Source organism: Rhizobium sp. S152 (assembly GCF_030380735.1).
Classification (GTDB): Bacteria; Pseudomonadota; Alphaproteobacteria; order Rhizobiales; family Rhizobiaceae; genus Rhizobium.
Genome location: NZ_JAUDRZ010000030.1, coordinates 489,890 through 547,560, shown reverse-complemented (window position 1 = coordinate 547,560; position 57,671 = coordinate 489,890). Strand labels below are relative to the sequence as shown.

The following is a 57,671-nucleotide window of genomic DNA, read 5'->3' as shown; positions in this document are numbered from 1 at the left end:
CTTTCGCTTCCCTTTTTCATATCCGGGATGAAGCCCCTTGAGCGCCGAAATCGTCAATCTCCGCCAGTTCAAGAAGAAGCAGGCCCGCTCCGAAAAGGAGAAGCAGGCCGAGCAGAATCGCATCTCCTTCGGCCGCACCAAGGTGGAGAAGCAACTGACGAAGGCATTGAACGACAAGGCCGAACAGAGCCATGCGCAGGGCCGCATCGACAAATCCGACGACGACAAATGACCTTGCCCGGCACCGGAAAAGACCCCGCGATCAATCGCTTCCAGCCATTTCCCAAATCATCTTCCGAGCACACGGCGATCATGCCCGACACTTGCCGCCGATGATCCGCAAGCACTCCGCGACGCTCCACGGCCATCGCACCAGCTTCTCGCTGGAAGACGAATTCTGGACCGAGCTCAACGCCATCGCAGCCACACGCGACATCTCGCTCGCCGGCATGATCTCCGAGATCGACGACGCCAGAAGCCCGGAAAGCAACCTCTCGTCGGCCCTTCGCGTCCACGTCCTGCAATGGCTGAAGACAGCAAAGACCCAGGATTCGTTGTAACGCCCCAGCCATCTTGCCATCCTTTCGGAACATTGCGATTCTTGTGAACTTCCGGAGGAGGATCGGATCATGGCCGAGCGCGTGGAAATCGTTGCCTATGACGACACCTGGCCCGATGCATTCCGCGCCATCGTGGCGCAACTGACGACGCTACTCGGCAACGGAGTCGTTTCCATCGATCACATCGGCAGCACCTCCGTCCCCGGCCTTTCGGCCAAGCCGATGATCGACATCGATGTCACCGTGAGGGACGCCGCCGCCGTCGCTCAGGGCTGCGCCATCATGACCGCGGCCGGCTATGAGCCGCGCGGCAACCGCTACGACAGCCAGGTCTTTGCCTTCATGGACCGCAAGGCGACGCCGAAGCAGCGCATCTATCTCTGCCCCGAGGGCAGCGACACCCACCGCCGCCGCATTCTCTTTCGCGATTATCTGCGCGCCAATCCCGACAAGGCTCGGGCCTACGAAGCGCCGAAGCGCCGCCTCGCCGCCGAGTTCACGGATGACGGCGACGCCTATACGGCAGCCAAGGCCGGCTTCGTCGATGATGTCGTCGATCTTGCCTGCGCGACGACCGCCGCGGTCAGCGCCGGCTGACCGGCCTCTATTGCGGAAGCTGCACGCCGGGCAGCCCCGGGACATTGTTGAAGTTCAGGGAGTTCTCCGGCGGCTTGGCGAGCTCCTGCGCTCGCCTGGCTTCGGCTGCGGCCGCGATCCGCGCCCGCTCCTCCGCGTCGGCCTTTGCCTTCGCGTCCGCCTGGGCCTTGGCCTTTACCTCGGCTTCCGCCTTGGCCTTGGCGTCGGCTTCCGCCTTCTCTTGCGCGGCCTGTGCCGCCAGCGCTCTCAGACGCTCCTCTTCAGCCCGCCGCTCTGTCTCGATCGCGGCCGCCTTCTCGCGCTCGGCGTCGTTGAACTTGTAGAGCGATGCCTCGCGCCGCAGACGCTGCTTTTCCAGGACGTTGGACTGCAGGCGCTCGACACGCCGCCGCTCGCGCTCATAAGCCCGCAGCGTCAGATAGCCGGTGATATCGGTCACATCCATCTTGCGACCCGGCGATGCCAGCATGCCGGAGAAGTCGAGCCGGATCGCCGGCTCGGCGCCCGGCAATACGTCGCCGGAAGGATTGAGCCCGATATCGAGCGACGCGCTGATCCGCTCCTGCGGCAGGTCGATCTGCGCATTGCCGTTCAGCCGCGCCTGGTCGGTCGTGACATTGACGTTCTGGATGCGGAGCACCCCATCGGTGATGTTGAACGGCACAGACGTCGGCGGCAGCTTTGCCTCGCCGTTGTTGAGCAGCGTTTCCACGATCGGATGAACCTTGCCGGCGTTCAATTGGTCCTGCATCGGGTCGGTCGCCGAAAGCAGCGGCGCCAGCATGCCGAGATTGAGGCCGCGCACGCTGGTATCGCCGAGCTTCATCTCGCCGGAGCCGTTCAGCGCGGCCACGATATCCTTCATCGACTTGCCTGATGATTCCAGCGCCATCGCCAACCCGAACTTGCCGTTCGCAAGCGGCGAGCCGTCGCGCTGCCACACTACTCCTGCCAGATCGGCATCACTGAGCGAAAGCTTGGTCTGGAAGAAGCCCGTGCCGTCGGCGTTCGTGAACAGCACGTTGCCGTCGACCTTGCCGCCGTCCCAGCCGCCCTTGATGGCGTTGAGCTGCAACTCGTCGCCCTTGTAGACGACATCGGAGGTGAAATCGGTGATCGCGCCCGACCAGCCCGGCCAGAACTCCTTGGCCGAGAGCTTCAGGTTGACGTCCATGTCCTTGAAGACGGGAATGCCGAGCGCCGCTCCCGAGAGGTCGCCGGTCGCAGCATCCGTCATCGGCCCGTAAACGGCCTCGCCGAGCCATGCGCCATCCGCCTTGGTCAGCGCCATGTTGCCGCTCACCGCGGTCTTCTCCGCCTTGCGGTCGACCGTGAGCGCCCCGGAAAATTCGTTGTCGGCAGCGTGACCGGCGATGTTGGCGAAGGCAATCTTGTCCGCATCCACCGTCGCAGTGGTCGTCAGCTTGAACGGCAGGCCGGTGCCGGTCTGCGGCAAGCCGATGCCGTTCATCACCAGATAGGGATCGAGGTCGGCGCTATCCAGAGAAACCGCCAGTTGGCCGTTCATGAATGTCTCAGGCCGCACGTCGACCTTGCCCGTCGCGGTAAAAGAGGTGCGGTCGGTGGCGAATGTCAGCGCGGCATCGGCCGGATCGGTCCCCTCGGCCTGTACCTTCAGCGTCAGGCGGCCATTGGCGCCGGCATCGACAGGCAGCGGATCGAGCCCTGCCTGGCCGAACAGAATGGAAGTCACGCCGTTCTCCAGCGTCGCCTCGAGGCTGGTGGTCCCCTTCCCCGTCAGCGCCAGAAGATCGGACATGCGGTAATCGAGATTGACGCGGCTGCCGTTGGTAACGCCGGCAAGCGTGACGACAAGCCCGTCGCCCTGGTCGCCGCCAAGCGTCAGCGCGCCGCGCAGCGCGGTGTTGGTGTACCAGGCGGCGTTGCGGACCAGCCGGTCCATGACCGGATGCTGCGGCAGCTTGTCCTTCAGCATGGTGAAGAACGGACCCGGATCGGCCGACTTGAAAGTGATTTCGCCCGACCCCTTGTAGTCGAGCAGCGAGCCTTCGACCCGTCCGGTCGCCGTCAGCTCCGCTCCCGCAAGATTCTTGACCGCGAGCTTGTCGATGCCGAGAGCGCCGTCAGCGATGGTGAAGCTGGTTTCGACGTCACCCGCTTCGACGCCGAAGGCCGAGAACTTGTCCGCCTTCAGCACCGCCTTGATCTTGTGATCCAGCACGTTTTCGCCAGCGTCCTGCCCGGTGAACAGGCCGGTCAGCGCCCGCAGCGCATCGAGATCGATGGAATCGCCGGCAAGGTCGACGTCGAGCGTCGGTGCCTGGTTCGCCGGCGCCTGCCGATCGAGCCTGCCCTTCAACGTCGCCGGACCAACGGCGATCTCGAGATTGTCGAACACCTGCCGGTCATGCGTCAGGTTCACATTGGCCGAAAAGCCAGCCTGCCTGAGCTGGCGGATCGCCGGATCGACCGAGCCCGCGAGCCAGGAGGCGAGCCCCGTCGGCTGGTTGGAAGCGACGGTAATCTGGCCCTGGAAAGATGCCTGGCCCAAGAGGTTCAGCTTGCCCTGCCCCTCGACCTGCGTGCGTCCGGGCAGCGTACCGATGGCATTGTCGATCATCCATCCGGTTCCGGCCGGCTCCAGATCGAGCTGCACGTCGCGAATGGTGGTATCGCCGGCAACGATCGCCGGCAAACGCACCGTCGCCTTGCCGGGAACCTGCGGCACCGGCACCTGCGAGACGATCTGGATCAGCGTGTTCAGCCGCTGACGCGCCGAAAGCGCCGGGTCACGGGTTGTCTTACCGCCCGCACCCTGATTGCCGATGCGGTTGACATCGATCTGCTGGCCGTCGGCCGTCAGAAGGAATTGCGGTTTGCTGCCGGTATCGAGCGTCGCTTCGCCGGTAACGACGTAGGGATCATCGACGGGACCAACTTCGAGCCGGTATTCAGGAATCCGCACGCTCTCGTTGGTGAGCTCGAACTTGCCCTTGAGGCGCGGCGGCAGCTTGTTCTTGTCGCCGCTCTTGCCGTCACGGTTTTCGATCGCCGCCGAAACCGTGCCCTGGTAGTTCGGCTTGCTGTCGACGAGCTTCAACTCCCCGTCGAGATCAACGGTGACCGGTCGCTTGTCCGGCTGCAGCCGCGTGCGCATCCGGAGCGTACCGGCCTCGTCGGGCTGGTTGCTTGAAATCGTGAAGTTGCCGTGTTCGCCATCGAGCGACGCATCGCCCTCGATCCGCCACGGACCAGCAAGTGACTTGGCGGACATCTCGGCATTAAGCCCGCTGACGTGGCGCGAGCGGCCGGACTGGTCGTCGATGAACTGCACGTCGCCGCCGGTGACATGCACGTTTTCGAGCACAACCGTCTTTGCCGGGATTTCCGGCTGGCTGCCGCGCGTCCAGTCAAGCGTGCCGTCCTTGAGGAGCCTCAGCTTCACCTTCGGATTGACGACGCGCATGTCGAAGATTAGCGCCTCGCCGGAGAGGAAGGGAGCAAGCTCTGCGTCCATCGAGAACTGCTCGACCTGCACGATCGGTAAGCCGTCGGTTTCCTGGCCGACGCGCACGTCATGCATGGTGACGGAGGGGAACGGCAGGAGGCGGGCGTCGACGGAGCCGTGGACGGTGACCTTCTTGCCGATGATGCGGCTGGCCTGGTCCTCGAAATTCTTGCGGAAGTCGGTCCAGTCGATGAAAAGCGGCGCCAATAGCGCCACGAACAGCGCCACCACAACCACTCCGCCCAAGACCACCAGGAACCGGCCTACCAACTCAACTGTTCTCCATCAGAATCCCATTGCGGACACTAGAGCATGCTACGGAAAGGTGAAGCGGTTTTCGGGCAACATCTTGCTCTAATTGCTTGTTTTGGCGATGCCTAAGTCTTCGCCGCGTTTCGTTGGACCGCAACGCTGCGAAAGCGAAGGATCGATCTCACCCAAAGAGCATCAGAGTGTTGATTTTCAGGCGGAATGGAAAATCTTTCCGGGATTGAAGATATTGTCGGGATCGAGCGCCTGCTTCACCTGTCGCATCAGATCCACCGCGCCGCCGAGTTCCTCTTCAAGGAAAGCCATCTTCCCCTGCCCGATGCCATGTTCGCCGGTGCAGGTTCCGTCCATCTCCAGCGCCCGCTTGTTCAAGCGCGAGACAAAGGCTTCGGCAACGCCCACGCCTTCTTCACTCTTGTCGTCGAACAGCAGCAGCACGTGAAAGTTCCCGTCGCCCGCATGCCCGACGATCGCTGCCAGAAGACCGTGTTTCTCGATATCTTCCTGCGTGTCGCTGATGCAATCGGCAAGGCGCGAGATCGGCACGCAGACGTCCGTGGAAAGCGCCGCAAGCTCGGGCGCCAGTGCACGCGAGGCCCAATAAGCATCGTGCCGGGCCTTCCAGAGCTTGTTGCGCTCCTCGGCGTTGACGGTCCAGACGAACTCGCCGCCGCCGCATTCCGTCGCGATCTCGCCGAACTGCGCCGACTGCAGCGCAACGGTTTCATCGGTGCCGTGGAATTCGAGGAAGAGCGTCGGCTTTTCCTCGTAGCTCAGCTTCGAATAGGCGTTGCAGGCGCGGATCTGCATGGCGTCGAGCAATTCGATGCGCGCGACGGGAATGCCCATCTGGATGGTCATGATCACGGCATCGCAGGCGGCGCGAACCGTCGGAAAGGCGCATACGCCGCCGCCGATCTTCTGCGGGATACCCTGCAGACGCAGCGTCACCGACGTCAGAATGCCAAGCGTACCCTCGGCGCCGACGAAGAGCCGCGTCAGGTCGTAGCCGGCGGAAGACTTGCGGGCACGCCGCGCCGTGCGGATTTCCTCACCATTGGCGGTCACCGCCGTCACCGCGAGCACATTGTCCTTCATCGTGCCGTAGCGCACCGCATTCGTGCCGGAAGCCCGCGTAGAGGTCATGCCGCCGATCGAGGCGTTGGCGCCCGGATCGATCGGGAAGAACAGTCCGGTATCGCGCAGATAGGTGTTCAGCTCCTCACGCGTCACGCCCGGCTCAACCGTGCAGTCGAGATCCTCGGCATTGACGGCGAGCACGCGGTTCATGCGGCTGAAATCGATCGAAATGCCGCCGTTCGGCGCGTTGACCTGTCCCTCCAGCGACGAGCCCGTGCCGAAGCCGATGACCGGCACCTTATGCTCGGCGCAGGTCTTCACCGCGGCCTTCACGTCTTCAGCGCTCTCGGCGAACAGCACGCCGTCCGGCAGCTGTGCGGGAATATAGGTTGTCGTATGCGCATGCTGCTCGCGGAAGGACTGGCCGGTCTGGAAGCGCTCGCCAAAATTCTGTTTCAGAATACCGACAACGGCTGAAATACCAGCCTCGTTGCGTGTTCCGGCCTTTGCATCCTTGAGCGCCATCTCTTTGATCTCCTTACCGTCGTTGCCCTGAGGCAAGGTTGGTATGGGACATGAGACGGCGCCTGTCCAGTGCAAGAATGGCCGCAGCGGTGCTGCCGCCTGCCGCCTCAGACCAAAGGCGGATTGAGCCTCGCGAATCCCTCCTGCCGCCTGTAGGGGAAGTAGGGATAAGGCGCGGTTACGGCACTGACCTTGTCGAGCCTTTGGACTTGATCCGCGCCGAGCGACCATCCAACCGCGCCGAGATTCTGGCGCAGCTGTTCCTCGTTGCGGGCGCCAATGATGACGCTCGCCACCGTTGGCCGCCCGATTAGCCAGTTCAGCGCGATCTGCGGCACGGTCCTGCCGGTTTCCGCAGCAATCTCGTCGAGCACATCGACGATGTCGTAGAGCTTTTCATCATCCACCGGCGGCCCGTATTCCGCCGTCTGGTGCAAGCGGCTTCCTTCAGGCAGCGGCTGGCCGCGGCGGATCCTGCCGGTCAGCCGCCCCCAGGCGAGCGGGCTCCACACCAGCGCTCCGACACCCTGATCGGCAGCAAGCGGCATCAGCTCCCACTCGTAATCGCGACCGGCCAGCGAGTAGTAGACCTGATGCGCCACGTAGCGCGGGTAGCCGTTGCGATCGGAAATGCCGAGCGACTTCATCAGCTCCCAGCCCGCGAAGTTGGAAACGCCGATATAGCGGATCTTGCCGGCCCGGATCAGCCCGTCCAGTGCCGATAAGACCTCTTCGATCGGCGTATGTGCGTCGAAGGCGTGCAGTTGCAGCAGATCGATATAATCGGTCCCGAGGCGCTTCAGCGCCGCATCGGTGGCCGCGATCAGCCGAGATCGCGACGTGCCCCAGTCCGCCGGGCCGTCGCCCGTCGGCAGCGCCGTCTTCGTGGAGATCAGCACCGCGTCGCGGCGCCCCTTGATCGCATGCCCCAGCACCTCCTCCGAAGCGCCGGCCGAATAGACGTCGGCGGTATCGAAAAGATTGACCCCGGCCTCAAGCGCGATGTCCACCATTCGCCGCGCCTCCGTTGCATCGGTCGTGCCCCAAGCGCCGAACAGCGGTCCCGAGCCGCCGAAGGTCCCCGCGCCGAAACTCAACACCGGCACGCGAAGGCCGGAGGCTCCAAGCTGTCTGTAATCCATGATCGTCTCCTGTTGTTTGACCAGAGATAGACACGTCACACACGATGAAATAGATTGCCTAGAGGAACATAATTCATGAATTGAAGTCACGATGAGCAGGCAAGACATTAATCGCTCGGGAGAGATGGACGTCTTCGTCCGCGCCGTCGAACTCGGCGGCTTCACCGCCGCCGCCCGTGCCTGCCACATGACGCCCTCGGCGGTGAGCAAGCTGGTCACCCGCCTCGAAGCACGGCTTGGCGCCCGCCTCGTCAACCGCTCCACCCGAAAACTGCAACTCACGCCCGAAGGCTGCGCCTTCTATGAGCGCAGCGTCAAGATCCTGGCCGATATCGCCGAGGCCGAACGCTACGTGTCGGCAGGCGAACAGGCATCAGGCCCGATCCGCATCAACACCAGCGCCTCCTTCGGCAACCATATCCTCGCTCCGCTTGTCGAGGACTTCCTGGAACGATACCCCGCCGTCACGCTCGACATCTCGCATACGGACAAGGTGGTCGATCTGCTCGACGACCGCGCCGACGTCGCCATCCGCACCGGGCCGCTGAGAAACTCCAGCCTTGTGGCTCGCAAGCTCGGCACGACGGGTACGACCATCGTCGCGTCACCCGCCTACCTCGCCCGCCATGGCGAGCCGACATCCGTGGCCGAACTGCTCGCGCACCGCCGCATCGGCTTCTCCTACGCGCGCAGCACGGAAGGCTGGCCCCTGCGGCAGGATGGCGAGACGATCACCGTGCCGGTCACACCCGGCATACAGGTCGGCGATGGCGAGGCCATGCGCCACATGGCGCTGGCGGGTGCCGGTCTCGCCCGCCTTGCGACATTCACCGTCCGCGTAGATATTGAAGCGGGCCGCCTCGTCCCTCTTCTCGAAGCCGAAAACCCCGGCGATGCCGAGGAGTTCTACGCCGTCTATATCGGCCAGGGCGGACCGCTTCCGGCCCGCATCCGGGCTCTGCTCGACTTCCTGGCGGAGCGCGTCCGGCTCTAATGCCCGCGACCACCAAGATTTGATAATTGACCGGCATTGGACTGCGGCCCTATATCCCCGCCATAGCCATCCGGCGACCCGCCGGTTTCATTGCCAGCCCTTGCCTCTCCCCTCATGCCGCGCCACGCGGTTCCGGCATCGGCAAGACTTGCATCGGATCACGCCGTTGAAGGACACCAGCCGCCACCCCCTTAAGACCAGCCTTCCCCGCTGGGCGCTCCTCCTCGGACTGTCAACACTCCTCGTCGTCGGCCTCGAACTGCTGGGTCTGCCAGCGTCGCTCCTGATCGGCCCGATGGTCGCGGCGATCGTGCTCGCCGTCTCCATCGGCCAGGGAACGCTGCGCGTTCCGCGCTGGCCCCTGCTTTTCGGCCAGGCGCTTGTCGGCTTCATGATGGCGCGCGCCATCACCGTCGATATCCTGCAGACCATGGCGAGCGATGCGCCGCTCTTTCTGTCGATGATTCTTTCCGTCATCGTCGCCGCCGGCCTGCTCGGCTGGCTGCTCACCCGCTGGCAGGTGCTCCCTGGCACAACGGCCGTCTGGGGCTCGTCTCCGGGTGCGGCTTCGGCCATGGTCATCATGTCGGAAGCCTATGGCGCCGATGCCCGTCTCGTCGCCTTCATGCAATATCTGCGCGTCGTCTTCGTCGCCGTCGCCGCATCCGTCGTCTCGCGCCTGTGGGTCGCGGCCGATGGTGGCGAGCCGCCGCCCATCATTCTCTTCGCCCCGGTCGACTGCCTGGCCTTCGCCGAAACAGTGACGCTCACCTGTCTCTGCGCTTATTCGGCCATCCGCTTCCGCATTCCCGGCGGCACCATTATCGTGCCGCTCGTCGTCGGCTCGCTGCTGCAGGGCTTCGGCCTGCTGAAGATCGAGCTGCCGATGTGGCTGCTCGCCATCAGCTACGCGCTGATCGGCTGGAGCATCGGCCTGCGCTTCACCCGAGGGATCATCGCCCACGCCGCCCGCGCGCTGCCGCGCGTCGCCGGATCGATCCTGCTCTTGATGTCGCTATGCGGCTGCATGGCCTATGCGCTGCATGTCTTCGCCGGCGTCGATCCGCTGACCGCCTATCTGGCGACCAGCCCCGGCGGTGCCGATTCCGTTGCCATCATCGCCGCATCGAGCGATGTCGACGTGCCCTTCGTCATGGCCATGCAGACCGGCCGCTTCCTGATCATCCTGTTTACCGGGCCGATGCTCGCCCGCTTCATCGCCCGGCGGTCGGGCCTCGCCGAGAACCCCGCCTGAGCCCATCGGTCCTGAGCGTCGCCCATTGGCCTGGCGTCACGCCATAGGCCTTCTTGAAATGCCGAGTCAGGTGGCTCTGATCGGCGAAGCCGGTCGCCGCCGCGACGTCTGACAGCCCCTCGCCAGCGCCGATCATCGCCCGCGCCTGCTGCAGCCGCCGCATCAGCAGGTAGCGGTGCGGGCTGGTCGCGAAGGCCGCGCGGAAATGCCTTGCCAGCGAGAACCGGTCGAGCCCGGTGACCTTTTCCAGCGCTTCCGAGCGCACGGGCTCCGTCGCATGCGCCTCGAGATAATCCCGCGCCAGTCGCGCCCGCTGCCAGGCGATCGCGCCGAGCCCCCGCCGCGGCGTTTGTGCGTGTCGGCCGAGACCGCCCGCCACCTGCGAGACGAAATCGTCGACGAAAAGCTCGTCCAACTCGCGATCAAGCTCGCCAAGCGCCTCCAGCAGCGTCGCCGCCAGATGCGCATCCCCGATCACGGGCTCATCGACGAACGGCAGTCCGATCCCCGCCCCTTCAAGGCAATCGAACAGCAGCGCCGGCTCCAGATAGAGCATCCGGTACTGTAGCCCGTCGTCGGTTCCCGCCCCGCCGTCATGCTCCTCGTCGGGATGGAGCACGATCACCTGCCCCGGCATGCTGAAGCGCCGCTCGCCACGATAGGAGAAGGTCTGTACGCCCTTCAGCGTCACCCCGAGCGCGTAGGTGTCGTGCCGGTGCGGCTCGAAGGCATTCCCGGCGAATTGCGCCTCGATACGCTCGATGCCCGGAAAGGCCGGCGCGGTCGTGATCCCGTCCGTGCCCGATGCCGTGCACAAACGTTCAAGACCCGCAAGGGCGCCATGGCTTACATCCTGGTCCAACGCGACTTCAAATCCTCATGAAAAGAGACTGGCCCGCATGAAAAGAGACTGGAATGTTTGATACCAAAATTGCGATCGTCCTGCGAAACAATCTTCAATCCTGGCAGACGTTGAATGTTACCGCCTTCCTGATGAGCGGCATCACCGGCAGCAATCCTGAAATCCTCGGCGAACCCTACAGGGACCGGTCGGGCAACCTCTACAATCCGCTCTCCATCCAGCCGATCATCGTGCTGTCCGCCGCCGAGGAGACCATGTCGGCGATCCAGCGCCGCGCGCTTGAACGCGGCGTTCCAGCATCGTTGTTCATCAAGGAGATGTTCTCGACCGGCCACGATGCCGCCAACCGCGCGGTCTTTTCCGAATACGCCCCGGAGGACGCCAAGGTGGTCGGCATCGCCATGCGCGCCGACAAGAAGATCGTCGACAAGATCACCAAGGGCGCCACGATGCACCGCTGAACGAGAAACGGCCGGGATTGACCCGGCCGTTTCACGTTTCGTTGAAAGCGATATCAGCCCTGGGTGACCGGGGCGATCTGGATTTCGACGCGGCGGTTCTGCGCGCGGCCGGCTTCCGTGGCGTTGGAGGCGACCGGCTGCGACGGGCCGAAGCCGACAGCCGAGACGCGGCGGGAATCGATCCCCTGCGTGCCGAGATAGGAGGCGACGGAGATCGCACGGCGCTGTGACAGGTCCTGGTTATGCTGCAGGCTGCCGGTCGAGTCCGTGTGACCATTGACGTCGATCAGCGTGCGGTTGAACTTGCGCAGAACGATCGCGACGGAGTTCAGCGTCGGGTAGAAGCCGGACTTCACGGCATCCTGGTCGACGTCGAAGGTGATGTTCGACGGCATGTTGAGGATGATGTTGTCGCCGTTGCGGGTGACCGAAATGCCGGTACCCTGAAGCTGGGCGCGCAGTTCGGATTCCTGCTGGTCCATGTAGTTGCCGATCGCGCCGCCCGCGAGCGCGCCGACGCCGGCGCCGATCAGCGCGGCATTGCGGCGTCCATGCGCCGAACCACCGACGGCGAGGCCTGCCAGCGCGCCGACACCGGCACCGAGCAGCGCACCGCCCGAGGTGTTCGACATCTTCTGCTCGCCTGTATAGGGGTCGGTCGTGGTGCAGGCACTGAGGTAGGTCGCGGCAACGGCCAGAAGTATGAATTTCTTGATCATGGACAGGCGAGTCTCCGGTTCGATAGCTGATGCGACCAGTATTAAGGAATGCGGCAACAAAATGAACGCCCTGCTTCCTCGACCGCAAAAACACAAAATTGCACGGGTCGTGCGGAACGTGGGACACAGGCGGCGGGTTCGAGCACGGCCAGACAGGTAGGCGGCGTCACCCTGCGATCATCCGCCCTCTTCAAGCAACCGCATACAAGCAAAGCACGACCCCGCGCCAACAAGATCCGGTCGTCGTCCTTGCACCTTCGCAATCCGAGTATCACTCGACCGGGGACACGATCCGCGTCTTGGGTGCGATCTCGTATACTTGCGAATGTCTGTTTTCGCTTGCGCCGTAGAACAGAAAGGCACTGATCGCAATTGCCATGACAGCAAGCAATGCGAACCAGCCGAACCGAAACACGGCACCGCTCCGGAAATGTATGTCCGACAAATCTAAGCCCTCAACAAACCCGACTACGAAACGATCACAATCACGAATCGTCACCTCAGGATTATTTAACGCACAAGTTCTACGCAGAAGGAATGCTTGGCGTTGACACCGCGGCGCAAGTGTAGCGGTGCGGCATTACACCGTCACAGCTTCGCCAGCCAAAAACGTCATTTGTAGGGCTTGAATGGTATCTTCCACTCTTTCCCAACTCATCCGGAACTTCGCGCGAGACGCGAACTTTGATCATAAATCATGGACTTGCCGCTTTCCTGCTTCATATGTCGGCCCTGAGGGCACTGACTGAGGGAACCACCGACAAAGGGAAACCATCCGTCTTGCGAATAGTAGGTATCGATCTGACGCGATCTTTCGCGATTTGCGCCGCCATGCTCAGCCACGTCTGGGTCGTCGCGGAAATGGACCAGTTCTTTTCCGGCCCGCTTGTCGACGTTCTCGCCGTCGTCATGGCGCTCGCCACCCCGACCTTCATCCTCCTGTTCGGCACGATGCTCGAGATCGTCTACCTGCCGCGCTTCACCGCCGGCGAGCAGGGCAAGGTCTCGGCCCGGCTGATCTCCCGAGCGATACAATGCTGGCTGCTCTACTGCCTTTCGATCGCGGTGCTGTATTTCACGGCAGAAAACTACTCGCTGAAGTTCTCCGTCGCCACGATGATGCTGCTCGGCGTGACGCCCTTCACCGACATCCTGAAATTCTATGCCGTGGCGCTCGCCATCGCCCCGCTCCTGCTATGGCTGCGGCACCGCTTCGGCCTGCTGCCGCTGGTGATCGCGGCGCTTCTCGTGCACGCCTGCTATCCCCTCATCCGCGCGATCGTCAGCCCCGTCGATGCGGGCCTTGGAACGGAGGCGGACCGACTTGCCATGTTCCTCTTCGGCATCGGCCACGCGAAGCTCGGCGGACCGTCCATCCTCCACGGCGCCAGCCTCGTCATAGCGGGAATGGGCTTCGGCGCGATCATGAAGCGAATGCTCGGCCAGTCCGGGACTGCCTCGCGGCGGCTCCTCTGGCTGCTGGCATCGGTAGCGCTTGTGACGACACTGGCCGCCCCCTTCACGGTCACCGACGGCATCAGGCAGCTCGGCGACATGTCCATGCGCATGGACAGCCATCCGCTCTATTTCGCCGAGGGCATGGCTGGCGCTGTCGCGGTCACGACCTTCGCCGTGCTGGCGACGCAATCCTTGCCGGAAGAAAAGAGGAAATCGATCGAGGCCTTCGCTTTTCTTGGGCGAACCAGCCTCTTCACCTTCAGCTTCGGCAACATGATCCTCTATTGCGTCAGCGCCAAGCCGACCACGGCCGCGTCGGCGTTGACGCTGACGATCGGCCTGCTCCTGCTCATCGTGGCGCTGAGCTACTGGTTCGATCGTTCCGCCCGTCGCGACGGTCACGTCAAGGCGCTCGTCAAGTCGATACAGGGCGCGGTGTCATCGACGGTCGAGACGGCGATGCGCATCGGCACGCGGCGCACGCAGTCCTGAGAGACCCCAAAAAGAAACGCCGGCTCGTCGGGGAGCCGGCGTCGATGATAGCCTGCCATACGCGTCAGACGTTCTGGAAAAGCTGCCTGACCGTGTCGTAGCTGGCATTGGCGATGTTGAGCGACTGGATGCCGAGCTGCTCCTGCGTCTGCAGCGCCTTCAGCCGGCTCGACTGCTCCTCCATGTCCGCATCGATCATACGGCTTATGCCGCGCGCATAGGAATCATCAAGTGCCTGCGCGAAGTCGCTCTGCAACGTGATGCGCTTTTCCAGCGCGCCGAATGCCGATCCCACGGTCGTCATCTGGCCGAGCATCTTGTCGACCACCACGACCATCTCGTTGACTTCGTCGTTCGTCGTTGCGCTTGAGACGCCGATCTCCACTTGTCCGGCGGAATTGCCCGCCGTCGCCAGCATGACGTAATCCTGCGACACCCCCGCCTCGCTCGCGAAATAGGACGAGGTCAGGACGCCATACTCGCCGTTGCCGCCGCTGCGATCATCGACGAGATAGCGCGCATCCTTCGAGGACGTCGAACCAATGGGCGCGAGATCGACCTCATAGCTGAGCGTGCCGATTTCGACACGCCCGTCCGAGTAGCGCGTGAAGGAGGCCGGGATTTCTCGCGGGTTGGCGGGATCATCGCCATCGGTGACGGTGACCCAATTGTCGCCGTTGAAGCTGGCCGACTGCGTGACCGAGCGCAGCTGATCCTTTAGCTGCGTGATATCGGTGTTGATCTTGTCCTTGTCGACGCCGGATTCCGTCGCCGCGACGAGCTTGGCCTTGATCTGGCTGACGATGTCGATGGCGCTGTCCACCGCCTCATAGGCCGTGCCCATGGTGGCTGCCGCCAGTCCGAGCGCATCACGGATGGCGGATTGCGCCTTCTGGTCCGTCTTCAGCGTCGAGCTGATGGCCCAGTAGGCGCCATTATCGGATGCCTTCTGCACCCTGAGGCCGGACGATACCTGCCTCTGGGTTTGGTACATGTCACGACCGATGTCGCGCAATACATACAGCGCGGCATCCACCGAGGTGCGCCGATAAATACTCACGGATACAGAACTCCGAACACAACAATACGCAACTGATACAAATCAACCAGTACCGCGAACATTCATGTTTGCGAGCGCCGACCGTGGCGCGGGCGGTCCTTCCAAAACGCTGGAAGACCTATTGGTTACTAGCCGCAATCATTACTTCTCATGCTTAAAAAACAGCTAAAATTCAGAGGCCATTTATCTTGTTTCGCAACTTCACGGAAACGATACGAGCAGCCGCTTTTTCACGGCATACGCGCAATGCTCCCGCTATTCCGCCGCTTCCAGACGCCGTGGCTGCGGCTGCGAGGCGTTGGCCATCTCCTCGTGCAGGCGCGCTTCCTCATGCGCATGCGGATGAGCGAAGCGGGCGATCAGGAGATAGGCGACCGGGGTGATGAACAGCGTCACCAGCGTCGCGAAGCCGAGACCGCCGACGATCACCCATCCGAGCGCCACGCGTGCCTCCGCGCCCGCACCGTGGGCGAACACCAGCGGCACACCGCCAAGGATCGTCGCGATCATCGTCATCATGACCGGTCGCAGACGCAGTTCGCATGCCTTCTCGATCGCCGTGCGCACGCTCTCCCCGCGATCGCGAAGCTGATTGGCGAACTCGACGATGAGGATGCCGTTCTTGGCCATCACCCCGACCAGCAGCACCAGCCCGATCTGGCTGTAGATATTAAGGCTGGAGCCGGTGACGATCAGCGCGAAGACCGCGCAGGCAAGCCCCAGCGGCACGGTCGACATGATGATCAACGAGGAAAGAACGCTCTCGAACTGCGCCGCCAGCACCAGGAAGATGATGACGATGGCGAATCCGAACGTCAGCGCCATGCCGTTGGAGTTCTCCTCGAGCGTCGCGGCTTCGGCAAGCGGCACCAGCCGCGCGCCCGGCGGCAGCAGCGACTTCGACAGCTCGGTTGCCTCCTTGATGGCATTGCCGAGCGACATGCCGTCCTTCAGCCCGGCGCTGATCGCCACCGAGGCCAGCTGCTGCTCGCGATCGAGCTGCGGCGCCACGGCGCCCTCGCTCAGCGTCGCGATGACGGACATCGGAACGATCTTGCCATCGCCGGTTTTCAGGAAAACGTTCTCAAGATCCGTCGGGTCGTCGAGCGGCCGCGTATTGGAGGTCAGCACCACGGGATAGGCTTCGCCCTTGACGAAGACATCGACCACCGAACGCCCTTCGAGCAGCGACTGCATCGCCGCCGAAAGCCCGGAGATATCGATGCCGAGATCCGATGCCCGCTCGCGGTCGATCGACACGGAGACCTGCGCCTGCGTCGGCTCGTCGGCAAGCCGCGGGGTTTCGTAGTGGCCCGTTGCCTCCAGCGCGGATACGAGCTTCGTCGCCGCTGTCGTCAACGCCTCGTAGTCGCTGCCGACAACCGCCATCTGCAAGCCGTTGCCGGCGCCGCGAATGCGCAGGCTGTTCGACTGGAAGGCGCCGCCGCGCAGCGCCGGCACGCGTGCCAGCACCGCGTTCAGGTCCTCGATGATCTCAGCCTGCGTCCGCTCCCGCTCGCCCCAGGGTGCCAGCGTCAGCACCAGGAAGGCGCCGTTGTCCTGGCCGCCCCGCCCGGACATCGCGAAGATGTTGCGTATCTCGCCGCTGTCGAGCATCGGCTGAAGATACTCCTCCACCAATTGCAGCTTGTCGGCCGTGTATTCCAGGCTCGATCCCTGCGGCGTCACCATCCACATCATCGCCTGCGACCGGTCTTCGTTCGGCGTCAGTTCGCTCTTTACCGTGGCGAACGCCACGACGGCGGCGCCTCCGAACATCAGGCAGACGACGATGACGACCAGCGGCGCGTTGAGGCATCGCTGAAGCGCCCATTTGTAGACCGATGCGAAGGCGTCGCCGAAGCGGCCGAGTATTCCATGATCCTCGATCATCTCCCGCGTCAGCATGCGGGAAGCCAGCATCGGGCAGAGCGTCAACGCGACGATCGACGACAGGGCGACGGAAATCGCCAGGACGAAACCGAATTCGCGAAAGAGACCGCCCACCTGCCCCGGCAGGAAGGACAGAGGGACGAATACCGCGGCAAGCGTGGCCGTCGTCGCGATGACCGCGAAGAATACCTCCTGGGTGCCGAGCACGGCGGCGGCCCGCGGTCCCATGCCATGCGAGCGCCGCCGCACGATGTTCTCGAGCACCACGATCGCATCATCGACCACGAGGCCCGTGGCAAGCACGACGGCCAGCAGGGTGAGGATGTTGATCGAGAACCCCGCGAGGTAGATGGCCGCCAGTGTTCCGATGAGCGCCACGGGCATGCTCACCGCCGGTATCAGCGTCGCCCGCCAGTCGCGCAGGAAAAGATAGATGACGGCGGTCACGATCACCGCCGCGAGGATCAGGGCGAGCACGACCTCGTGGATCGCCCCTTCGATGAAGACGGCGTCGTCGCTGGTGATCACGATCTGGGTGCCCTCGGGCAAGGTATTGGAAAGCTGCGCGACGATGGCCTTGACGCCCGTCGAAATGTTCAGCGTATTCGACTGCGCCTGGCGGATGATGCCGAGGCCGATGCCCTGCTTGCCGTTCGACCGGAGCGCGCTCTGCCCGTCGCGCGGCCCCAGCGTCACGGTTGCCACGTCGCCGAGCCTGATGCGGTCCTTGAGGATCAGCCTGCCGAAGTCGGCAGGCGTCTGCAGGTTCGCGGTGGCGCGGACGACGAGGTCCTGCGTGCCGCTCTTCAGCGAACCGGCAGGCACGTCGAACGCGGCGCTATCGAGCGCCTCGATCAGGTCGCCGACAGTCAATCCCCGGCTCGCGAGTTCGGCCTGATCGATATCGACGCGAAACGCCTTTTCCTGTTCGCCGTACGTCTCGACATCGGCGACGCCCTCGACGGACGCCAGCCGGTCGACGACCTCGTTGTTCACCAGCAATGTCAGGTCGTCCATGTCGAGCTTGCTCGACGTCACCGCCAGCCGCAGGATCGGTTGCGAATCCGCATCGGCCTTGACGATCTGCGGCGTATCGGCATCGTCGGGAAGCCTTTGCGTCACCCGGCCGACGGCATCGCGCACGTCGTTCGCCGCAACCGGAAGATCGACCGAATCCGAAAATTCCAGCGTCACCCGGCTCTCGCCGAACTGCGAACTCGACGAAATCGACTTCAACCCGCTGACGCGTGCCACGGCACCTTCGATGACTTTCGTCACCTCCTGGTCGATCGTTTGCGGCGCGGCACCCTCGAACGTCGTGCGCACGGTCACGACAGGGCGGTCGACCTCCGGCAATTCGCGCACCTCGATGCCGAAATAGGCGGCAAGACCCGCGACGATCATCATCGTGTTGAGAACCAGCGCGAGGATGGGCCGGCGCACGAAGAGCGCCGTGAATGCCTCCTTGCCCCCCACGGGGCTCTTGTGGGCGTCGACAACCTTCATCGTGTCGCCACCTCGTCGGTCGGCGCGGGATCGTCTGCGCCACGCACCGCGCCGCCTTCGCGCACGCGCTGCAGCCCCTGGGTCACGATGAGATCGCCATCGGCGAGGTTGCCCTTGACCAGCACGAAGTCGGGATTGCGCTGGACGATGCTGACCCTGACCTTGTGCGATTTCCTGTCTTCCACCCGCCAGACGTAGGACCCCTGCGAATCCCATTGCACGGATTGCGGATCGACGGCGGGATACTGGTTGCCTTCGAACCGCATCCCGACGCTGAACGACATGCCGGCCCTGAGCTCGTCGGACGCGTTGTTGATGCGCGCCCGCATCCGCAATGTCCGGCTCGCGGGATCGATGCGGTTGTCGATCGATTCCACCGCGCCGGAGAACACCTGTCCCGGCCGCGCGACCGAGGTGGCCTCGACGGCCTGGCCGACCTTGACCGAATTGGCGAACCGTTCCGGCACCCAGTAGTCGACGAGAATCTCCGAACGGTCGTCGAGCGTCACGACGGGCGTCGAGGTCGAGACATTATCGCCGATGTTGATCGGGACGATACCGACGATGCCGTCGATGGGCGCCACGATGTTGCGGCGCTCGAGGCTGAGATCGGCGGCCTGCAACTGCAGCCGCGCGCCCTGCTCGGCGATCTCGGAATCGAAGACGTCCATGCGCGAGACGCTGGACTTGATGTTGCGATAGAGGCTCGATTTCTCGATGGCCGCCTTCAGCGCCACTTCCGCCTGGCCCTTGACGATGACCTGCTCCTCGCTGTCGAGCCTGGCAAGCACCTGCCCCTTCGTCACCATGTCACCGGACTTGATGAGGATTTCGCGCACGATGCCGATCGCCTGCGGCGTCACGACCACGGAATGGATGGCATCGCCGGTGCCGATGGCGCCGAGCCGATCATTGGCCACGCCGCGAACCACCGGCTGGGTCACGACGAGAACGGTTTCATTCCTCGCAGCGCCGCCATTGCGCCTGCCCTGCCCTTGACCCTGACCCTGACCCGCGGATCTGGCCGCATTCTCAGCCGGCTGCACCGCCTTGCCGACAAGGCTCTCGGGAACGCCTGCATTGCGCAGCGTATCCGCCGCACCCGGCGCAAAGAAAACCCATCCGGCGAAACCGGCGGCGATGAGGATCAGGCAAAGCGCGAACTGCTTCCAAAATGGCATGCACGTCTCCGGGAAAAACACGAGGGTGGTCCAGGGTCAATCGAAAGAGGCGTCTGCGAGCAATAGCCACGCAACTGCGACAATATCCCCTCTTTACAGATTTGCGGCAAGCGAATTGCCTAAAGATTACGGGATTGTAATATCATTTCGGCATCACGAAAATGTAATCGTCGGCGTGGAAATATTATCCGAAAGGCGACCGGAAGCATTTGCGCCGGCCGACTGGAAAAAACGCCTGCCTGCCGCAGATATGCCCGCGTTCAACTTTCGAACCTCTTGCCGCCTAGACATCTTGCCTGCCACCGCATTCCCTACCCCGTGCAGCGCCGCTTCGGCTCCATTCATCGTCAGAAAAAGGATGACCAGAATGCCTGAGATCACGACCAAGGACGGAACGACGATATTCTACAAGGATTGGGGCACCGGCCAGCCGATCCTCTTTTCCCATGGGTGGCCGCTATCGGGCGACGCCTGGGAGGCGCAGATGCTGTTCTTCGGCCAGAACGGCTACCGCGTCATCGCCCATGACCGCCGCAGCCACGGCAGATCCGCCCAGACCTGGGACGGCAACAACATGGACCAGTATGCCGACGACCTCGCCGAACTGGTCGAGCATCTCGACCTCAAGAACCTGATCATGATCGGCCATTCCACCGGCGGCGGCGAAGTCGCCCATTATCTCGGCCGCCACGGCACCACCAGGATCGCCAAGGTGGTGCTCGTCGGCGCCGTGCCGCCGCTGATGCTGAAGACCGAAGCCAATCCGGAAGGCACGCCGCTCGACGTCTTCGACGGCATCCGCAAGGGAACCGCGCTCGACCGCTCGCAATATTTCCGCGACCTCTCGATGCCTTTCTACGGCTTCAACCGCAACAACGCCAAGGTCAACGAAGGCCTGCGCGAGACCTTCTGGCTGATGGGCATGGCCGGCGGCATCAAGGGCGAATACGACTGCATCCGCGAATTCTCCGAGGTCGACTACACCGACGACCTGCGCAGAATAGACAAGCCGACGCTCTTCATCCACGGCGACGACGACCAGATCGTCCCCATCGCCGCCGCTGCCTACAAGTCCTCCAGGATCGTCAAGGGCGCGATCCTCAAGGTCTACGAAGGCAGCGCCCACGGCCTCGCCCAGCTTGAGCCGGAACGCTTCAACGCGGATGTGCTGGCGTTCATCAAGGGGTGATCGGGTCGCCGCACCGCCGGGTGTTGGACGCTTGAGGTCAACGGCACCGTTGAAATCGCAGAGACGTGCCTAGATCCTCGGCACAAGGCCGAGGATGACGCCGAGCACGAGGAAAGCAATTCCACTTCAATAGTTTACCAGCGCCATCCCCACTCGCGAACGTCATCCTCGGGCTCGTCCCGAGGATCTGCCAAGCCCTCACCTTGCTCGACGTGAATGGACACTTGGCGTCGCACATCGCCACTCGCTCCCCACAACCACCAACCTACAACATCCGGTGGAGCCGGACCAAAACCAGAACATCTTTTCTGGTCTTTCCGATCCGAATCACTACATTACGCGCCATGAGCAACAGTTTCGACGATATGCCCTTCTTCGACGAGGAGCCGGGCGAAGCGCCGCGCAAGCCGCAAGCCCCCGCAGCCCCAGCCCGCGGAGGCCCCGGAGGTCAGCCAGGTGGCGGTCTCGCCGCCCGCGCCATGGCCGCCCGAGGCGCGCCGCAGCGGCCGGATTATCTCGACGGCCTGAACCCCGAACAGACCGAAGCCGTCGAGACCCTGGAAGGTCCCGTTCTCGTGCTCGCCGGCGCCGGCACCGGCAAGACGCGGGTGCTGACGACCCGCATCGCCCATATTCTGAACACCAATCGCGCCTTCCCGTCGCAGATCCTGGCGGTGACCTTCACCAACAAGGCCGCCCGCGAGATGAAGGAGCGTATCGCCCATCTGGTCGGCGGCGCGGTCGAGGGCATGCCCTGGCTCGGCACCTTCCACTCGATCGGCGTCAAGCTGCTGCGTCGTCACGCCGAGCTCGTCAACCTGCGCTCCGATTTCACCATTCTCGACACCGACGACGTCGTGCGCCTGGTCAAGCAGCTGATCCAGGCCGAGGGCCTGGACGACAAGCGCTGGCCCGCCAAGCAGTTCGCCGGCATGATCGACACCTGGAAGAACAAGGGCCTCGGCCCCGCCGACATCCCCGAGGGCGACGCGCGTGCCTTCGCCAACGGCAAGGGTCGCGAACTCTACTTCGCCTACCAGCAGCGCCTGTCGACGCTGAACGCCTGCGATTTCGGCGACCTCCTGATGCATCCGATCGCGATCTTCAGGAAGACGCCGGATCTGCTGAAGGAATACCACCAGCGCTTCCGCTACATCCTGGTCGACGAGTATCAGGACACCAACACCGCGCAGTACATGTGGCTGCGGCTGCTTGCGCAGCGCCCCAAGGGCGAGCCGCAGAACGTCTGCTGCGTCGGCGACGACGACCAGTCGATCTACGGCTGGCGCGGCGCCGAGGTCGACAACATCCTGCGCTTCGAGAAGGACTTCCCCGGCGCCAAGGTGATCAAGCTCGAGCGCAACTACCGCTCGACCGCCCATATCCTGGGCGCCGCCGGCCACCTGATCGCCCACAATGAAGGCCGCCTCGGCAAGACACTGTTCACCGACCGCAGTGACCCCGACGACATCAAGGTGCAGTTGCACAATGCATGGGATTCGGAAGAGGAAGCCCGCGCCGTCGGCGAGGAAATCGAGCAGCTGCAACGCGGCGCCTCCAGTGGCAAGCCTCACAAGCTGAACGACATGGCGATCCTCGTGCGCGCCTCCTTCCAGATGCGCGAGTTCGAAGACCGCTTCGTCACCCTCGGCCTCAATTATCGCGTGATCGGCGGCCCGCGCTTCTACGAGCGCCTCGAGATCCGCGATGCCATGGCCTATTTCCGCCTCGTCGCCCAGCCGGCCGACGACCTTGCCTTCGAGCGCATCATCAACACACCGAAGCGCGGCCTTGGCGACACCACGGTGCGCGCGTTGCACGACTATGCCCGCGCCCGCGACATCCCGATGCTGGCGGCAGCAGCCGACATGATCGAGACGGACGAACTGAAGCCGAAGGCACGCAAGGCGCTGTTCGACGTGATCCAGTCTTTCCGCAGATGGCAGGAAAGGCTTGAAAACACGTCCCATACCGAGCTTGCCGAGCAGATCCTCGAGGAGTCGGGCTACACCGACATGTGGAAGGCCGACAAGACCGCCGACGCCCCGGCCCGCCTCGACAACCTGAAGGAACTCATCCGCTCGATGGAGAGCTTCGAATCGATGCGCGGCTTCCTCGAGCACGTCTCGCTGGTCATGGACGCCGAGCAGAACGCCGACCTCGACGCCGTCTCGATCATGACGCTGCACTCGGCCAAGGGTCTGGAATTCGACACCGTCTTCCTGCCCGGCTGGGAGGAAGGCCTCTTCCCGCATCAGCGCTCTCTCGACGAGACCGGCCGCGCCGGGCTGGAGGAGGAGCGCCGCCTGGCTTATGTGGGGCTCACCCGCGCCAAACGCCGTTGCCACATCTGGTTCGTCAACAACCGCCGCATCCACGGCCTGTGGCAATCGACCATCCCGTCGCGCTTCCTCGATGAACTGCCCGAAACGCATGTCGACGTGGCGGCGGTCGAGCAGAGCTACGGCGGTTACGGCCGCGGCGGCTATGGCCAGTCGCGCTTCGACAAGGCCGAGCCCTTCGCCAACAGCTACTCCACCCCCGGCTGGAAGCGCGCCCAAGCCAACCGCACTGACGCCACCCGCGACAACTGGGGCTCCCGCTCCGGCCATGCGGTCGAACGCATCGGCTATGGCGAGGCCGGCCCCAAGGGCCGCACCATCGAAGGCGAACTCGTCGCCAAGTCGACCGCCGCCCAGCCCTCGAAATTCACCATCGGCGACCGCGTCTTCCACCTGAAGTTCGGCAACGGCAACATCACCGCCATCGAAGGCAACAAGCTGACGATCGCGTTCGACAGGGCCGGCGAGAAGCGGGTGCTTGATGGCTTTGTCGAGGCGGTGTCGTAGACCGGGTGACGAGGCGCCACGCCCACGTCACCCATTCGTGACTTCGCTTAAAGCCCCGGCTCCCGCATACTCTCCCTGCCCGCGCAAAGGTCGCGGCGCAAAGAGGAGGATGCAATGAAACGCTACTCTCTATCCCTGATCGCCACGTCCCTCGCACTGGCCATCGTCGGCAACCCCGCGATTGCGCTGGCTTGCAACAAGATCATCGGGACGTGATTTGGTGAAGGAATACGGCGGGCGGGCGGAAAGCCCGCTCGCTTCGTCATCTACTTAGCCCGCGCTTCCAATGTAGGATTGAATTACGGACTGGATCTGCGTCTTGGCTTTGAAGATGTCGGTGACCTGCGCGATATCAAATCGAGCTCCCGCCTTGTCTGCATCGAAGATCGTCAGGAACTTAGTCTTCGAATTGAAGTGAAGTCGGACGATTGGCTTTCGGTTGTTGTCGTCGAAGTTGATGCCGCAATAGGACTTCTGATCGCGCATCACCACGCGGGAAATATCGGCGATCTCCGCCGCGATTGCACGGACGATGTTGAAGCCATCGACTTCTTCCTGTGTCGTCTCGATGCCGTCGCCGTCATCAGTCAGCTGCGTGACGGAATCGACGTCCTTGATCGTCGGAATATTGACATTGTCGTTGAAGGCCGCCGTCAGCTTCTTCTGGATCTTCTGCCGCACAAGATCCTCGAAGGCGCGCTTGATGATCGGCTTGAATTCGTTGACCACAGCCGAGGTCAGTTTGCCGTCGTATAGCCCTTTCGAGATCATTCTAATAAACTCGTCGTCGGGGTCATTGAACTGCGCTTCGATGCTACTTATCGCAGCTTTCATCCGCTTCAGCGTATTGGCCGAACTCTTGATGTCGGCAATCGAGAAGCGGTCCTTGTGAAACTTCTCCAGCTCCTTGAGATCGTTGTCGTCGTAGTCGAAAAGATCGAACTTGAAGAAAGGATTGCTGTCCAATTTGTTTGCGGCATCAAGATCTGTAAAGAACCAGACCTGAATCCCGTTGGTCAGTATAGCTATCGAGCAATCCGTCGTTGAAAAGTATCGGTAGAGTTGGCTGTATTGCGCCTGCGAAAGATTGGCGCTTACGGCCTTCGCCTCCAGGATATACTCTATACGATCGTTGATCCTGACAGCATAATCGACCTTCTCCCCCTTCTTAAGGCCGACATCTGCGGTAAACTCTGGAACAATTTGAGCCGGGTCAAAAACATCGAAACCTAAAGTTCGAAGGAACGGCATGACCAAAGCGTTTTTAGTAGCCTCTTCTGTTAAAGCAATAGTCTGCGCCGATACGGCACGCTTAGAGAGTTCTGCAACCTGTTCTTTAAAAGACATTGATCGATCCCCAGAATCACTAGAAATCAATTATTAAATGCATGTACTGAAAGTGCAATCCACGGGAGAAATACCTCACCCCAAGATCGGCATCGACCCCAGTCCCAATATATCGTTGAGCAACGCCAGACCGATCCCGGCCGCCACGATCGTAAGCCCGATCAGAAACAGCCGACGCGAGCGGTCGTATTTGGCGGCGATCAGCGAATCCCGCGCTAGGAGATCGGCGAAGACCTTCACCTGCAGCCCGATGCCGATGATGAGGAGTGCCATCGGCACGATGTCGATCCGGCTCCAGTCGTTCGGGTTGGAGACCCAGCGGCTGATGAAGGTGAGGCAGAAGCCGAGGATTATGCCGGCTGCGGTCAGCGAGCCGTTGCGGAAGGTGGCGTCGATCTTTTCTTCCGGGTCCGGCTCGGGCATGGCTCTGGCTTTCGGTTGACGTCTCTCCGAAGCAAGGCAGAAATCGCAGGAAACGGCAAGAGCGCCCGAAGATTACAAAAGCTTCACTAAAATATCATGTTTTAATCTTGCCAGCCTGACGTGGCCCGGCTAGGTAGATGGCACATCTGCCGCATCCGCTCCTCGTGAGCGACGCCGCACGTAAGCGTTAACGTCAACCAACGCGCTGATCGAACCCGAACCCGGGGTGCGAGCGGCGCGGCGTGCCTGCGTCCTGCGCATTCCGGTTCCCTCGAAGGAACCAAAGATGACGGCCAACACCACCTCTTCCTCCGCCGAAAAGCGCCACCTGATCCAACGCGTCCGCCATCAACTGAAGCGGCGCGTGCTCACCGTCCGTCGCGTCGAATACGTCACGCCGCAGATGCTGCGCGTCACGCTCGAGGGCGCCGATCTTGAAGGCTTCGTCAGCCTCGGCCATGACGACCACGTCAAGATACTCGTGCCCCGCCCAGGCGAGGAGCCCGTCTTCCCCGAAATGGGACCCGAGGGCCGGCTGCTGATCGACCCGGCAAACCGCCCGTCGCTGCGTGACTACACGCCCCGCCGCTATGACCCGGTGGCCGCGGAACTCGATATCGATTTCGCCCTGCACGAGGCCGGTCCCGCCACCGAATGGGCGATCAACGCCAAGCCCGGCGACAGGCTCGGCCTCGGCGGTCCGCGCGGCTCCTTCGTCGTCTCCACCGATTTCGACTGGTATGTGCTGGTCGGCGACGAAACCGCCCTGCCTGCCATCGGCCGCCGCCTCGAGGAGCTGCCCGCAGGCGCCAAGGCGATCGTCATCGCCGAGGTCGCCGGAGCGGAAGAAGAACAGGCTTTCGCCAGCAGGGCCGATCTCTCCGTCACCTGGCTGCATCGCGGCGCCGAGCCCGCCGGCACCACCGACAATCTCGACAGGGCCTTGCGCGACCTCGTGCTTCCCGATGGCGACGGCTATGTCTGGATCGCCTGCGAAACGGTCACCGCCAAGCGCCTGCGCGCCATCGTCGTCGACGAGCACCAGCATCCCAAGGCCTGGATCAAGGCCGCCGGCTACTGGAAGCGCGGCCAGGCCGATTTCCACGAAACCCACGGCGACTGAGTGGTGATGGCGGCGGCTGCGGCACTCCACCCTCGACGTCGCGGTCGCGGCTTGATGCCTGGCGGCATGGCCACCCCGCTCTCGGCGTCATACTCGGGCTCGTCCGAGTATCTACCAAGCCGTCCGCTTGCCGGAAGTGCGTGGACACCGGGCAAGGCGGCGCTGCGGGTGCTTGCGGCTCACGAACCGCCCACAGCACCGTTGAGCTCCCGGAGACGTGCTTAGATCCTCGGCACGATGGCCGAGGATGACGTTGCGGATGGCGTTTTCGTCGCGGAAACAAATGCTTGGCGAGCTGCGGGCTGCTTGTTTGGCGGCGCGGCCTGCTGCTTGGCGCCGCTGCAACCCCACTCTCGGCGTCATAGTCGGGCTTGTCCCGACTATCTGCCAAGCTTTCCGCTCGCTCGACGTGAGTGGACACCAGGAAAGGCATCGCCGCGGGTTTTACCGGCACGGCGCCCGGCCGATCCGACACCTCACTTGATAACGACACCCATCAAGGCATCCCGCGCGAATCGCCGCGCGCGAGAACGGTAAACAAAACCCTAATCCCGCTCACCCGCCCCGGTCAATCGGCTGAAATTCATCACAACATTGCCCTTTTGACGCCGCCCGCAAATCATCTTAGCCCCTCTGCGTCCGCCCATGAAAGGCGGCTTTCACGATGAACTCGCAAAGGAGATTCAAGTGACCAGTGTTTCCTCCCTGGGCAGCAGCAGCAGCTCGTCCGCCTATATTTCCAGCCTCGACAAGAACGGCGACGGCATCATTTCCGCCGATGAACTCGCCGCCGCCAACACCACCTCGACGACGACGAAGTCCTCGACGAGCACCGCTTCCGGCTCCGACAGCGCCAGCGTCACCCAGAAGATCGCCGCCGATATCCTGGCGATGATGCTGCAGATCCAGCAGTCCGGCGGCAGCGATGATTCCGGCGACGACGGCTCCGACGATGACAGCAAGGGCATCCTCGCCGCGCTCGATACCAATGGCGACGGCAAGCTGACATCGGATGAAGTTCTCTCCGCCGACCCGTCCAAGATCGCGGCAAGCGCCGATGGCGACGACGAGACAATCATCGCCGAAGTCCTCACCGACATGCAGACGGCGCTGCGGGCCTACCAGAACACCTACGGCACCTCGCCCGCCGCCGATAGCGGCAGCGAAGACGTCCAGACCGCCTGATATCGATCGCTTCGCACACGTCTGACACGGCTCCGCCGGGGGAGCCGAAACAGCCGCCAATACGAGGTCATCAGGCCCTGCCGCGGCCGTTGCATCCTGCCTTCTCAATCACTTGCGGCTCGCTACGCGTAGGTTCCAAATCGTCGCGGAGCGGCGAAAGATCGTCCGCCAAGGTTGCCTCGCGGCGCAAAACACCGCAAAACCGAATCCATCCGCGATAAAGACGAAGGGATCGGCCGCACCATGGAAAGCATCAGCGTTTCGTTGCTCCTGCTCAGCGCCGTGGTCGTCAGCGGAACCCTCACGCGGCTGTCTCCCATCCCCGTCCCGCAACCGATCGTGCAGATCGCGCTCGGCGCCGCGATTGCCTCGGTGGCCGATCTCGGCGTCACCCTCGATCCGGATCTCTTCTTCCTGCTCTTCCTGCCGCCGCTCCTGTTCCTCGATGGCTGGCGCATTCCCAAGGAAGGCCTGCTGCGCGACAAGGGCGTCATCCTTGAACTGGCGCTCGGCCTCGTCGTCTTCACCGTGCTCGGCGTCGGCCTGCTCGTACATCTGCTCATCCCCTCCATGCCGCTCGCCGTCGCCTTCGCGCTCGCCGCCGTCGTCTCGCCGACCGATCCGATCGCCGTCTCGGCGATCGCCGCCCGCGTGCCGATCCCGCACCGGCTGATGCACATTCTCGAAGGGGAATCGCTGCTCAACGACGCCTCCGGCCTCGTCTGCATGCGCTTCGCCGTCGCCGCGGCGCTGACCGGCACCTTCTCGCTCGTCGATGCCGTCGGCACCTTCTTCTGGGTGGCGATCGGCGGCATCGCCATCGGCGTGGCGCTGACCTGGCTGGTCATGCAGGCGCAGCGCTTCCTGACACGCCGGCTCGGCGAGGAAACCGGCTCGCAGATCCTGATCAGCCTGCTCATCCCCTTCGCCGCCTACCTCGTCGCAGAGCACCTGCATTGTTCCGGCATCCTCGCCGCGGTTGCCGCGGGCGTCACCATGAGCTTCGGCGAGCGCAGCGGCCGCGCCTCGGCCACCACCCGCGTGCGCCGCACCGCGGTGTGGGACACGGTGCAGTTTTCCATGAACGGCATCATCTTCGTGCTGCTCGGAGAACAACTGCCGCAGATCGCCGCCAGCGCCATCCACATCGTCCGCGAGACCGGTCATTACGATCCCCTCTGGCTGATCGTCTATGTCGTCGCCATCAACCTGGCGCTCGCCGTGCTCCGCTTCGTCTGGGTGTGGATCTCGCTGCGCTTCACGCTCTACCGCGCCGCCCGCAGCGGCATCGAATTCAAGCGGCCGAGCTGGCGGCTGGTGGCGGCCACCTCGCTTGCCGGCGCGCGCGGCGCCATCACCCTTGCCGGTGTGCTGACGCTCCCGCTCACCATGGGCGACGGCTCGCCCTTCCCGGGCCGCGACCTCGCCATCTTCCTCGCCGCCGGCGTCATCATCGTCTCGCTGGTGGCCGCCAGCATCGGCCTTCCCTTCCTGCTGAAGAACCTGGAAATCCCGCCCGAACCCTCCTCGCAGCGCGAGGAGGACGAGGCCCGCATCAGGGGCGCCGAGGCCGCGATCCGCGCCATAGAGGCCATGCAGCACGACATGGGCGAAGGCCGCGCCGACGCAGACATCTATGCCGACGCCGGCGCCCGCCTGATGGACTTCTACCGCCAGCGTATCGACGGCCGCTCGAAGACCGGCGACGACGCCGAGCTCGCCCGCCGCATCGACGAGATCGAGCGCAGGCTCCGCCTCGCCGGCGTCCAGGCCGAGCGCGCCGAATTCTTCCGCCTCGCCAAGGGGCGCAAGCTCTCCGAGGACCTGATGAAGAAGCTGGTGCGCGAGACCGATCTGGCCGAGGCGAGGTTTTCGGTCACCTGAGCCCGCTCCGCACGGCGGACGCGAGGACGCGAGGACGCGATGTCAACGGTCATTGAATACAATCAATTCCTTAGCCGAAATATCCCGCCCGATTGTCCCCGCGCTCCTTCGCAGCCTTAGACTGGCGGCGTCCCGTCATCGGATGCACCGGCAGGCGTGCCGGCGAGGCGGGACCGGCGCGGTGTGCGGGGGTAGGACGCGAAACCTCATGCACCGGGTCCGAGAAAATGGTCTCCCTCCGGGGCTGGCGGTTGGTCACGTTTGTCGAACGTGTCATCCGTTGGAGTGCCCTGGACGTGCCTGTGAGGCACACAACGTCGTCGCGAAGGCTTGGAAGGCGGCTGCAGAGGGACCGGAATTCGGGCATAAACCGCCGAACGGGGTGCTGGAAGGCACCATAATCTACTTACTCTATCGCGGTGGTTTCCTGCACCCCGTCCGAGTGAAGCGCAGTGCATGGTGGAACCACGGGTCCTTGGGCGGCGTGGAGTTTTGGTGTGTTTGTGGGGATGCGGTGTGATGATCGCGAGGTTTTGCCGTGGAATACCCCCCTCTGCCCTGCCGGGCTACCGGGGCAGAGCCACGGGTCTCTGCCCGCGCTTCGCGCCCCCCACAGGTGGGGGAGAGGACTTGTGGCGCCCTCCCAGTCCTGGCTCGGTAGCGCCACAGGTTGAGCCCTCCCCCTTGTGGGGGTCCGCGAGGACGGGGCGAGACACGCGGCTCGCCCCAGGTGCGTTGGGAGGGGTCTTTATCCTAGGCGCTCACATCGAACGTTTGCAAAAACCTCAACGCGAGCGATCGCCCGGTGCCACCACCTTCACAAAAACGAACCACCCCATTGATCGCGATGGACGAACCCGCCATAGCTGCATTATGTACCAGAACGACAATTTCTGCTAAGGCACTGCAATGGTGAACTATATCGAAGCCTCCTCCGCGCCGTCCAAGAATACGGGCGCAATCAGGCTCTACGGCCCCGAGGCGTTCGAGGGGATGCGCAAGGCGTGCCAGCTGACGGCGCGTTGCCTCGATGCGCTCAGTGACGTCGTCAAGCCGGGCATCGCCACGGATGCGATCGACCGCTTCGTCTTCGAATTCGGCATGGATCACGGCGCGGTGCCCGCGACGCTGAACTATCGCGGCTATACCAAGTCGACCTGCACCTCGATCAACCATGTCGTCTGCCATGGCATCCCTGACGCCAAGCCGCTGCGCGAGGGCGATATCGTCAATATCGACGTCACCTATTTCGTCGACGGATGGCACGGCGATTCCAGCCGCATGTATCCCGTGGGCACGATCAAGCGCGCCGCCGAGCGGTTGCTGGAGGTGACCTACGAATCCCTGCTGCGCGGCATCAAGGCGGTTCGTCCGGGTGCGAAGACAGGTGCCATCGGCGAGGCGATCCAGACCTATGCGGAAGCCGAGCGGTGCTCGGTCGTTCGCGATTTCTGCGGCCATGGCGTCGGCGCGCTGTTCCACGATTCGCCCAACATCCTGCATTACGGCCGCGCCAACGAGGGGCCGGAGCTGCGCGAGGGCATGATCTTCACGATCGAGCCGATGATCAATCTCGGGCGTCCGCATGTGAAGGTTCTGGCCGACGGCTGGACTGCCGTTACCCGGGACCGGTCGCTCTCGGCGCAGTACGAGCACACGGTCGGCGTCACCGCCAACGGCTGCGAGATCTTCACCCTATCCCCCGGCGGCCTCGACCGTCCCGGCCTTCCACCGCTAACCCCGTGAGCACCTGATGACGAAGGGCCCTGTTCCGCAATCCGATGATGAGGCCGAACTGCCCTTCCCAACGGGCGATACCATGGACGAGCGCTCGTTTTTCGCCGAGCAGCCCGCCAAGGCGAATACGCTCACCAAGCCGACGGCGCTTTCAGGCGCCGCCGGCAAGGAAGAACACTATCATGGTCACCGCGAGCGGTTGCGCAGCCGCTTCCGCGACCATGGCGACACGGCGCTGGCGGATTACGAACTGCTGGAGTTGATGCTGTTTCGCCTCATTCCCCGGCGCGACACCAAGCCGATCGCCAAGGCTCTGCTCGACCGGTTCGGCTCGCTTGGCGCCGTCTTCGGCGCTCCGGTGGCGCTGCTGCAGGAGGTCAAGGGCGTCGGCGAGGCCGTGGCGCTCGACCTCAAGCTGATCTCGACGATCGCCCACCGCACGCTGAAGAGCGAGTTGCGCGGCAAGCAGGTGCTCTCCTCCTGGTCCTCGGTAATCGAATATTGCCACGCGGCGATGGCGCACGAGACGCGCGAGCAGTTCCGCATCCTGTTCCTCGACAAGCGCAACGCGCTGATCGCCGACGAGGTGCAGGGGCTCGGCACCGTCGATCACACGCCGGTCTATACCCGCGAGGTGGTCAAGCGGGCGCTGGAGCTTTCGGCCACGGCGCTGATCCTCGTCCACAATCACCCGTCCGGCGACCCTACCCCATCCCGCGCCGATATCGACATGACGAAGATGATCATCGACACCGCCAAGCCGCTCGGCATTACGGTGCACGACCACATCATCGTCGGCAAGGACGGCCATGCGAGCCTCAGGGGACTGAGGCTGATCTGAGACCCTTTCAGGTGCCCGTCAGCTTTGGCTGGCAAAGCAGGGATGCTTGCAACCATCCCCTCAGGGCACGCCATGACAACCAAGAACGCCTCCCGGCATTTTCCCCGCATCAGGAAGATGGCGCTATACTTGCTCGGAATGCCCGCGCTGCTCATTGGCGGCTACGGACTGCATCTGCAGGCGACCAACAACTTCCATACTGTTGTCGCCGGCGAGGTCTACCGCTCGTCGCAGCCTTCGGCGCAGGCTATTGCCGGTTTCGAGAAGGCCTACGGCATCAAGACGATCATCAACCTGCGCGGAGAAGGCGATAATTCGAAGTGGTACCGGGAGGAAGTGGAGCAAGCCAGGGCATTGGGCATCCAGCACGTCGATTTCGGCATGTCCGCCCACAAGGAGCTGACGCCAGCGCGCGCCGAGGCGCTGATCGCCATCATGCGCGACGCACCGAAGCCGCTCCTCATCCATTGCCTCTCCGGCGCGGACCGGACGGGGCTTGCCTCGGCGCTCTACCTCGCCGCCATCTCCGGTGCCGGCGAGCGCAAGGCGGAGGGACAGATGTCCATCCTATACGGCCACATCTCGTTGCCGATCACCAAGGCATTCGCCATGGACAAGAGCTTCGAGAAGATGGAACCCCTACTTGGCCTCAACGAATCCTGAGATCTGCTTGTAAAACATTCTGTAACATTGACCCGGTAACCGTGGACGGATCGCATTTTGCATTGCAAAATGATTCCAGCTTTCCAATCGGGGCCAGCCTAATGTTTCAGTACGATCTCGTTGTAGTCGGTAGCGGCCCGGCGGGCCGCCGCGGTGCCATCCAGGCCGCCAAGCTCGGCAAGAAGGTGCTCGTCATTGAACAGGGCAAACGGGTCGGCGGCGTTTCCGTCCACACCGGCACCATTCCGTCCAAGACGTTGCGCGAGACCGCGCTCAACCTCTCCGGCTGGCGCGAGCGCGGCTTCTACGGCAAGGCCTACCGCGTCAAGGAAGAGATCAGCGCCGAGGATCTTCGCCGCCGCCTGCTGATCACGCTCGACCATGAAGTCGAGGTCCTCGAACACCAGTTCGCCCGCAACCGCGTTCAGCACATGCGCGGCAAGGCAAGCTTCGTCGACGCCTCTACGCTCGAGGTCGTCAAGGACGACGGCGAGGTCATGCGTGTCAGCGCCTCCAGCATTCTTCTGGCCGTCGGCACCAAGCCGTTCCGCCCTAACTACATTCCCTTCGACAACAAATCGGTGCTCGACAGCGACGAACTGCTGGAGATCGAGGAACTGCCGCGCTCGATGGTCGTCATCGGCGCCGGCGTCATCGGCATCGAGTATGCGACGATCTTCAGCGCGCTCGATACCGCCGTCACGCTGATCGACCCGAAGTCCACCATGCTCGACTTCATCGACAAGGAGATCGTCGAGGACTTCACCTACCAGCTGCGCGACCGCAACATGAAGATCATGCTGGGCACCAAGGCCGACAAGGTGACGAAGCTCGACGACGGCAAGGTGGAGCTTATTCTCGACAACGGTCGCCGACTGGTGACCGAGATGGTTCTCTTCGCCGCCGGCCGCATGGGCGCCACCGATACGCTGAACCTTGCCGCCGCAGGCCTTGAGGCCGACAGCCGCGGCCGCCTGAAGGTCAATCCGGAAACCTTCGAGACCTCCGTGCCCGGCATCTATGCCGCCGGCGACGTCGTCGGCTTCCCGAGTCTAGCCTCCACCTCGATGGAACAGGGCCGCATCGCGGCACGCGTCGCCGTCGGCGCGGTCGCCAAGGAACCGCCGAAATACTTCCCCTACGGCATCTACGCCGTGCCTGAAATTTCCACCTGCGGCCTGACCGAAGAGGAAATGAAGGAGCGCGGCATTCCCTACGAATGCGGCATCGCCCGCTTCCGTGAGACGTCACGCGGCCACATCATGGGTCTCGACACCGGCCTGCTGAAGCTGATCTTCTCGCTGAAGACGCGCCGCCTCCTCGGCGTCCACATCGTCGGCGAAGGCGCGACCGAGCTGGTTCACATCGGCCAGGCGGTGCTCAACCTGAAGGGCACGGTCGAATATTTCGTCGAGAATACCTTCAACTACCCGACTCTCGCCGAGGCCTACAAGATCGCCGGTCTCGACGCCTGGAACCGCATGGGCGACATCAAGTCTGAACTCTGAGCATGTCACCGGCGGGCGACATCCCGATGTCGTCCGACCGATAACCGAGTAAAATCAGAGAGGTATTCGCTGTCCGTTACCAGCGCGACGGCGAATCTTCGATGCACGAAATCCCCATATAAAGCTCTGCTTGTATAATCGGCTGTGTCTGATAGCGTTCCCGTCACTGGGGGACTCTGTTGAACAGCGAGTGACCGTGCGAGATTTATCCGAGAAGACTGACCGGAATTTCCAGCTCATCCTCATCAAGCCGTCTCACTATGACGATGACGGCTATGTGATCCGCTGGTGGCGGGCGATGATACCTTCCAACTCGCTCGCCGCACTCTACGGCATCGCCGCCGATTGCGCCGAGCGCCGGGTGCTTGGCCCTGATGTCGGCATCGACATCACCGTCATCGACGAGACCAACACCCGCGTCAACGTCGTGGCGCTGCTGCGGCAGCTGAAGGCCAACAACAATTTCGGCATGGTGGCGCTGGTCGGCGTGCAGTCGAACCAGTATCCACGCGCGCTCGATATCGCCAAGCCGTTCCGCGATGCCGGCATTCCGGTGGCGATGGGCGGCTTTCATGTCTCGGGTTGCCTGTCGATGCTCGACGGCCATGCCGTGGGGCTCGACGAATGCCGCGAGATGGGCATTTCGATGTTTGCCGGCGAGGTCGAGGGGCGGCTGGACACGGTGCTGCAGGACGCAGCTTCGGGGACGCTGGCGCCGCTCTACAATTTCATGAACGATCTGCCGAGCATCGAGGGTGCAGCGGTTCCGTTTCTCCCGAAGGCCAACGTCGCGCAGACGCTGGGGTTGAGCACCAGCTTCGACGCCGGCCGCGGCTGTCCCTACCAATGTTCCTTCTGCACCATCATCAACGTGCAGGGCCGCAAGTCGCGCTTCCGCACCGCCGATGACGTCGAGAAACTGGTGCGGATGAACTGGGCGCAGGGCATCCACAAGTTCTTCATCACCGACGACAACTTCGCCCGCAACAGGGACTGGGAAGCGATCTTCGACCGGTTGATCCAGTTGCGTGAGAGGGACGGCATTCCGCTCGGCCTGATGATCCAGGTCGACACGCTGTGCCACAAGATCCCGAACTTCATCGAGAAATCGAAGCGCGCCGGCGTCACCCGCGTGTTCATCGGGCTGGAGAACGTCAATCCCGACAACCTGACGGCGGCAAAGAAGAACCAGAACAAGATCACCGAATACCGCAAGATGCTGCTCGCCTGGAAGGCACAGGGTATCATGACGCTGGCGGGTTACATCCTCGGCTTTCCGGCCGATACGCCGGAATCGATCCGCCGCGATATCGCGATCATCCAGCACGAACTGCCCCTCGACGTCATCGAGTTCTTCGTGCTCACCCCTCTCCCGGGCTCGGAAGATCACCAGACGCTGTTCCGCAAAGGCGTGGCGATGGACCCGGATCTCAACATCTACGATGTCGAGCATGTCTGCACCGAGCATCCGAAGATGAGCAAGAAGGAGTGGGAGAGCATCTATCAGGAGGCATGGTCGCTCTATTACTCGCCGGAGCATCTGAAGACGCTGCTGCGCCGGGCGGTGGCGACGGGCGTTCCGCTGGCGAGCCTCGTGAAGGTTCTGGTGTCGTTTGCGACCACCGTGCCGCTCGAAAACGTACATCCGCTGCAAAGCGGGCTGTTGCGGTTAAAGCATCCTTCCGAGCGCCGGCCCGACATGCCACGCGAGAGCGCCTTGGTTTTCTGGCCGCGCTTCGTCGGCGAGACGATCGCCAAGCATCTGAAGCTCGGCGGCACGATCGCGCGGCTGGCGGCCAGCGCCTACGTCATCTCGCGCGACAAGAATGCCAAGAGCTACACCGACCAAGCCTTGACACCGGTCGGTGACCACGAGGACGAGACGCTGGAGCTCTTCACCAAGACGGCGGGCGGGCAGGCGGCGGTCTCGCATATCAAGAAGGTCAACGAACTCACGCATGCGCATCGGGTCGCACAGTAGGCCCGGTCTTTGGCCGAATGCAGGACACAAAAAACCCCGCTCGAGGCGGGGTTCTTCGTCAGATCGATATGCCGGAGATTACTCGGCGCCTTCCTCGGAAGCCTTCTTCTTCGGAGCGGCCTTCTTCTTCGGAGCAGCAGCTTCCTCGCCTTCGGCGGCTTCAGCCTTCGCAGCAGCCTTCTTCTTCGGAGCGGCCTTCTTGGCTTCCTTCTCGGAGCCTTCGCCTTCTTCGTCGGCGAGCAGCTCTTCCTTGGTGACCTTCTTGTCGGTGACGTCGAGTTCGGTCAGCAGATGGTCGATGACCTTCTCTTCGAAGATCGGCGCGCGGATCGAAGCGGCCGCACCCGGCTGGCTGCGGAAGAATTCGAGGATCTGCTTTTCCTGGCCCGGATACTGACGCAGCTGCTCGTAAATCGCGCGCTGCATTTCGTCTTCGCTCACTTCGACGCCGGCCTTTTCGCCGATTTCGGAGAGAACGAGGCCAAGGCGGACGCGGCGCTCAGCGAGCTTCTTGTATTCTTCGCGAGCCTGCTCTTCCGTCGTGTCTTCGTCTTCGAAGGTCTTGCCGGACTGTGCGAGATCGTTGGCGACCTGGTTCCAGATGCCGTTGTACTCGGCTTCGACGAGCGAGGCCGGGGTCTCGAACTTGTACATTTCGTCGAGCTGGTCGAGGATCTGGCGCTTGACCTTCTGACGGGTCATCGAGCCGTACTGCGATTCGATCTGGCCGCGAACGATTTCCTTCAGGCGGTCAGCCGATTCGAGGCCGAGCTTCTTGGCCAGTTCGTCGTTGATTTCAACGTCGGCAGGAGCAGCAACGTCCTTGACGGTAACGTCGAAGGTGGCTTCAGCGCCGGCGAGGTTCTTGGCCGGGTAGTCAGCCGGGAACGTGACGTTGATGGTCTTCTCGTCGCCGGCCTTGGTGCCGACGAGCTGTTCTTCGAAGCCGGGGATGAAACGACCCGAGCCGAGAACCAGTTCGGCGCCCTGGTCGGTGCCGCCTTCGAAGGCAACGCCGTCGACCTTGCCGACGTAGTCCATGGTGATGCGGTCGCCGTTGGCGGCCTTGCCCTTCTTGGTCTCGTAGGAACGCGCGCTTTCGGCGACCTTGAGAACCTGCTCGTTGACTTCCTCGTCCGAGATATCAACGACTTCGCGGGTGATCTTGACGCCCTTGACGGACTTCAGCTCGATCGGGGGCAGAACTTCGTAGGAGAGCGTGAACTCGAAATCCTTCTGAGCCGACAGGATCAGTTCGGCTTCGTCCTTGTCCTCAGTCATCGCGATTTCAGGCTGCGTCGCGGACTTTTCGCCGCGCTCGGCCAGGATGGAGGTCGGCTGTTCGCGGACGATCTCGTTGACGAGGTCGGCCATGATGGACTTGCCGTAAACCTTCTTGAGGTGAGCGGCCGGAACCTTGCCCGGACGGAAGCCGTTGATGCGGACCTTGTCCTTCACGTCGGCCAGACGCTCGTTCATCTTGGTTTCCATGTCCTTGGCCGGGATCACGACCTTGATTTCGCGCTTCAGCCCTTCAGCGAGCGTTTCGATAACCTGCATGTCTTCCTACCTTCATTTCGTGGCGGCCGTGCCCAGACGCCGTTCGTTTCGATGAGCACGACGCCGCACGGGCGTGGCTTGTTGTCAATTCTTGTTCGTCCAGCCCAGGGCGGAACGGCGCTTGCTGCCGGGTAATGAGGAACACTTCTAGAGGTCCCCCCGCCTGCAAACTTTTGGTGCGGGTAGAGAGACTTGAACTCCCACGCCTTGCGGCACCAGAACCTAAATCTGGCGTGTCTACCAATTTCACCATACCCGCGTTCTCAAAAACCGCATGCATATGCCTGCACATGAGGCCTTCCGGAGCGCGGCGTCTCTATAACACCCGATTTGGGAGAGGCAAAGGAAAAATGAAGGCCAAATGACAGGGATTTCGCCCCTATCGGCGGCCTTCCACACGAATAACCCTCAACTCAATAGAGAGGCTCGTCATAGGCGGGCTTGCCGTCGACCAGCAGACTGCGAATCTGCGGCATGCCGTCGGCGGCGACGCGGACGGCAACGGAGACATCGCCATTCTGCCGCGCCTGCTCCAGCGGCTTGCCCTCACCCTCGGGAACATAATAGCGCTCGATGCCGTACTGGACGGTGATCGCTTCGCTCTCGATGGTGTCGTAGCTGTAGAACGGGCTGCTGCGGATGACGACCGAGCCTTCCTGTTTCGGCAGCGGTTCGAAGGATGATTCCGCGATCGTCCAGAATGTGCCCTCGCCCGGCTTCAGCCGGACCCATAGCGTGCGCAGGCCGGCACCCTTGGGGATACCGCCGACGATCGAACTGACCGGCACGGAGGAGATGTCATAGTTCAGCACGACATAATCGCCGCGCAGGAAATCGCGCGGATCGACCGGCGCGGTCTTCAGGACGACATCGCTGCCGTTGCGCAGGATCGCGGCCCGGCTCTCGATGACATAGCCAAGCACGATCGTCTGCAGTGCCGCGACGAGAACGGCGGCGACGAGATAGCGGCGGGCGGAGGGGACGGCGTTGGAAAACAGGCTCATACCTCGGCCTCCCGATGTGCGGCAGCAAAACGGCGTTCAAGTCGGATGACGACCCAGGCGACGGCGGCCACGAACAGACCGGAGAACAGGAACAAGCTCGACGTCCCGAGGATGGAGCCGACGGTGACGGAGGCGAGATAGAGCATTTCGAGCGCAAAGGCAGTGTAGGCGAGATAGCGCACACCACCGTTGTCGCGACCCTGCAGCGCGATGGCAAGTACGCAGGCGGCGAGCGTCACGATGCCGATCAGCACCATCCACCCGCCCTTATCGAGATCGAAATGCAGGAGGAAGAGGCCGATGATCGCCATGAGGAAGGCATAGAAGGCCGGAGCCGCGCCGGCCTCCTTGGCGAGGCGCGCCAGCGGCGTCACCGGAACGCTCGCCAGCACCAGCGCCGCCATGCCGCAAACCACATAGACGGTTGCCAGCCACAGGTTCTCGTGCAGGGCATAGAGCCAGGCAAGCCAGCCGACCAGAAGCAGATAGGCGAGATGCCGGGTGCGCGCGGCGCCGGTGTAGCGAACGAGCCCAATGACGATCGCCGCCATGATAGGCGGCATCCAAGGATCAAAGCCGATCCAGCGCGTGTCGAAGTCGCTGAGATAGACACCGAAGCTGCCCCAGGCGAGAAAACCGGCCACGGCCGCGACGACGCCCGAACGGAAGAGAATGGCCGATACCACCGCCATGGCGAACCAGACATACATGACTGTCTGCTCATCGCCGGAGAGGTGGTACATCTGCCCGACGAGCGAGATTGCGCCGCCGAAGCTCAGCGTGCCGATCACCAGCAGCCCACTGGCCGCAGCCGCGGCACCACGCGACAGCAGAGCGGCGGCGCCGAGATGCACGGCCCAGATCACCACGAGGATCGCGCCGACACGGACCAGACGCGGGATCGCTTCCCAGTTGGAGGCGACCACGAGCAGGATCGCGGCGGCAAGCAGGATGCCGGCCAGAATCATCAGAACGTTGCCGAGGCTGAAGCTCGCCGGACGGCTGTCATATTCCTTCAGGAGCGAATCCGCCGTGGCGCCGGGCAGCAATCCCTTCTCCACCCAGAGCGATAGATCTCGCTGCAGCCGACCTCGGTACATAATCCCCCACCATCTGACGCAGCTCGCCGCGCCTTATCGTCATCATACAATATTGAATTGATAGCGGGAAAATCGCCGGATTCAAAATCGCCCGATTTCCGCATGACCGTGCTGCGATGCCATGAGCGCGCCGCTCAGACTAGAGCCATGCACATAACGCATGTCGACCATGAGAATATTGCACTGCACAATCGCAACGCGGCGGACTACATACCAACTCAAGAAACGCGGGTTGGCAGCCGCGCCGGTTTACCGGAAAGCCTGCGAAGATGGTTTCGCAAAACGAGATTCGGGCCTGCGCACTCCTCCTCCCAGCGCAGTCCGATAGACTGGCAACACTCCTCCTCCCAGTTGTCAGTCACCCAAATGACGCCCGTCGGATCCTCCCCCGACGGGCGTTTTCGTTTTCTCTCCGAAACGTCAGTTGCAGCACCCAAACGTCGCGTAGCATAAAGCCACGGCAGACTGCCGGCAAAATCGGCAATTCTGCCTAATCATTGAACACAAAGCCGCAAAATCCTGTCATTCAGGGCTTCAGAGATGCGCCTTGCGCATGGGTGGCTTGAAATCTTGTCTCTGTTCGCTCTTCGCACCGCAGCATATATTGAACCCATCAAATACAGGTCAGCGCCGATAGGCGGCAGCTGGCAGACGCGAGCCCTAGGAAAGGGGATCACCATGAACGTAGCACGCTCTTTCAACAACTGGCGCAAGTACCGTCAGACGGTTACCGAACTCGGCCGTATGACGAACCGCGAATTGCATGACCTCGGCATCGACCGTTCGGACATCCATCGCGTTGCTCGCGAGGCGGTTGCCCGCTAATTCCAGGCGGTCCGCCCTCCTCCCAGGCCGATCACCTACCAAGACGCCCGCTGTCTCTGACAACGGGCGTTTTCTTTTGTCCCGACTAATGCAGGAAATGTATCCGAGGCGCAGATCCGGCCGATAACCGGCAGCTCAAAAAATGGATCCTGCAGCAAAACTGTGCATCACATGCACAAATGCATGGCAGATGCCTTTTCTTTGCACTGCACAAAGGAAGAGGAAGCGCTTATATCAGCATCAACGCTGAAGCGGCGATCGTGCCGCTCGCGACTTTGTTCCAAGGACCACGACCATGAACCCGATCCGCATTGCAAGAAGCTGGCTCAGCTACCGCCGTACCCTCAGCGAACTCGGCAGCCTGTCTGCCCAGACGCTCGCCGACATCGGCGTAAACCGCTACGAAATCCGCAATATCGCTTCCCGCTCGTTCCGCTAATAGCGAAAACCTGCAGGACGTTTCAAAAACGGCGCCATGACGGCGCCGTTTTTGCGTTTGGCAAACTATTCCCCGCCAACGCCGAAGAAGTCTTCGGCTTCCACGCTAATAGCGCCCAGCAGATCAATCTCCCGGTCCTCGATGCGCATGTTTTCTGCACCGATTGCGTACTTGAAGCCCGCCACAGCATCGCTCAATGGCACATTGCCAAGCCTGACGCCGTCAGCGCCATTCGACATGCGAAAAACAAAATGATGAAATCGCCTTGTCTCTCCCGGATGCACGACGAAATCTGATGGCGCCGCAATGTATTGTCGCGCCTCAAACTCAGTCACATGATTTCGAACAGGCGCATAGCTATCGTGTCCAAACACGCCACCTCTTCTATCCCACAGTTGCATAGTGACCGATTTAGCGGAGACCTCACCATCATTTGCCAAGGCCAACTGTAGGTGATAATCGGCTTGGGGGTGCATTGTCATGTATCGCTTTATTGCAATTTTCAAGGAAAGCGACGGAGACGCTGAACGCCTGAAGGCGTCCTCAATATCAAAATGCTCCATCGGATAAGATCGGCTTCCCGCCCGCTTGAAGTATTGCTTCTGATCTACGGCTTCGGCTCTATGCGGCCGTCGATCTGAGCGGGGCACGTCAACTATGACAAAACCTGATGTTTGATCCTCGGTAGTTGAGATTGTGGCAACCCTTATGCCATCATGTCGCGGCTGCAACAGTTCAGCCGCAGCATCGCGAACGCTGGTCTCGGCACGCATTATACTGGAGATCGGCGTCAGGCGTTCAGCCTGATCTACACCGTTCGCTGTACGACAATCCACGCCAAAGACTATCACGCCACCAGCGGAATTAGCAAAAGCCGAAGCTTCCTTCGCAAGCATTCTGCGACCCGATTTGGTCAGTATTCCATCGTGAAATATTGGATCGCGGTGATCATTCGCTTTGAACTCAAGCTGAAGCGTTTCCTGTTTACCAATAAGCCCCTGTATCGCAGCCTCGGCGCCTGCAATCAGTTCTTCAAATCTCAAAACCCATCCTCCCAATCGACACTACCGCTACCTTATTTGCGGACAAGTGCTGCATATCACACCGAGTTGCAGTACCAGCATAAGGCGCCACCTTCAGATTGTCACAATCCATTTACCGCAACCACCGTTTTTCAGATCTCCGCCTCGCCTCTGGCGGGAACAAATTCGCCTCACAAGGGTTGAATGAAGCAAGCTCTCTTCAACTAAAGGCAGATTCGGGGCTACAGGAGGTTTGTCATGATGAGCGAGACGAGAAGCGATACACCGGCGCAGATCAATACCCGCATAGGCAAGCGCATAAGGACGGCCCGCAAGACGCGCGGCATGAGCCAGACGCAGCTGGGCGATGCGCTCGGGGTGAGCTTTCAGCAGATCGGCAAATACGAAAGCGGACTGAACACGATTTCGGTTCCGACCTTCCTTACGCTTTGCCGGGTGCTGAGGGTCAGGCCGGCAACCATTCTCGAGGAGTTCGTCGCAGGGCAGACTTCACAAACGTCCCTGCATGCCTGATCTCGTCGGTGTGGGCGGGCGCAAGCCGCTTACACCTTCTCTTTTTCCTTGACCTTTTTCGTCGGCGTCGGCGTCAGCAGGCCGCGCAGCGATTTCAGCTTGTCTTCGACGAGTGGCCTGAAGCGGGTGGCGCGAAACGGCATGTCGGCCGCGCCGTAGCCCTCCGGACCATCGTCGTTGCCGCGATCGATCTCCTGTAGTTTGATGCCGAAGAACGTCCCGTCGATGTAGTGGGTGTACTCGCCAACCCACCGGATCGTGTAGATCTCGCCCTTGCGAATACCCTGGTCGATGCTCACGTGCTTGAACGTGTCATCGATGCAGACGACTTTCTGGCCGACGTGAAAATCATAGCTCATGGCGAATTCTCCTGCATGCAAGCCTCTATAGTGGCTTTCCCGATCGCTGATGTCATCACACTTGCTGACGATATCGTGTGGAAATCGGTGACGTCCATATTCCGTTACCAAAGACGTGTATAAGGAGATTCGAAAAAAAGCGGCCGATCCAATGTATGGCCAGCCGCAACAGGAACCCATGAAGGAGTTTGCCCGGTGTTTTGGGATGTTTTGACTATCGCGCTTGTTATCACGGCACTGATTGCCGGACGCGAGTACAAGATCATCCGGGCGCGCGCTGCCATGCAAAACTGGGGCAGTTTTCCGTTGCGGTGAGCGTGACGCGACCGTCATTCCATTTTCTGCGGCGATAAGCATTCGCATGATGAGCTGTTGACAGCATCGTCGTGATTCGTCTTTAAGGTAGACACATATTAGCCATTGTGAACATATGGCGACATGATCCACCGGAGACGCGCATGATGTGCCGATACAATCTTCGCATGGAAGACGGGCTTTGGACCGTGATCGACTCGACCACGCAGCAGCCTGCGGAACTCGATGACGTGCAGATGTCACGCATGACGTGGCGGGAAGCGTGCGACATGGTCGACATACTCAACAATCTCGACCGACTGAGTTTCATCGCAAAACGCTACGAGACGTCGGCGCGGAAGACCGCCTGAGCGGATAGGTTCAGTTGCGCTCCGTTGGGCCGTAACAATAGCGCCCCCGCACGGCGGCATCTCATTCTTTCTGTTTCCTGCATTCGCACGGCGTGATAATCAGCCGCGCATGAACAACACCTCTTCCCATTCCCCCATTCACGTCGTCGGCGGCGGCCTTGCCGGTTCGGAAGCCGCGTGGCAGATCGCCAGCGCCGGCGTTCCCGTTATCCTGCACGAAATGCGCGGCGTGCGCGGCACCGATGCGCACAAGACCGACGACCTCGCCGAGCTCGTCTGTTCCAACTCGTTCCGCTCCGACGATGCGACAGCCAACGCGGTCGGCGTGATCCATGCGGAAATGCGGATGGCCGGATCGCTGATCATGGCTTGCGCCGACAAACACCAGGTGCCTGCCGGCGGCGCGCTGGCGGTCGATCGCGACGGCTTTTCGGCGGCGGTGACGCAGGCGGTCCATAATCATCCGCTGATATCCGTCGTGCGCGAGGAAGTGACCGGCCTGCCGCCCAAGGATTGGGATCTCGCGATCGTCGCCACCGGTCCCTTGACCGCGCCGTCGCTTGCCAGCGCCATTCAGGCCGAGACCGGCGCCGATGCGCTCGCCTTTTTCGACGCCATCGCGCCGATCGTCTACCGCGAGAGCATCGACATGGATATCTGCTGGTATCAGTCGCGCTACGACAAGGTCGGGCCCGGCGGCACCGGCAAGGACTACATCAACTGCCCGATGGACGAGGCGCAGTACAACGCCTTCGTCGATGCGCTGATCGCGGGAGACACCGTCGGTTTCAAGGAATGGGAAGGAACGCCGTATTTCGACGGCTGCCTGCCCATCGAGATCATGGCGGAACGCGGCCGCGAGACGCTGCGCCACGGCCCGATGAAGCCGATGGGGCTCACCAACGCGCATAACCCCACGGTGAAAGCCTATGCCGTCGTGCAGCTGCGCCAGGACAACGCGCTGGGAACGCTCTACAACATGGTCGGTTTCCAGACGAAGCTGAAATACGGCGCGCAGACGGAAATCCTCAGGATGATCCCGGGATTGCAGAATGCCGAGTTCGCACGTCTCGGCGGCCTGCATCGCAACACCTACATCAATTCGCCGACACTGCTCGACGGTTCACTGACGCTGAAATCGCGTCCGGGCCTGCGCTTTGCAGGGCAGATCACCGGCTGCGAGGGGTATGTGGAAAGCGCCAGTGTCGGCCTGCTGGCCGGACGCTTCGCCGCTGCCGAATGCAAGGGCGGAACCGTTTCGCTGCCGCCGGCAACAACCGCGCTCGGCTCGCTGCTCGGCCACATCACCGGCGGACATCTTTCCAACGACGAGGAGCCGGGCAAGCGGTCGTTCCAGCCGATGAACATCAATTTCGGGCTGTTTCCGGAACTGGAACCGGGTTCCATCGTCAAGCCCGAAGGCGTGAAGCGCTTTCGCGGCAAGGACAAGACGATCATGAAGCGGCAGCTGATCGCCAAGCGGGCGCTCGCCGATTGCGCGACGTGGCTGGGCGGAACGACGCCGGAGGCCTGACGCCTCGCTTCAACAGCAGGGCGGCGCCGTGCAGGCGCCGCTAGTGCGTCACCGGTCCGTTCGCCTTCTTCCAGGCATCGATGCCGCCCTCGATGTGGCAGGCGGATGCCATGCCAGCGTCATGGGAGGCCTGCACCGCCATGGCGGACCGCTCGCCGAAGGCGCAGTAGAATACGATCCGCTTGGTGGTCGACGTGGCAAGCTCGTGCAGCACGCCGCCGGCGCTGATGCTTTCCTCCAGCGTCGGATAAGGCACATGCAGCGAGCCGGGGATCGCGCCGTGCTTCTGCCGCTCGCTGTTTTCGCGCAGGTCGATCAGCGCGACATCAGGCCGGCCGAGGAGGTCGAAGACCTGGCGAACGCTCAGCGACCAGCCGTGGGCATCGACGTCATGATGGTCCATGCCGATCCTCATGTTGGCCGGCACGGCCACATCCATCATCTTCGGGTTGGCAAGCTTCAGATTGTTCATCAGATCGGCATATTCATCGGCTGAACGCACCTGCAAACGGGGATTGAAGGCTTTCTCCTCGCCGATGGTCGAGACCGTGTCGCCCTTGTAGTCGTGGGCCGGATAGACCAGCGTCGTCTCCGGTAACTTCAGCAGGCGGCCGAAGATGGATTCGAACTGGGCTCTGGGATCGCCGTTCTGGAAATCCGTGCGGCCGGTGCCGCGAATGAGCAGTGTGTCGCCGGTAAAAACCCTGTCGGGCAAGACGAAGCTATACGAATCGTCGGTATGGCCCGGAGTGTAGATGACGTCGAGCGACAAGCCCTCGATCGTGAGCCGGTCATTGTCGGCGAGCCGCATCGAGACGACATCGGCCTTGGTCTGCTCGCCCATCACAGTGATGCAATGGGTCTTGTCGCGCAGCGCTCCAAGACCCGTTATGTGATCCGCGTGCATGTGGGTATCAACAGCCTTCACTAGCTTGAGGTCAAGCTCTTGAACAAGCTGGAGATAGCGATCGACCTTGTCGAGCACGGGATCGATGATCAACGCCTCCCCGCCCCGCCGGCTTGCCAGCAGGTAAGAGTAGGTACTGGACACTGGATCGAAAAGCTGACGGAAGATCATCTTCGTCTCCTGCTTCCGGGTCGATGTCAGTCTGGTCTAGAGGTCTGTTCTTACTTCGGCTGCGGCACGATACGGATATAGGGCTTCGGCGCCTTCCAGCCGTCGGGATACTGCTTCTTGGCATCCTCGTCGGACACGGAACCGGCGATGATGACGTCGTTGCCGTTCTGCCAGTTCGCCGGGGTGGCGACCTTATGCTTGGCGGTGAGCTGCAGGGAATCGATGACTCGCAGCACTTCGTCGAAGTTGCGGCCCGTGGTCATGGGGTAAACCAGGATCAGCTTGATCTTCTTGTCGGGGCCGACGACGAAGACGTTGCGGACGGTCTGGTTATCGGCGGCCGAACGTACGGTCGGGTCACCCGACACGGCGGCCGGCAGCATGTGGTAGAGCTTCGATACATTGAAGTCGGTATCGGCGATCATCGGATAGTTCGGGCGGGTGCCCTGGGTTTCCTCGATGTCGTTCATCCAGCCGTCGTGTCGGTCGAGCGGATCGACGGACAGGCCGATAATCTTGACGTCGCGCTTGTCGAATTCCGGCTTGATACTGGCCATGTAGCCGAGTTCGGTGGTGCAAACAGGCGTGAAGTCCTTCGGGTGGGAAAACAGCACCGCCCAGGAACTGCCGATCCAGTCATGGAACTTGATCGTTCCCTCGGTCGTCTGTGCTTCGAAATCCGGGGCAATATCGTTGATCGCGAGCGTCATGGCGCACCTCCCAATGTGTTGTGTCTAATCTATCACTGCTCTGAATGCGCGAAAGATGCACCGAATTGGGGCGGCTGACAATGCCGATTCTTGAGGGCCGTGCCGCACAGCCCATCGAACATTGGGCGTATATTACCGCTTGTTGGCGGCGGCCGGATCGCCGGCCGGCAGGGTCTTGTCCGGCTCGGCGACGTAGTTGCCGAGCAGCCAGAGCGAAACCTCCGAGGCTTCCCTGGCGGAGGCGAATTCGAAGGTTCCGTTGTGGTGCGGCACATCCATAAATTCGACGATGAGACCCGTGCCGCTCTCCGAACCGCGCACCCGCACCCTGCCCGGCTCGATCACGTGGCAGGCGTAGTGGCGCTGCATGCTGCGCATGAAGCCGGCCTTGTTGTCGTGTAGACGCACGAAGACGGCCCGGCCGTTCGCCGTCGCCTGCAGCGCTCGGATTGCCTCGGCGGGGAAGGCGCGGTTGAACTCGATGATGGCGAGGCCGGTGTCCTGCAGCCCCTCCTCCTCGTTGCGAGCCGACATCCGCACGGCGAGGAACGCGACGCAGATGACGACGGCGAAGATAACGCCCCAAACGATCATGCTCACGTCAATCTCCAATCAAACCGAGTTCCGACACGTCAGATAGCGGCCAAGCCTTACGCGAGTGTGACCAGCATCAGATCTTGCGGCGCATCAACGCAAGCGTCATCTGCAGCTGCCGGCGCCATTGCGAAGGCTGCAGCGGCCGATCGAACAGGCCGGCGCCTGCCTTGCCGGCGTGATCGAGCACCGGCCCGGCAATGGTCGCTGGCAGGAAGGCGGGGAAGACAGCGGCCGGGATCTTCACCGCCCTCGCCTTCGCCAGATGATCGCGACCCAGACCCGCGAAGGCGCTGATCGCGGCGGAGACGCGCGCCTTGTCCTCGCCGGCGAGGAAGCTGTCGCGGTCAAGCCCGGTCGCCGACAGGATTTCCTGCGGGATATAGACTTGGCCGCGGTGGCGGTGCAGCGGCATGAGAAGGAGCAGCCCCGATATCGCCTGGGCGACGCCAGCATGGCCGGCCGCTTCGGCAGATTGCGCGGCTTCCTCGGGCGAAAGCACGAGGCTGGCGAGCTGGATCAGTGCGGAGGCTGTTTCGCCGGCATAGCCTTCGAGCGAGGTGCGCGTCTCCATCGGATCGTCGTAGAGATCGAAGACGCGGGCGTCGATCATGTTGACCAGCGTCTGCCGGGGAAGCCTGTAGGTCTCGACCGCGGAGAGAAGCCCCGACGCAACAGGGTTGGCCTCGGTCGAGCCATGGGCGTTGCCCTCGAGCAGGTCGCGCCAGTACTGCATGCGCACTTCGCCGGGCAGCGGTTCGTGCACGAGGTCGCGGATGCGGGCGAGCTCGGCATTGAAGGCATAGAGGCCGGCCAGCGCGCCGCGCTTGTCCTCGGGAGACAGGAGGCAGGCGAGATAACGGTCGCGATCATTGTCGCGCAGCATCGCCAGGCAGATATCCTGGTTGCTCAGTTTCTGATCGGCCATGCTCAGACTGCTATCAACGCCGCGGCCACCGCGCGGGATTCCATCAGCATGATGTTGAAGGTACGGACGGCAGCGCCCGTGCTCATCGGGTCGGAAGCGATACCGCCCGCCTTCAGCGCGGCCTTGAGCTCCAGTGGCAGCACGCGCATGTCGTTGCCGGTACCGACGAGCAGCACTTCGATCTCGGCCGCCTCGTCGATCACTTTCTGGAAATTCTCGACGTTGAGCGGCTTTCCGGCATCCATGTCCCAGCCGTAAATGCCTGATGGCAGGCAAAGAATGGAGCCGCGGTGCGACATGTCGGCGAAGCGGAAGCCGCCGTTGCCGTAGGTGTCGATGGGCGCGCGGCCCGGGAAGTGAGCCTCGCGTATTTCTATGCCTCTAGCCATATTCTCACACTGCCGGCTTTCCGGATTGTGCATCCGGTCCGGCCACTTTCTTGTCTGGGTCGTTGTCGAGCGTATCGGGCCGAAGCTTGAAGGCGATCAGCACGGGCGCTGCTATGTAGATGGAGGAAAACGTGCCGACGGCAACACCGAAGAGCATCACGAAGGCGAAGGACCGAAGGGCGTCGCCGCCGAACAGGCAAAGCGCAAGCAATGCCAGAAGCGTGGTCGCCGCTGTCAGCACGGTGCGCGACAGCGTCTGGTTGATCGAGGCGTCGATCAGAATCGGCAACGGCATACGGGGGTAACGCTTCAGGTTCTCGCGCATGCGGTCGTAGACGACGACGGTGTCGTTGAGGGAGTAGCCGACGATGGTCAGCAGCGCCGCGACACTCGTCAGGTTGAATTCCATGCCCGTCAGCACGAAGAGGCCAAGCGTCAGGATCACGTCGTGCAGCGTGGCGACGATCGCGCCGACGGCGAACTGCCATTCGAAGCGCAGCCAGATATAAACCAGGATCACCGCGAGAGAGGCAAGCACGCCGAGCGTAGCAGCCGTCGTCAATTCTCCCGATACGGCCGGGCCAACGATATCGACGCGGCGGGTGTCGTAATCGCTTGAGAGTTCGTCGCGAACCAGCGTCATCACCGATTGCTCAGCATTCTCTCCGCCGCCCTGCGACTGGATGCGGATCAGCGCCTGCGAGGCATTGCGCAATCCGCGGACGTCGAACTCGCCAATGTTGAGTTCGCCAAGGCGCGAGCGGATATCGTCGACATTGGCCGCACCCTGCTTGGCCGTGAACTCGACCGAGGAACCACCGGAAAAATCGACGCCGAGGTTTAGGCCGAGACCGGCGAAGGCGATCATTGCCACGATCGACAGCGCGGCGGAGACCGTGAAGCTGTAGCGGCGGATGCCCATGAAGCGAATATTGGCGCGATCGAAGACGCCGGTATGAACATCCTTCGGAAGGTGCTTGGGATGACGGCGATGCAGCCAGGTGACGACGATCCAGCGCGTCAGCGTCGCGGCCGTGATCACGGTCGTCAGAATGCCGGCGGCGAGCGTCACGGCAAAGCCGCGAACCGTCTCATTGCCGAGATAAAAAAGGATGACGGCGGCGATGAAGATGGTGACGTTGGCGTCGAGGATCGTGCGCAGCGCCCGGGAGAAACCGCTGTCGATCGCCTGGGAGAACGGCCGGCCGGTCTTCGCCTCTTCGCGGATGCGCTCATAGATCAGCACATTGGCATCCACCGCCATGCCCATGATGAGGACGATGCCAGCGATGCCAGGCAGAGTGAGCGTCGCGCCGACGAGGCTCAGCACGGCAAGGATCAACAGCAGGTTGAAAGCCAGCGAAATGGCGGCGATGACGCCGAGGCCACGGTAGAAGGCGAGCATCAGGCCGATCACCAGAATGGCGGCGACGATGCCGGCGACCAGACCCGCGCGCGCAGATTCCGCGCCCAGTAGAGGGCTGACCGTCCGCTCCTCGACCGTCGTCAGCGTCGCCGGCAGTGCGCCGGATCGCAGCATCAGCGCCAGATTGCTGGCACCGTCCTGCGTGAAGGTCACGGGGATGCTTCCCTTGCCGTCGAGGATCGGGGCGCTGATCACAGGCGAGGCCATGACCTGATCGTCGAAGATGATCGCGAGGTGGCGACCGACATTGCCGCGCGTCAGCTGCGCCAGGCGCTCGGTGCCGGGGGCATCGAGCTGGTAGGCGAGCGACACGGCCTGCGTCTGCTCGTCCACGCTCGGCTTGATATCGACGATATTGCCACCGGTGACGTAATCGGTGCGATCGACGAGATAGGGGACCGGCGGATCATCCAGCGAATAGAGCACCTGCGAGGTTGCCGGCCAGCGCCCGTTCAGCGCCTCTTGCCCCGTCATGCTGTCATCGATCAGCCGGACGGATAGCTTGGCCGGCTCGTTGAGAACGGTCTTGACCTGCTCGACATCCACGTCGCCGAGAATGACCATATCGATGCGGTCCGAACCCTCGGGCTTGACGATGAGGTTTTCGGGCGCGATGTCGGAAAGTCTGCGGCGGATGACATCGAGCGACTGCGTCTGCGCGGCCGCGATGCCGGCGTCGATGCTGGCGTTCGTTATATCGAGGGTGAACTGACCGTCATCGGTTTTCTGGAGCACGACGTCCTGCGTGGTTCCGCCAAACCAGCCGGTCCTGGTGATCGCAGCCAGATCCTTCAGCGCATCCATCGCCGGCTGGACCTGAGCGGGATCGGTGATCTTGACGGTGACGGTGCGGTCGTTGCCGACAAGACCCGTGTAGCGGATCTTGGCTTCGCGCAGCCTGGTGCGGACGCTGGCGACCGCATCTTCGAGACGCTGCTGGGCGATATCGGCGCGTTCGACGGCAAAGAGCAGGTGCGAGCCGCCCCTGAGATCGGAACCGAGCGCCAGGCGATGGTGCGGCAGCCAGCCGGGCAAGCTTTGCAGTTGCCTGTCCGTCAGAAGATTGGGGGCCGCGAACAGGGCGGCCACCAGCACCACGAACCAAATCAGAGCGGTCTTCCAGCGGGAAAAATGAAGCATTTTCTCTCGACTATGTCAGATCCGGACGATCCGGTTCGCGGAATGTGGTTTGTTATGCGGCGTCGGCCTTTACAGGCTCGCCCTTGACGCGGACTTCGACGATGCCGGTGCGTACGAGACGAACGCGGACGCCGTCTGCAATTTCCACTTCGACTTCCTTGTCGTCAACAACCTTCGTGACTTTGCCGACGAGACCGCCAGATGTGACGACCTGGTCGCCGCGACGGATGGCCTTCAGGGTCTCTTCGCGCTTCTTGGCCTGGGCGCGCTGCGGACGGATCAGCAGGAAATACCAGACGACCATCAGCGGCACGAACAGGATGATCATTTCAAAGCCCGAACCGAACGGCGACGCCGCGCTGTCGGTGGCCTGGGCGAATGCCGGGGTGATGAACATGCTTATCTCCTCAAACTTTTCCGGAGGCGGAACGTCGCCTTTTTCTCGGGTGGCCGGACTATAATTATGGGCATTGCGAATGCAACAGAAACAGCCGGAAACCGTACCGATTCCAGTGCCTCTTAACCTTTCCGTCGCAAAAACGCCATGCTACCCCACAGCGAAAATAAGCCGTACCCACGGCAACCGATTATCAGGAGGATCCGCCATGGCCCAGGAGATCAACAGTGCCATTCTCGCCGAGCTCAAGCGTCTTGCCGACGCCGTCGATCGGCTGGCCGGCCCTGCCCCCGCGATCAACGACTGGAATGCGGCCGATTGCTTCGTCTGGGCGCCGGTTCGCCAGCATTTGCAGCCTGTTCAGCGCCCCAACCGGGTGGCGCTGACGCTCATTCGCGGCGTCGATCGGGTGCGTGACATCCTGCATGAAAACACCGTGCGCTTCGCGGAGGGCTTTGCCGCCAACAACGTGCTCCTTTGGGGGGCGCGGGGCATGGGCAAGTCGTCGCTCGTCAAAGCCGTTCACGAAGATGTCAGAAGAGAAAGCGGTGTTTCGCTGAAGCTGGTGGAGGTGCACCGCGAGGATATCGCCAGCCTACCCGCCTTGCTCGACCTCCTCAAGGACACGCCGCACCGCGTCATCGTCTTCTGTGACGACCTCTCCTTCGATCATGACGACACGGCCTACAAGTCGCTGAAGGCGGCGCTCGACGGCGGCGTGGAGGGACGTCCCGACAACGTGCTGTTCTACGCGACCTCCAACCGGCGCCACCTGCTTCCACGCCACATGATGGAGAACGAGCAGTCGACGGCGATCAATCCATCGGAAGCGGTCGAGGAAAAGGTGTCGCTGTCGGATCGCTTCGGCCTCTGGCTTGGCTTCCACAAGTGCAGCCAGGAGGACTACCTGACGATGATCGACGGCTATGCCGATCACTTCAAGCTGCCGTTCGACCGCGAGAAGCTGCATGCCGAGGCGTTGGAATGGGCGACGACGCGCGGCGCGCGGTCCGGCCGCGTCGCCTGGCAGTACATCCAGGATCTTGCCGGTCGCATGCGGATCACGCTTGCCCGCGCCTGAGACACGTAGCGTTTCCCTATCCCTGAAATAACAAAAGCCCGGCTTTCGACCGGGCTTTTGTGCTGTCCTCGAGACGCAATACCTATTCGAGGAAAGTCAAAGGGTTGACCGGGGTCGCGTCCTTGCGGACTTCGAAGTGGACCTGCGGCTGCTTGACGTTGCCGCTCATGCCGGACATGGCGACCGTCTGGCCGCGCTGGATCTTCTGGCCGCGGGTGACGCTCAGCGTATCGGCGTTGCCGTAGACGGTGACGGTGCCGTCGTCGTGGCGGACGAGAACCGTGTTGCCGAGTTCCTTGAGGCCGTTGCCGGCGTAGATGACCACGCCGTTTTCAGCCGCCTTGATGGCCGTGCCCTGCGGAACCGAGATGTCGATACCGTCGTTGCGGCTGCCGTTGACGTTGGCGCCATAGGCGGCGATGACCGCACCGCGGACCGGCCAGCGGTACTTGCTGATCCCCGTTGCCTCGGGAGCCGCCGACGCGACTTCCTTCTTGGCGGCTTCGTCGACGGTTTCGGTGGCAACCGGCGCCTTGTAGGTCGCGGGCTGGGCGGCGGCGGTCGAGGTCGCGGCGGCGGGCTGCGCTACCGGCTTCGCCTCGGCCTTTGCCGGGATCGACGCCGTCTTCATGGCATCCGGCGAACCGGCGCCGGCCGGCAGGTTCAGTTCCTGGCCGATGCGGATCGAACCGGCCTGCAGGTTGTTGGCGGCCTTGAGGTCGTCGACGCTGGTGCCGGTTGCCTTGGCGATCTTGGCAAGCGAGTCCCCAGGCTTGACGACATAGGTGCCGCCTACACCCTTCGGACCCTTGCTGGCGCCAGGCAGCTTGCTGCTCGGATCGGCATTGGCGACAGATTTGTCGCGAGCGGAGTTCGCGCCGGGCATGACGGCGACGTTCTGATCCTGCTCCTTGTTCGGCTGCGGCGCATGGCCGGGCTTCGAGAGGTCTGCGGCCTGCGCCGATGCCTTGGCGACGTTGCCGCCGTTATAGGTCGGGATCAGGATGGTCTGGCCAGGCTTGGCCGCGGCTGCCGTCTTCAAGCCGTTGGCGCGCAGGATTTCCTTTTCCGGAACACCGTAGCGCTTGGCGAGAACAGCCACGCTTTCACCCGGACGCATGGTGACCGATGGTGCGTTGGTCGCCGACCAGCCCTGAACCTTCGGCGTTGTGCCGGTGACGATGTTGTCGGTCTGCGTGCGCGGCGGAGCGAGCACGTGAGGCGCCTGCTTGGCGGGTTCTGCCGACGGGAACGGCTGGGCGAGAGCGACCTGGCGCTCGCGGGACTGCTGCGGCGCGGGCGATGCCGAAGGGGCAGAAAGTTCAGAGCGCTGAACCGAAACCGGAGCCGAGGCCATGCGTGCGCTCGATCCGCCATAGTTCGGCTGTGATGCGGGGTAAGGCTGGTTCATCGCCTGATTGTTATTGGCGTAGCCGCCCTGATTGGCGTAGCCGCCCTGTGTCATATCGGCCTGAGGAACCGGATCGTTCATGCCCCTTCTCGGGATCGACCCGGTGGACATCTGATCCTGACCCGACGACGGGAACAGGCTTCCGAACCGTGTCACATCGGAACTGCAACCCGTTGCCGCACTCGCCAGAAGAACCGCAAAGAGGGCCTTCCCGGCAGATTTCCCGAACTTCGGCGCAAGACTGAAACGCATGAACTCGACCCACTATTAACGCAACCATTTGTAGGTTTATTAAAGCGCGTTAGTATTACCACGCCGTTAAAACGCGAGATTCCGTGCGATTTTTTTGAGAAATTGCTAACCATAGGCCGAGAGCGCGCGCGGCGGCGGCGTTCAGAGCAGCGAGGCGAGACGCGGGACAATGGGAAGATAGGGCGCTTCAAAGAGCTCTTCGCGCTCGAAGCGGCTGCCGGTCTTGGTCAGCCTGACGAGACGACATTCGGTCTCGGTGATCATCAGCGGCGCGATCATGGAGCCGCCGGAGACGAGCTGGTCGGCATAAAAACGCGGCATGGAATTGAAGGCGGCGGTCACCAGGATCCGGTCGAAGGTGCCCTCGCCCTGCATGCCGGCACTGCCATCGGCCTGGCGGATGGCGACGTTGCGAATGCCGAGCGTTTCCATGCGTTTCTGCGCATTTGTCGTCAGCGTCTTGTAGCGATCCACGGTCAGGACACGCTCGGCCATACGGGCCATGACGGCGGACATGAAGCCGCTGCCAGTACCGACCTCGAGCACGCGCTGACCGGGTTTTATCCTCAGATGGTGGAGGATACGGACGGCGAGATCAACGCCCTCGAGGAAGGAGCCGCATTCGATGGGAAGGGTGCGGCTGGAATAGGCGTGCTCGGCGAATTCGGGCGGTACGAACAGCGAGCGCGGCGTCGCCTCGACCGCCGTCAGGAGATCGATGTCGGATACCCCTTCGGCCCGCAGCCTCAGAACGAGCGCCGCAAACTCTTCCTTCTCGACCAGCCGTGCCGTCAACGCGATTTACTCCGTACCTGAAAGCGCCCGCGCAATGCGGTCCTGTACGGAATAATCGGTCAGATCCAGTTTCAAAGGGGTTACCGAAACCTTGCTATTCTTCAGCGCATTGACATCAGTGCCTTCCTCGAAGGCGCCGGCGCGCTCGCCGAACTTCAGCCAGTAGTAGGGAAAGCCGCGTCCGTCGGCGCGCGCATCGACCTCCAGATTGAAGGCGAGCTTGCCCTGCGCGGTCACTTCGGTGCCCTCCACTTCCTCGGGACGGCAGTTCGGGAAGTTGAGATTGAGGAAGGTGCCTTCCGGCAGATCGAGCGTCATGAGCTTTTCGAGCAACGCCGGCGCATGCGCCTCGCAGACCTCCCAGGGCAGGATGCGCTGGTCACCTTCACGGATGTAGGCCTGGCTGAGCGCAAAGGAGCGCACGCCCTGCATCGTACCCTCGATGGCGCCGGCGATCGTGCCGGAATAGGTGACGTCGTCGGCGACGTTGGAGCCGGCGTTGACGCCCGACAGAACGAGGTCGGGCTTGATGTCCATCACCTGCTTGATGCCCATGATGACGCAATCGGTCGGCGTTCCCCTGAGCGCGTAATGCTTGTCGGAGATCTTGCGCAGGCGCAGCGGCTCCGACAGGCTCAGCGAATGGGCGAGACCGCTCTGGTCGGTCTCGGGGGCGACGATCCAGACGTCGTCGGAGAGCGTGCGCGCAATCCGCTCCAGCGCCGCCAGACCTTCCGCGTGAATGCCGTCGTCGTTGGTGAGCAGAATGCGCATGATCTCAGGCCGCCCGTTCGATCTTCGTCAGGCCGCCCATGTAGGGGACCAGAACGTCGGGGACGGTCACGGAACCGTCTTCGTTCAGATAGTTCTCCAGAACGGCGATCAGGCAGCGGCCGACGGCGGTGCCGGAGCCGTTGAGCGTGTGAACGAAGCGGTTGGTCTTGTCTTCCTTGCCGCGATAACGCGTGTTCATGCGCCGCGCCTGGAAATCGCCGCAGACCGAGCAGGACGAGATTTCGCGGTAGGTGTTCTGGCCGGGCAGCCAGACCTCGAGATCGTAGGTCTTGCGCGAGCCGAAGCCCATGTCGCCGGTGCAGAGCGTCAGCGTGCGGAAATGCAGGCCGAGGCGCTTCAGTACCTCCTCGGCGCAGGCCGTCATGCGCTCGTGCTCGGCGATCGAGCTTTCGGCGTCGGTGATCGAGACCAGCTCGCACTTCCAGAACTGATGCTGGCGCAGCATGCCACGGGTGTCGCGGCCGGCGGAACCCGCTTCCGAGCGGAAGGACGGGGTGAGCGCGGTGAAGCGCAGCGGCAGCTTTTCCTGGTCAAGAATCTGCTCACGCACAAGGTTGGTGAGCGTGACTTCGGCCGTCGGGATCAGCCAGCGGCCATCCGTCGTGCGAAACATGTCCTCGGCGAATTTCGGCAACTGCCCCACGCCAAAGACCGCCTCGTCGCGCACCATCAGCGGCGAGCTGACTTCGATGTAGCCGTGCTCGCTGGTGTGGAGGTCGATCATGAACTGACCAAGCGCGCGCTCGAGGCGGGCGAGCGGGCCGGTCAGGACCGTGAAGCGCGAGCCGGAGAGCTTGGTCGCCGTTTCGAAATCCATGTAGCCGAGCGCTTCGCCGATCTCGAAGTGTTCCTTCGGCGTATGGTTCCAGCGCGGCTTCTCGCCGGTGACACGCGCGACGACGTTGTCGTGCTCGTCCTTGCCGACGGGGACGTCGTCATGCGGGATGTTCGGGATGCGCGACAGGGCGTCGTTCAATTCTTCGGTGAACGTGCGATCGTCTTCCTCGGCGGCGGGAAGCAGGACCTTGAGGTCGGCGACCTCGGCCTTCAGCTTCTCGGCGAGTTCGCTGTTCTTCTGCGCCATCGCCGCGCCGATCTCCTTGGAGGCGGCGTTGCGGCGGGACTGCATGTCCTGCACCTTCTGGACGGCCGAGCGACGCTTTTCGTCGAGCGCGATCAGGCTTTCGGACAAAGGCTCCGCACCCCGTTTGGCAAGTGCCGCGTCGAGGGCTTCGGGATTCTCACGGATCCATTTGATATCGAGCATCGTCGTTCCAGGTCGTTGCAAAAAGGATGACCCGGCCGAAGCCTGACCGGGCCTCGACCGGAAATTCGGAAGCGCTCAAGAAGAGTTCGCG

49 protein-coding genes and 1 tRNA gene are annotated in these 57,671 nt (G+C 62.6%); 23 read left to right on the top strand and 27 right to left on the bottom strand.

What is annotated here, in order from left to right:
• The first annotated feature begins 37 nt into the window (after positions 1 to 37).
• The 3 genes from QTL95_RS27455 to QTL95_RS27445 all read left to right on the top strand — a co-directional run bounded on the left by QTL95_RS27455 (position 38) and on the right by QTL95_RS27445 (position 1,157).
• Positions 38 to 232, top strand: a complete 195-nt coding sequence (locus QTL95_RS27455; protein ID WP_289722991.1) for a DUF4169 family protein — start codon at positions 38 to 40, stop codon at positions 230 to 232.
• 100 nt (positions 233 to 332) lie between these two features.
• Positions 333 to 560, top strand: a complete 228-nt coding sequence (locus tag QTL95_RS27450; protein ID WP_289722990.1) for a ribbon-helix-helix domain-containing protein — start codon at positions 333 to 335, stop codon at positions 558 to 560.
• Between the two features lie 69 nt (positions 561 to 629).
• Entirely contained in the window at positions 630 to 1,157 is a 528-nt protein-coding gene (locus QTL95_RS27445; protein ID WP_289722989.1) for a GrpB family protein, read from the top strand.
• Positions 1,158 to 1,164: 7 nt separating this feature from the next.
• Here the strand turns inward: QTL95_RS27445 and QTL95_RS27440 are convergent, their stop codons facing one another.
• From QTL95_RS27440 to QTL95_RS27430, 3 genes are all read right to left on the bottom strand, one after another.
• Positions 1,165 to 4,917, bottom strand: coding sequence for an AsmA family protein (locus tag QTL95_RS27440; protein WP_289722988.1), 3,753 nt, complete (start codon positions 4,915 to 4,917; stop codon positions 1,165 to 1,167).
• A gap of 192 nt (positions 4,918 to 5,109) precedes the next feature.
• Positions 5,110 to 6,522 carry an FAD-binding oxidoreductase gene (locus QTL95_RS27435; protein WP_289722987.1) on the bottom strand — a complete coding sequence of 471 codons (1,413 nt, stop codon included), beginning with the start codon at positions 6,520 to 6,522 and terminating at the stop codon, positions 5,110 to 5,112.
• A gap of 107 nt (positions 6,523 to 6,629) precedes the next feature.
• Complete coding sequence (locus QTL95_RS27430; RefSeq protein ID WP_289722986.1) at positions 6,630 to 7,664, bottom strand: aldo/keto reductase; 1,035 nt, start codon at positions 7,662 to 7,664, stop codon at positions 6,630 to 6,632.
• 91 nt (positions 7,665 to 7,755) lie between these two features.
• Here QTL95_RS27430 and QTL95_RS27425 point away from each other — a divergent pair, with 91 nt between their 5' ends.
• Positions 7,756 to 8,658, top strand: coding sequence for a LysR family transcriptional regulator (locus QTL95_RS27425; protein WP_289722985.1), 903 nt, complete (start codon positions 7,756 to 7,758; stop codon positions 8,656 to 8,658).
• Positions 8,659 to 8,824: 166 nt separating this feature from the next.
• The gene (locus QTL95_RS27420) at positions 8,825 to 9,913 is read left to right on the top strand and encodes an AbrB family transcriptional regulator (RefSeq protein WP_289722984.1); all 1,089 of its coding nucleotides are present in this window, start codon (positions 8,825 to 8,827) and stop codon (positions 9,911 to 9,913) included.
• On the opposite strand, the gene QTL95_RS27415 is transcribed toward QTL95_RS27420, so the two are convergent.
• Entirely contained in the window at positions 9,873 to 10,775 is a 903-nt protein-coding gene (locus tag QTL95_RS27415; RefSeq protein WP_442981357.1) for an AraC family transcriptional regulator, read from the bottom strand. The genes QTL95_RS27420 and QTL95_RS27415 overlap by 41 nt on opposite strands.
• A 53-nt stretch (positions 10,776 to 10,828) precedes the next feature.
• Here QTL95_RS27415 and QTL95_RS27410 point away from each other — a divergent pair, with 53 nt between their 5' ends.
• Positions 10,829 to 11,236 (top strand): DUF2000 family protein, encoded by a 408-nt coding sequence (locus tag QTL95_RS27410; protein ID WP_289722983.1) that lies wholly within the window; start codon positions 10,829 to 10,831, stop codon positions 11,234 to 11,236.
• Between the two features lie 53 nt (positions 11,237 to 11,289).
• On the opposite strand, the gene QTL95_RS27405 is transcribed toward QTL95_RS27410, so the two are convergent.
• Positions 11,290 to 11,955 carry an OmpA family protein gene (locus tag QTL95_RS27405; RefSeq protein WP_289722982.1) on the bottom strand — a complete coding sequence of 222 codons (666 nt, stop codon included), beginning with the start codon at positions 11,953 to 11,955 and terminating at the stop codon, positions 11,290 to 11,292.
• Positions 11,956 to 12,735: 780 nt separating this feature from the next.
• On the opposite strand from QTL95_RS27405, the gene QTL95_RS27400 reads away from it, so the two are divergent.
• Positions 12,736 to 13,905 (top strand): OpgC domain-containing protein, encoded by a 1,170-nt coding sequence (locus QTL95_RS27400; RefSeq protein WP_289722981.1) that lies wholly within the window; start codon positions 12,736 to 12,738, stop codon positions 13,903 to 13,905.
• A gap of 64 nt (positions 13,906 to 13,969) precedes the next feature.
• Here QTL95_RS27400 and QTL95_RS27395 read toward each other — a convergent pair whose 3' ends face one another.
• From QTL95_RS27395 to QTL95_RS27385, 3 genes are all read right to left on the bottom strand, one after another.
• Entirely contained in the window at positions 13,970 to 14,965 is a 996-nt protein-coding gene (locus QTL95_RS27395; protein ID WP_289722980.1) for a flagellin N-terminal helical domain-containing protein, read from the bottom strand.
• A gap of 255 nt (positions 14,966 to 15,220) precedes the next feature.
• Positions 15,221 to 18,364 carry an efflux RND transporter permease subunit gene (locus tag QTL95_RS27390; protein ID WP_289722979.1) on the bottom strand — a complete coding sequence of 1,048 codons (3,144 nt, stop codon included), beginning with the start codon at positions 18,362 to 18,364 and terminating at the stop codon, positions 15,221 to 15,223.
• Entirely contained in the window at positions 18,361 to 19,545 is a 1,185-nt protein-coding gene (locus QTL95_RS27385; protein WP_289722978.1) for an efflux RND transporter periplasmic adaptor subunit, read from the bottom strand. Before QTL95_RS27385 ends, QTL95_RS27390 begins: the two co-directional genes overlap by 4 nt.
• 367 nt (positions 19,546 to 19,912) lie before the next feature.
• On the opposite strand from QTL95_RS27385, the gene QTL95_RS27380 reads away from it, so the two are divergent.
• Positions 19,913 to 20,734, top strand: coding sequence for an alpha/beta fold hydrolase (locus QTL95_RS27380; protein ID WP_289722977.1), 822 nt, complete (start codon positions 19,913 to 19,915; stop codon positions 20,732 to 20,734).
• A 344-nt stretch (positions 20,735 to 21,078) separates the two neighbouring features.
• On the top strand, positions 21,079 to 23,583 hold the full coding sequence (locus QTL95_RS27375) for an ATP-dependent helicase (RefSeq protein ID WP_289722976.1): 2,505 nt from the start codon (positions 21,079 to 21,081) through the stop codon (positions 23,581 to 23,583).
• Positions 23,584 to 23,853: 270 nt separating this feature from the next.
• On the opposite strand, the gene QTL95_RS27370 is transcribed toward QTL95_RS27375, so the two are convergent.
• Together QTL95_RS27370 and QTL95_RS27365 are read right to left on the bottom strand one after the other, a co-directional pair.
• Entirely contained in the window at positions 23,854 to 24,930 is a 1,077-nt protein-coding gene (locus QTL95_RS27370) for a type I restriction endonuclease (RefSeq protein WP_289722975.1), read from the bottom strand.
• Between the two features lie 75 nt (positions 24,931 to 25,005).
• Positions 25,006 to 25,353 (bottom strand): hypothetical protein, encoded by a 348-nt coding sequence (locus QTL95_RS27365; RefSeq protein ID WP_289722974.1) that lies wholly within the window; start codon positions 25,351 to 25,353, stop codon positions 25,006 to 25,008.
• Between the two features lie 286 nt (positions 25,354 to 25,639).
• Here QTL95_RS27365 and QTL95_RS27360 point away from each other — a divergent pair, with 286 nt between their 5' ends.
• From QTL95_RS27360 to QTL95_RS27325, 8 genes are all read left to right on the top strand, one after another.
• Complete coding sequence (locus tag QTL95_RS27360; protein ID WP_289722973.1) at positions 25,640 to 26,476, top strand: siderophore-interacting protein; 837 nt, start codon at positions 25,640 to 25,642, stop codon at positions 26,474 to 26,476.
• A 687-nt stretch (positions 26,477 to 27,163) separates the two neighbouring features.
• Positions 27,164 to 27,661: a hypothetical protein gene (locus QTL95_RS27355; protein ID WP_289722972.1), complete on the top strand. Its 498-nt coding sequence runs from the start codon at positions 27,164 to 27,166 to the stop codon at positions 27,659 to 27,661.
• Between the two features lie 243 nt (positions 27,662 to 27,904).
• Positions 27,905 to 29,545 (top strand): Na+/H+ antiporter, encoded by a 1,641-nt coding sequence (locus tag QTL95_RS27350; protein WP_289722971.1) that lies wholly within the window; start codon positions 27,905 to 27,907, stop codon positions 29,543 to 29,545.
• Positions 29,546 to 30,454: 909 nt separating this feature from the next.
• Positions 30,455 to 31,291: a type I methionyl aminopeptidase gene (gene map, locus QTL95_RS27345; RefSeq protein ID WP_289722970.1), complete on the top strand. Its 837-nt coding sequence runs from the start codon at positions 30,455 to 30,457 to the stop codon at positions 31,289 to 31,291.
• 7 nt (positions 31,292 to 31,298) lie between these two features.
• The gene (gene radC / locus QTL95_RS27340) at positions 31,299 to 32,123 is read left to right on the top strand and encodes a RadC family protein (protein WP_289722969.1); all 825 of its coding nucleotides are present in this window, start codon (positions 31,299 to 31,301) and stop codon (positions 32,121 to 32,123) included.
• Between the two features lie 72 nt (positions 32,124 to 32,195).
• Entirely contained in the window at positions 32,196 to 32,786 is a 591-nt protein-coding gene (locus QTL95_RS27335; RefSeq protein ID WP_289722968.1) for a dual specificity protein phosphatase family protein, read from the top strand.
• A 101-nt stretch (positions 32,787 to 32,887) separates the two neighbouring features.
• Entirely contained in the window at positions 32,888 to 34,294 is a 1,407-nt protein-coding gene (gene sthA, locus QTL95_RS27330) for a Si-specific NAD(P)(+) transhydrogenase (protein ID WP_289722967.1), read from the top strand.
• Between the two features lie 196 nt (positions 34,295 to 34,490).
• The gene (locus QTL95_RS27325; protein ID WP_289722966.1) at positions 34,491 to 36,275 is read left to right on the top strand and encodes a B12-binding domain-containing radical SAM protein; all 1,785 of its coding nucleotides are present in this window, start codon (positions 34,491 to 34,493) and stop codon (positions 36,273 to 36,275) included.
• A gap of 78 nt (positions 36,276 to 36,353) precedes the next feature.
• Here the strand turns inward: QTL95_RS27325 and tig are convergent, their stop codons facing one another.
• The 4 genes from tig to QTL95_RS27305 form a co-directional block, all read right to left on the bottom strand.
• Entirely contained in the window at positions 36,354 to 37,835 is a 1,482-nt protein-coding gene (gene tig / locus QTL95_RS27320; RefSeq protein ID WP_289722965.1) for a trigger factor, read from the bottom strand.
• 174 nt (positions 37,836 to 38,009) lie between these two features.
• Positions 38,010 to 38,094 (bottom strand) — tRNA-Leu (locus QTL95_RS27315).
• Positions 38,095 to 38,248: 154 nt separating this feature from the next.
• Positions 38,249 to 38,839 carry a GDYXXLXY domain-containing protein gene (locus tag QTL95_RS27310; protein ID WP_289722964.1) on the bottom strand — a complete coding sequence of 197 codons (591 nt, stop codon included), beginning with the start codon at positions 38,837 to 38,839 and terminating at the stop codon, positions 38,249 to 38,251.
• Positions 38,836 to 39,939 (bottom strand): DUF2157 domain-containing protein, encoded by a 1,104-nt coding sequence (locus QTL95_RS27305; protein WP_289722963.1) that lies wholly within the window; start codon positions 39,937 to 39,939, stop codon positions 38,836 to 38,838. The genes QTL95_RS27310 and QTL95_RS27305 overlap by 4 nt, the downstream gene beginning before the upstream one ends.
• A gap of 678 nt (positions 39,940 to 40,617) precedes the next feature.
• On the opposite strand from QTL95_RS27305, the gene QTL95_RS27300 reads away from it, so the two are divergent.
• Positions 40,618 to 40,764, top strand: coding sequence for a DUF1127 domain-containing protein (locus QTL95_RS27300; protein WP_289722962.1), 147 nt, complete (start codon positions 40,618 to 40,620; stop codon positions 40,762 to 40,764).
• A 295-nt stretch (positions 40,765 to 41,059) separates the two neighbouring features.
• The gene (locus QTL95_RS27295) at positions 41,060 to 41,203 is read left to right on the top strand and encodes a DUF1127 domain-containing protein (protein WP_081931528.1); all 144 of its coding nucleotides are present in this window, start codon (positions 41,060 to 41,062) and stop codon (positions 41,201 to 41,203) included.
• A gap of 65 nt (positions 41,204 to 41,268) precedes the next feature.
• On the opposite strand, the gene QTL95_RS27290 is transcribed toward QTL95_RS27295, so the two are convergent.
• Positions 41,269 to 42,246 (bottom strand): AlbA family DNA-binding domain-containing protein, encoded by a 978-nt coding sequence (locus tag QTL95_RS27290; RefSeq protein ID WP_289722961.1) that lies wholly within the window; start codon positions 42,244 to 42,246, stop codon positions 41,269 to 41,271.
• 240 nt (positions 42,247 to 42,486) lie between these two features.
• Here QTL95_RS27290 and QTL95_RS27285 point away from each other — a divergent pair, with 240 nt between their 5' ends.
• Entirely contained in the window at positions 42,487 to 42,759 is a 273-nt protein-coding gene (locus tag QTL95_RS27285) for a helix-turn-helix domain-containing protein (protein ID WP_289722960.1), read from the top strand.
• 29 nt (positions 42,760 to 42,788) lie between these two features.
• Here QTL95_RS27285 and QTL95_RS27280 read toward each other — a convergent pair whose 3' ends face one another.
• Positions 42,789 to 43,118, bottom strand: a complete 330-nt coding sequence (locus QTL95_RS27280; RefSeq protein WP_289722959.1) for a CAP-Gly domain protein — start codon at positions 43,116 to 43,118, stop codon at positions 42,789 to 42,791.
• 458 nt (positions 43,119 to 43,576) lie between these two features.
• On the opposite strand from QTL95_RS27280, the gene QTL95_RS27275 reads away from it, so the two are divergent.
• Together QTL95_RS27275 and trmFO are read left to right on the top strand one after the other, a co-directional pair.
• Positions 43,577 to 43,783: a hypothetical protein gene (locus QTL95_RS27275; RefSeq protein ID WP_289722958.1), complete on the top strand. Its 207-nt coding sequence runs from the start codon at positions 43,577 to 43,579 to the stop codon at positions 43,781 to 43,783.
• A 109-nt stretch (positions 43,784 to 43,892) separates the two neighbouring features.
• A complete protein-coding gene (trmFO, locus tag QTL95_RS27270; protein WP_289722957.1) occupies positions 43,893 to 45,317 on the top strand; it encodes a methylenetetrahydrofolate--tRNA-(uracil(54)-C(5))-methyltransferase (FADH(2)-oxidizing) TrmFO in 1,425 nt (474 codons plus the stop codon).
• Between the two features lie 40 nt (positions 45,318 to 45,357).
• Here trmFO and QTL95_RS27265 read toward each other — a convergent pair whose 3' ends face one another.
• From QTL95_RS27265 to yajC, 7 genes are all read right to left on the bottom strand, one after another.
• Positions 45,358 to 46,395, bottom strand: a complete 1,038-nt coding sequence (locus QTL95_RS27265; protein WP_289722956.1) for an MBL fold metallo-hydrolase — start codon at positions 46,393 to 46,395, stop codon at positions 45,358 to 45,360.
• 50 nt (positions 46,396 to 46,445) lie between these two features.
• The gene (locus QTL95_RS27260) at positions 46,446 to 47,105 is read right to left on the bottom strand and encodes a peroxiredoxin (RefSeq protein ID WP_289722955.1); all 660 of its coding nucleotides are present in this window, start codon (positions 47,103 to 47,105) and stop codon (positions 46,446 to 46,448) included.
• A 132-nt stretch (positions 47,106 to 47,237) separates the two neighbouring features.
• Positions 47,238 to 47,705: a hypothetical protein gene (locus QTL95_RS27255; protein WP_289722954.1), complete on the bottom strand. Its 468-nt coding sequence runs from the start codon at positions 47,703 to 47,705 to the stop codon at positions 47,238 to 47,240.
• A 70-nt stretch (positions 47,706 to 47,775) separates the two neighbouring features.
• The gene (locus QTL95_RS27250; RefSeq protein ID WP_289722953.1) at positions 47,776 to 48,627 is read right to left on the bottom strand and encodes a phytoene/squalene synthase family protein; all 852 of its coding nucleotides are present in this window, start codon (positions 48,625 to 48,627) and stop codon (positions 47,776 to 47,778) included.
• Positions 48,628 to 48,629: 2 nt separating this feature from the next.
• Positions 48,630 to 49,016, bottom strand: a complete 387-nt coding sequence (locus QTL95_RS27245) for an Mth938-like domain-containing protein (RefSeq protein ID WP_289722952.1) — start codon at positions 49,014 to 49,016, stop codon at positions 48,630 to 48,632.
• Between the two features lie 4 nt (positions 49,017 to 49,020).
• Complete coding sequence (gene secDF, locus QTL95_RS27240; RefSeq protein WP_289722951.1) at positions 49,021 to 51,582, bottom strand: protein translocase subunit SecDF; 2,562 nt, start codon at positions 51,580 to 51,582, stop codon at positions 49,021 to 49,023.
• Between the two features lie 52 nt (positions 51,583 to 51,634).
• Positions 51,635 to 51,979: a preprotein translocase subunit YajC gene (gene yajC, locus QTL95_RS27235; protein ID WP_037177827.1), complete on the bottom strand. Its 345-nt coding sequence runs from the start codon at positions 51,977 to 51,979 to the stop codon at positions 51,635 to 51,637.
• A gap of 208 nt (positions 51,980 to 52,187) precedes the next feature.
• Between yajC and QTL95_RS27230 the strand changes: the two genes are divergently transcribed.
• On the top strand, positions 52,188 to 53,060 hold the full coding sequence (locus QTL95_RS27230) for an ATP-binding protein (protein ID WP_289722950.1): 873 nt from the start codon (positions 52,188 to 52,190) through the stop codon (positions 53,058 to 53,060).
• 82 nt (positions 53,061 to 53,142) lie between these two features.
• Here the strand turns inward: QTL95_RS27230 and QTL95_RS27225 are convergent, their stop codons facing one another.
• The 4 genes from QTL95_RS27225 to serS all read right to left on the bottom strand — a co-directional run bounded on the left by QTL95_RS27225 (position 53,143) and on the right by serS (position 57,580).
• Entirely contained in the window at positions 53,143 to 54,723 is a 1,581-nt protein-coding gene (locus QTL95_RS27225) for a peptidoglycan DD-metalloendopeptidase family protein (RefSeq protein WP_289722949.1), read from the bottom strand.
• A 141-nt stretch (positions 54,724 to 54,864) separates the two neighbouring features.
• Complete coding sequence (locus tag QTL95_RS27220) at positions 54,865 to 55,518, bottom strand: protein-L-isoaspartate(D-aspartate) O-methyltransferase (protein ID WP_289722948.1); 654 nt, start codon at positions 55,516 to 55,518, stop codon at positions 54,865 to 54,867.
• Positions 55,519 to 55,524: 6 nt separating this feature from the next.
• Positions 55,525 to 56,292 (bottom strand): 5'/3'-nucleotidase SurE, encoded by a 768-nt coding sequence (surE, locus tag QTL95_RS27215; protein ID WP_289722947.1) that lies wholly within the window; start codon positions 56,290 to 56,292, stop codon positions 55,525 to 55,527.
• 4 nt (positions 56,293 to 56,296) lie between these two features.
• The gene (serS, locus tag QTL95_RS27210; RefSeq protein ID WP_289722946.1) at positions 56,297 to 57,580 is read right to left on the bottom strand and encodes a serine--tRNA ligase; all 1,284 of its coding nucleotides are present in this window, start codon (positions 57,578 to 57,580) and stop codon (positions 56,297 to 56,299) included.
• Positions 57,581 to 57,671 lie beyond the last annotated feature (91 nt).

Excerpts from the sequence above, each read along its gene's own strand:
- QTL95_RS27450 (WP_289722990.1), top strand. The coding sequence starts at position 333 with ATGATCCGCAAGCACTCCGCGACGCTCCACGGCCATCGCACCAGCTTC.
- QTL95_RS27445 (WP_289722989.1), top strand. The coding sequence starts at position 630 with ATGGCCGAGCGCGTGGAAATCGTTGCCTATGACGACACCTGGCCCGAT.
- QTL95_RS27435 (WP_289722987.1), bottom strand. The coding sequence starts at position 6,522 with ATGGCGCTCAAGGATGCAAAGGCCGGAACACGCAACGAGGCTGGTATT.
- QTL95_RS27430 (WP_289722986.1), bottom strand. The coding sequence starts at position 7,664 with ATGGATTACAGACAGCTTGGAGCCTCCGGCCTTCGCGTGCCGGTGTTG.
- QTL95_RS27425 (WP_289722985.1), top strand. The coding sequence starts at position 7,756 with ATGAGCAGGCAAGACATTAATCGCTCGGGAGAGATGGACGTCTTCGTC.
- QTL95_RS27410 (WP_289722983.1), top strand. The coding sequence starts at position 10,829 with ATGTTTGATACCAAAATTGCGATCGTCCTGCGAAACAATCTTCAATCC.
- QTL95_RS27405 (WP_289722982.1), bottom strand. The coding sequence starts at position 11,955 with ATGATCAAGAAATTCATACTTCTGGCCGTTGCCGCGACCTACCTCAGT.
- QTL95_RS27390 (WP_289722979.1), bottom strand. The coding sequence starts at position 18,364 with ATGAAGGTTGTCGACGCCCACAAGAGCCCCGTGGGGGGCAAGGAGGCA.
- QTL95_RS27385 (WP_289722978.1), bottom strand. The coding sequence starts at position 19,545 with ATGCCATTTTGGAAGCAGTTCGCGCTTTGCCTGATCCTCATCGCCGCC.
- QTL95_RS27380 (WP_289722977.1), top strand. The coding sequence starts at position 19,913 with ATGCCTGAGATCACGACCAAGGACGGAACGACGATATTCTACAAGGAT.
- QTL95_RS27375 (WP_289722976.1), top strand. The coding sequence starts at position 21,079 with ATGAGCAACAGTTTCGACGATATGCCCTTCTTCGACGAGGAGCCGGGC.
- QTL95_RS27370 (WP_289722975.1), bottom strand. The coding sequence starts at position 24,930 with ATGTCTTTTAAAGAACAGGTTGCAGAACTCTCTAAGCGTGCCGTATCG.
- QTL95_RS27365 (WP_289722974.1), bottom strand. The coding sequence starts at position 25,353 with ATGCCCGAGCCGGACCCGGAAGAAAAGATCGACGCCACCTTCCGCAAC.
- QTL95_RS27360 (WP_289722973.1), top strand. The coding sequence starts at position 25,640 with ATGACGGCCAACACCACCTCTTCCTCCGCCGAAAAGCGCCACCTGATC.
- QTL95_RS27350 (WP_289722971.1), top strand. The coding sequence starts at position 27,905 with ATGGAAAGCATCAGCGTTTCGTTGCTCCTGCTCAGCGCCGTGGTCGTC.
- map (WP_289722970.1), top strand. The coding sequence starts at position 30,455 with ATGGTGAACTATATCGAAGCCTCCTCCGCGCCGTCCAAGAATACGGGC.
- radC (WP_289722969.1), top strand. The coding sequence starts at position 31,299 with ATGACGAAGGGCCCTGTTCCGCAATCCGATGATGAGGCCGAACTGCCC.
- QTL95_RS27335 (WP_289722968.1), top strand. The coding sequence starts at position 32,196 with ATGACAACCAAGAACGCCTCCCGGCATTTTCCCCGCATCAGGAAGATG.
- sthA (WP_289722967.1), top strand. The coding sequence starts at position 32,888 with ATGTTTCAGTACGATCTCGTTGTAGTCGGTAGCGGCCCGGCGGGCCGC.
- tig (WP_289722965.1), bottom strand. The coding sequence starts at position 37,835 with ATGCAGGTTATCGAAACGCTCGCTGAAGGGCTGAAGCGCGAAATCAAG.
- QTL95_RS27310 (WP_289722964.1), bottom strand. The coding sequence starts at position 38,839 with ATGAGCCTGTTTTCCAACGCCGTCCCCTCCGCCCGCCGCTATCTCGTC.
- QTL95_RS27305 (WP_289722963.1), bottom strand. The coding sequence starts at position 39,939 with ATGTACCGAGGTCGGCTGCAGCGAGATCTATCGCTCTGGGTGGAGAAG.
- QTL95_RS27300 (WP_289722962.1), top strand. The coding sequence starts at position 40,618 with ATGAACGTAGCACGCTCTTTCAACAACTGGCGCAAGTACCGTCAGACG.
- QTL95_RS27295 (WP_081931528.1), top strand. The coding sequence starts at position 41,060 with ATGAACCCGATCCGCATTGCAAGAAGCTGGCTCAGCTACCGCCGTACC.
- QTL95_RS27285 (WP_289722960.1), top strand. The coding sequence starts at position 42,487 with ATGAGCGAGACGAGAAGCGATACACCGGCGCAGATCAATACCCGCATA.
- QTL95_RS27280 (WP_289722959.1), bottom strand. The coding sequence starts at position 43,118 with ATGAGCTATGATTTTCACGTCGGCCAGAAAGTCGTCTGCATCGATGAC.
- QTL95_RS27275 (WP_289722958.1), top strand. The coding sequence starts at position 43,577 with ATGATGTGCCGATACAATCTTCGCATGGAAGACGGGCTTTGGACCGTG.
- trmFO (WP_289722957.1), top strand. The coding sequence starts at position 43,893 with ATGAACAACACCTCTTCCCATTCCCCCATTCACGTCGTCGGCGGCGGC.
- QTL95_RS27265 (WP_289722956.1), bottom strand. The coding sequence starts at position 46,395 with ATGATCTTCCGTCAGCTTTTCGATCCAGTGTCCAGTACCTACTCTTAC.
- QTL95_RS27260 (WP_289722955.1), bottom strand. The coding sequence starts at position 47,105 with ATGACGCTCGCGATCAACGATATTGCCCCGGATTTCGAAGCACAGACG.
- QTL95_RS27250 (WP_289722953.1), bottom strand. The coding sequence starts at position 48,627 with ATGGCCGATCAGAAACTGAGCAACCAGGATATCTGCCTGGCGATGCTG.
- QTL95_RS27245 (WP_289722952.1), bottom strand. The coding sequence starts at position 49,016 with ATGGCTAGAGGCATAGAAATACGCGAGGCTCACTTCCCGGGCCGCGCG.
- secDF (WP_289722951.1), bottom strand. The coding sequence starts at position 51,582 with ATGCTTCATTTTTCCCGCTGGAAGACCGCTCTGATTTGGTTCGTGGTG.
- yajC (WP_037177827.1), bottom strand. The coding sequence starts at position 51,979 with ATGTTCATCACCCCGGCATTCGCCCAGGCCACCGACAGCGCGGCGTCG.
- QTL95_RS27230 (WP_289722950.1), top strand. The coding sequence starts at position 52,188 with ATGGCCCAGGAGATCAACAGTGCCATTCTCGCCGAGCTCAAGCGTCTT.
- QTL95_RS27225 (WP_289722949.1), bottom strand. The coding sequence starts at position 54,723 with ATGCGTTTCAGTCTTGCGCCGAAGTTCGGGAAATCTGCCGGGAAGGCC.
- surE (WP_289722947.1), bottom strand. The coding sequence starts at position 56,292 with ATGCGCATTCTGCTCACCAACGACGACGGCATTCACGCGGAAGGTCTG.
- serS (WP_289722946.1), bottom strand. The coding sequence starts at position 57,580 with ATGCTCGATATCAAATGGATCCGTGAGAATCCCGAAGCCCTCGACGCG.